Raw genomic sequence first — 57,671 nt, 5'->3', positions numbered from 1 at the left:
TCCTGAGCGCGTTCGACGCCGGCCCCTTTCCAGCGGTGGACGCCCTTTACATCGGGGGCGGGTTCCCCGAGACCCATGCGGAGCGCCTGGAGGGAAACGCCGCGTTCAGGGCCGGATTGAAAGCCCGCGCGGAAGCCGGAATGCCCATCTATGCCGAATGCGGCGGCCTCATGTATCTGGGCGAGGCCTTGGTCGTGGGCGGCCGGAGATACGCCATGGCCGGGGTGCTGCCCGTTGTTTTCGGCCTTTCGGAGCGTCCCCAGGGGCTGGGGTATACCCTGGTCAGGGTCGAGTCGGAGAATCCGTATTACGATGTCGGCACGGAGATCAGAGGCCACGAATTCCGCTATTCCCGGGTCCTGGAGTGGCGCGGAGACGACCGAAGCCTGATCTTCGGCATGGAGCGGGGCACCGGCTTCATCCATGGGCGGGACGGCATCAGTTATAAAAATGTCCTCGCCACCTATACCCATATCCACGCGCTGGGGCTGCCCAACTGGGCGAAATCCATGGTGGCCGCGGCCGCGGCTGCAAAACGGGCTCGTTTTTCGCGATAATTCCACCGAAATTTTCTTCCCGCTGAAGGGACAGGGCGTAGGCCCCAGGGAGCCCCATTCGGCTGGCGCAGGAATACCCCCGTGCATTTCAGCGGGTTTTCCCGGGGGACTCCTCCGCGATGGCGCACCGCGCCTTCAGGGCCGGCGGCGGTTCAAGGGCGGGAGAGGGATACGGGCGCCCCGAGAGGCGCCCGTTGGATGAGGGAGGAGGAAAGATGAAACGACTTGAGGTGGGCGTCGTTTTGATTCAATATAGGCAAGACAAATGACGCCAACATGACGCCGTCATGACGAAACGGTCATGTAGCGCCGAATGGCCAGGCGTCACTGGTTTCCGTCAGTTCTCTCCGGATTTTTCTCAGCCGTGAAGATAGGAGAGGACGGTCGTTTAAAACAGGCAGGGCACACCAGTTTTTCAAAGGGAAATTCAATGGACTATTTTTTTAAGCCAAAAGGAGTCGCGGTCATCGGCGCCACGGCGAATCCGAAAAAAGGCGGCAATATCATCGTTGCGAATCTGACCAAGGGCTACACCGGGAGGATCTACCCCGTGAACCCGAGGTATGGCGAGATTGAAGGCCTGAAATGCTACCCCTCGGTGATGGATGTCCCGGATCCCGTGGATCTGGCTGTTGTCTTCGTCGGCGCGGGGATGGTACCCGGCGTGATCCGGGACTGTGCGGCTAGGGGTATTCCCGGCGCCATGCTGGAGTCGGCGGGGTTTTCCGAAACCGGCCCCGATGGGGCGGCCCTGCAGCAGGAAACCGCACGGATTGCAAGGGATGGGGGCATCCGTCTCTGGGGTCCCAACTGCATGGGGCTGGTGGACGTGAAAAACCGGAGCGTCTTTTCGACGGTGACGCCTTCCCTCTGGGAAACCATGATTCCCGGAAGCGTATCCCTCATCGTCCAGAGCGGCATGCTTGCCGGGGCGTTTCTCATCGATCTGATGTCCCACGGCGTGATGGGCATCGGCAAGGTCTGCTCCATCGGAAACAAGATGGACGTGGCAGAGTGCGACCTTCTCGAATATCTCCTGGCGGATGACGAGACAGCGGTCATCGGCCTTTACCTGGAGTCGATCCTTGACGGGGCCGGGTTTATTTCCCTTTGCCGGAAATGTCCCAAGCCGATCGTCGTGTTGAAGGGCGGAAAGTCCCGGGAGGGTGCTGCCGCAGCAATGAGCCATACCGCCAGCATGGCCGGCGACGGAGCGGTGGTCAGCGGCGCGCTCCGCCAGGCCGGGGTGATCGAGGCCGATGACTTTTACCAGATGCTGGATTACTGCCGGGTCCTGGAGAGCTTCCAGGATCTTCCGCCCGGGCGGAAGAACCGGGTGGCCGTCATGACCTACAGCGGCGGCGCGGGCATCGTATCGTCCGATTTTCTGCAACACAACGGGTTGGCCCTGGCGTGCCTGTCGCCCGGGTCCATCACGCGCCTGAAAGCGGTTTTCCCCCCCTGGATGGCGCCGGCCAACCCCGTGGACCTCTGGCCCGGTATTCTTGTCAACGGCACCCACCGGGTATATAACGAGACGGTGAAGGTGCTCCTGGCCGACCCGGGGGTGGATGCCGTCTTTGCCCATTGCTTTGCCGGCGGGTTTGATCTGGATCCCGACCTTGCGGCCATGGCGCGTCTGGCGAGGAGCGCTCAAAAACCGCTCATCTGCTGGATATCCGGCGAACGGGAGGCGGTCTTCCGATTTCAGCAGGAGGCCCTGGCGTTGAATCTACCGGCATTTCGGGAGGTCTGCCGGGCGGTCGAGTGCCTGGGGGTGCTGCTCGGGTACCATCAACGGAAGCATGAGCCGGCCGGCGACGCATCCGCTCCCGTACCGCCGCCCATCCACGGCCGGGATATTCCGGCCGACCTGATCGACGGGTGCTGCGGCGTTCTCGATGAACGCAGGTCCAAGGCGATCCTGAAACAGGCGGGGATCCCCGTTGTGAACGAGGCTCGGGTGGGGTCTCCGGAGGAGGCCCGCGCGGCCGCCCTGCGGTTCGGGTGGCCCGTGGTTCTCAAGGGGATTGCGCCGGGGGCCGTCCACAAGACCGAGGCCGGCCTGGTGGCGCTCCATATCGACACGCCGGAGGCCCTGTTTCGGGCGTACGACCTCATGGTCGCCCGGGTGGGGGCGGGCGGCGAGGTGCTTCTCCAGCCCCAGCTTCCCTCGGGGCTGGAGCTGATCGCGGGGCTGGTCCGCGACCCCCAGTTCGGGCCCTGCGTCATGTGCGGCCTGGGAGGGGTCATGACCGAGGTGCTGAACGACCGGGCCTTTGCCTTGGCCCCCTTGAGCCATGAAGAGGCGCTGGGGCTCATCGGCCGGCTAAAATCCCAGCGGCTCCTCGACGGGTTCCGGGGGGCGCCCGCCCTGGACCGGAACGCCCTGGCCGATGCCCTTGTCCGCCTGGGGGCGTTGGGCGCGGGGTTCCCCCAAATCCGGGAGATCGACGTGAACCCCATGATCGTCGTGGACGGCCGACCGACGGCCGTGGATGCCTCGGTGATCCTCTGATCTTTTTTCCGGACCGTCTCGGACGCCTTGGAAAGGAATCAACCCATGAAGGAAACATCCCCCGTTTTTGAAGAGAATTACCAGTATTATCTGGACCGGCTCGGTGCGGTCCATCTCCCTTCTCTGGCGGAGGTGCTGGGCGCCGGGGTTGAGGACGACGGTCTCGCCATCTCTTTTTTCGGCCGGCCGCACCGGATCTCGGCCGGCGGGGTGATCGGGCCGGACGGAGGCCGCCCATCCTACAGCACCTGCATCATCCTGTTCAAATACGTGCTGCTGTGTCCCGAGAACGCCCCGCCCGGGGGGCCGTGGACCTCTTTCAAAGATTTCAGGGACGCGGGGCCTCTGGTCGTTTTTTTCACAAACGAGGTTGAGGCCCTGCTCGCGCATCGGTTTCAGGGGGAGCGGAGCCGTCTCGCATCCGTGGCGAAACAACTGGGCGGCAGGACGCCGGAGGAAGCCTACTCCCATGACCTGGCCGTGCAGTTCGATCCCCTTCCCCGGGTGTCGATGCTCATGCTCTTCAATGATCGCGACGAGGAATTTCCCGCCGGCTGCTCGGTTCTTTTCGAGAAAAGGACGGAGAACTATCTGGATATGGAGTCGGTCGCCGTCCTGGGACACGTCCTCTCGGGGACTCTTGTTCAGCTCAAGAACGCCGGAATTCCATGACGCTGTCCATTCATGAACGATAACCCCGGCCGCATCGCGGATGGGATATCCCCGGTACGGCCCTTCAGGGAGGAAAAGATGGCAGAGGACCTGTTGTTTTCACCGTTTCAGATAGGGCGTTTCACTGTCAAAAACCGCCTGGGCGTGGCCCCCATGACCCGGATGTCGTCGATCTTGGACAGTATCCCCCGGCGGGATGTCCTCGATTTCCTGGTCACGCGGGCGGAAAAGGGCGCCGGAATCGTCTATACCGAGGCCATCGTCACCGATTACGAGAGTGCCCAGGGCTATCCGGGCCAGGCCCGGCTGACGACCCAGCGCCAGATCAACGTCTGGTCCCGGGTCGTTGAAAATATCCGCCGCCGGGGCGCTCTGTCGATCATGCAGATGTTCCACTGCGGCCGGATGGCCTGGCCCGAGGTCAATCCCGCCGGCCGGGTGATCGCCCCCACCGCCGCCGTCCCCCGGCAGAACAATCCCCTGACGGGCCGGCCGTATCCCCTGCCGGATGAGATGAGCCGCTTCGACATCGAACACGTCGTCAACGGGTTCGTAGAGACCACCAGAGGCGCTGTGGCCGCGGGGTTTGACGGTATCGAAATCCACGGTGCCCATGGATACCTCATCAGCCAGTTTCTTTCGGGATATTCGAACCGCCGAACCGATGCCTACGGCGGTTCGGCGGAAAAGCGCTACCGCTTCGCCCACGAGGTGATCCACGCCGTCCGCGAGGCGGTTCCCCGGGACCGGCTCCTCCTTTTCAGAATCTCAAACTGGGGCGTGGCCGACAGCCAGGTTTCGCTGTTTGCGGATCAAGCCGAGTATCAGGGCATCGTCCGCAGGCTTTCCGAAGCGCCCATCGACGCCATTTCGGTGTCGACCTACGGATACGGCGACGCGGCCTTCGGGTCGGGAAAGACCATGGCCCGCCTGACCCGGGAGGCCACGGGGCTGCCCATCCTGATCTGCGGCAAGGTCCATGACCGGCGGAGTGCGGAAGAGGCGCTCCAGGACGCCGATATCGCCCTCTCCGGAAAGACGGCCCTGCTCAACCCGGACTGGGTGGAAGACCTTCGGGAGGGGAAGGCGCTTCCCCTTTACAAGGCCGAGGATGCCAACATCGCCTATACCGCCGAACCTCTTCCGTGATCGTCCGCCCTTCCCCCTTTGCCCGGCCGGGCCCCCCCCTCGCGCTCCCGCCGGGGGGGCGCTCAGTGCCGGCTCTCCTCCGGTCCGGTCCGGGCAATCGAACGGGCCAGGAGGTCCGTGATATAGGCGGCGCCCAGATCAAAGGCCGCGTCATCCATGTGCATGAACGAAATCCGGAAAAAATTCCTGAATGCGGGTGAAAACGAAAACTCCTCCCCCGGGGTCCACGGGACGCGGGGGAGGGCCACGGCCTGCTGGGATTTGACCCAGAGGTTGTATCCCGACTGGTCGTGGGGAATGGACAGGAAGGGATGGGCCGCGATCACGTCCGTCAGCCTGCGCCTCCGGTCGCGCACCCGCCGCCGCGTCTCGGCGATATACGCCGCATAGCCTCCCTCCCGGATGAAACGGGTGGCGAATTTCTGCAGCAGCCCCGTGGATGCGATATCCGACATGAATTTCGTGTAGATGAACTTGTCAAATAGGGATTCGGGGACGATCATGGCCCCGAGCCGGACACCCGAAACGGTGGTTTGGGACAGGGACTTGATATAGATGGTCTTCTCGGGAAGGATATCCACAAACCGCGGAAGGGTCTGCCCGGTGAACTCCGACAGGTAATCGTCCTCGATCAGATAAAAGGGAGACCGTTCGGCCCGCCGGGCCAGGGCCTCCTTTTTCTCCAGGCTGTAGGAGATGCCGGTGGGGTTGTGTACCGCCGGCATGGTGTAGAACAGCTTGATGGCGGGGGAGAGCTTGTGGTCCAGCGCCGCCAGATCGGGGCCGTCGGCGTCCAGGGGGACGAAATGGCGGGCCTTGAAGAGGGAGACGGCCCCGGGATAGGTGGGGTCCTCGAACAGGATCGCGTCGGAGATGTTGGTTGAAAACACCTTGGCGGTGAGATCAAGCCCCTGCTGGGCGCCCGATACGATGAACATCCGCTTTGTGGGCAGGCGGTAAAATTCCCCCAGGGTCTCGATCAGCTCCCGGTCGCCCTCCACCGGCGGGGGGGAGAAGGCCCGGCTCCGCTCCTGGTCGAACAGATCCGAGAAAATGCGTTTGGCCGTCTCGAAAGGGAAAAAGGATTCGGAGATGTAGGCGGTCCGGAAGTCGAAGACCTCCCCGCCGCTCGCGATTTTTTCAGGAAACCGGACAAATGAGCCGCTGCCCACGACGTTTTCAATCATTCCGCCGCGCCTGAGTTCGTCGAAGGCTTTTTGGACCGTCAGCTTGTTGCATTCAAATTCGAAGGCCACCTGCCGGATGGACGGGATTTTCTCCCCGGGCTTGTAACACCCTTCCCGGATGCGCCGGGCCAGTTCTTCCGCAATATCCTTGTACAGCGCCATGGCTTCCTTGTTTTGTACTTGACAAAAATAGTACAATATAGAGAATGTACTAATTGCAGTGAATAAATGTACGATGACAAGATCGGGCTTTTTTGAGGGGCTGCCGTCCGTGCGAACGACAGCCCGACGACCGGATCGGGCAGGCGACATGAACGGCTTGCGCCGCGATACCCGACGGTCGGTTCCCGGTCAATGATCCCAAAACATAGAAAGGAATAAAGGTGAGTCGAGAGAAAGTCAACAAAGGCTTTGCCGAGATGTTCAAGAACGGCGTGATCATGGATGTCACGACACCCGAACAGGCCCGGATCGCCGAGGACGCCGGGGCGTCCGCGGTCATGGCGCTGGAGCGCGTGCCCGCGGACATCCGGACCCAGGGGCAAGTGGCGCGCATGAGCGATCCGGCCATGATCGAGGCCATCATGGCGGCGGTGTCCATACCGGTCATGGCCAAGGTGCGGATCGGCCATTTCATGGAATCCCGAATTCTTGAGGCCCTGGGGGTGGATTTTATTGACGAGAGCGAGGTCCTGACCCCGGCCGATGAGAGCCGCCATGTGGAGAAGCGGACCTTTGCCGTCCCCTTTGTCTGCGGTGCCCGAAATATGGGGGAGGGGCTTCGCCGCATCTATGAAGGGGCTGCGATGCTGCGAACCAAGGGGGAGGCCGGAACCGGGAATGTTGTGGAGGCCGTGCGTCATATCCGCACCATCGCGTCTGAAATCGAAGCCCTGAAAGGCATGGACGACAGGGCCCTCGAAGAGACGGCAGCCCATTGCCGGGTGCCGCTTGAACTGATTCGGATGACGCGGGACCAGGGCCGTTTCCCGGTGGTCAATTTTGCAGCCGGCGGCATCGCCACCCCGGCGGATGCCGCCCTGATGATGGCTCTGGGCGTGGACGGCATCTTTGTCGGATCGGGGATCTTCAAATCCGAAAATCCCTCCAAGACGGCATCGGCCATCGTCCGGGCGGTAATTCACTGGGAGGATCCCGTCAAGCTCGCCGACATCTCGAAGAATTTAGGGGCGGCCATGGTGGGCCTGGAGATGGACCGCCTCGAGACCCGGATGGCCGAGCGGGGGCGGTGACCCGTGACGGTGGTGGGGCTGTTGGGGCTGCAGGGGGCGTTTCTCGACCACATCCGCCATCTGACGTCCCTGGGGGCCGGATACCGGATCATCCGTGACGCCGCGGGGCTGATGGCGGTCGATCGGCTCATCATTCCCGGCGGGGAGAGCACGGTCATGGGAAAATTTCTTCAGGAATTCAGGATGATCGATCCCCTCAGGGCGCGCATCGCCCAGGGGATGCCCGTCTGGGGCATCTGCGCCGGGGCCGTGCTCCTGGCCGGGACGGTGGACGGCGGGCCCGGGCGGCTCCAGGTCCTTCCGGTGTCGGTGGCGCGGAATGCCTACGGCCGACAGCTGGCCTCCAGGGAGCACGACATTGACATTCCGATTCTGGCGGCCGCGGGCGGAGCAAGCCCTTTCCCGGCGGTCTTCATCCGGTCGCCGCGGATCCTCGCGGTGGGGCCGGAGGTGGCGGTCCACGCACGGGCGTTCAAGGACCCGGTCTTTGTTCAGAAAGGCCGGGTCATGGCGACGACCTTCCATCCCGAACTGACGATGGATCCTGTGTTTCACCACTATTTCATGGGGTTGTAGCCGGCTTTCCGGTGATGCCCGGGGGAGCTGAAAAAAAAGAGCATCCCCCGGGCAGGGATGCTCTTCTGGAACGATCATGTTGTTCCGCCGCAGCCGGACGTCAGGGTTTGTATTTCCCCACGATGATGGTCGCGTTGGTGCCGCCGAATCCAAAGGAGTTGCTCATGGCGATGTCTACCTTGGTGTTTCGGGCGACATTGGGCACGTAATCGAGGTCGCACTCCTCGTCTCCGCTTTCGAAATTGATGGTGGGCGGAATGATGTCGTGGTAGGCGGCCAGGGTTGTGAACACGGTCTCGACGCCGCCTGCAGCCCCCAGGAGATGCCCGGTCATGGATTTGGTCGAGCTGATGGGAACCGAATTGGCGTATTCTTTGAACACCGTCTTGATGGCCCGGGTTTCGTAAAGGTCGTTCAGGGGCGTCGAGGTGCCGTGGGCGTTGATGTAGTCGATCCGGTCGCAGGAGATGCCCGCATCGGAGATGGCGGCTTCCATGCAGCGGACCGCGCCCTCCGCGTCGGGCGGAGGAGAGGTCATGTGGTAGCCGTCCCCGCTCATCCCGTAGCCCAGGATTTCGCCGTAGATTCTGGCCCCGCGTTCCAGAGCGTACTCGAGCGCCTCGATGATGAGGATGCCGGAGCCTTCCCCCACCACAAAGCCGTCCCGGTCCTTGTCAAACGGACGGGATGCCTTCAGGGGATCGTCATTCCGCGTGGACAGGGCCTTCATGGCGCCGAACCCGGCCACGCAGGTCGGCGTGATCACGGACTCCATGCCGCCGGTGATCACCGCGTCGGAAAATCCCCGTTGAATGTTCTTGTAGGCTTCGCCCACCGCATGGGTCCCGGCGGCGCAGGCCGTGGCGATGGAGAGGTTCGGACCCCTGGCCCCGAACTGGATGGAGATCATTCCGGCGGCCATGTTTCCGATCATCATGGGGATGAAGAAGGGGCTCACCCGTTTCGGGCCGCGGGTGTTGATGATCATCGTATGCTCTTCCAGGGTCGCAAGACCCCCCAGCCCGCAGCCGGTGATGACCCCCACCCGGGCGCCGTTTTTTTCGTCGATGGTCAGCCCGGCGTCTTCCACGGCCATGCGGGATGCGGCAAGGGCGTAAGAGATGAAGAGCTGATTCCGTTTGGCGTCCTTCTTGGGAACGAAGTCCTCGGGGTTGAAGCCTTTCACTTCAGCGGCGATTTTTGTGGTGTAGTCGGATGCATCGAACCGCGTGATTTCGCCGACACCCGATTTCCCGGCGCACAGTGCAGCCCATGATGCGTCCACACCGATCCCCACCGGTGTTACCAGTCCCAATCCTGTGATAACGACCCGCCTGTTCAAGAGGTCCTCCCTTTCCGAAAACAATAAGCATCGTTCAGGCTCCAGACATCGAAAACCCATGCCGCCTGAAACCCGAACGGGTCAATTCTGGAATGCCGATACGGATACGGTATCAGGAATTCTTTGCGATGTAGTCGAAGGCGTCCTGAACCTTCACCATCTTTTCGGAGTCATCGTCCGAGATTTCAATATCGAACTCTTCCTCCATGGACATGATCAGCTCCACCAGATCCAGGGAGTCGGCGCCCAGATCGTCCACAAAGGAGGCTTCGGGCACAATCTCCGCAACATCCACGCTCAGTTTTTCTGCAATGATCTTTCTGACTTTTTCTTGAATCTTATCGATATCGGCCATAATTTCTCTCCTGTTTTCGTTTGCTTACATATACATTCCGCCGTTCACGTGGAGCACATGCCCCGTGATGTAGGCTGCTTCCTCGGATGCCAGGAAACGGACGGCCGCCGCGATTTCCCGGGAGGTCCCGGGGCGTCCCAGGGGAATCTGGGCGATCATGGCCTCCCGCTGGGCGTCCGTCATGGCGGCGGTCATATCGGTTTCGATGTAGCCGGGCGCCACCGCGTTCACGGTGATGCCCCGCGACGCCAGTTCCTTGGCAAGGGCCTTGGTCAGGCCGATCAGGCCCGCCTTGGCGGCGACGTAATTGGCCTGCCCGGGATTTCCCGAAGCCCCGACCACGGAAGAGATGTTGATGATCCTCCCGCTCCGCTGCTTGAGCATGGCCTTGGCCGCGATTTTGGACGCCTGGAACGCCCCCTTCAGGTTGACGTCCATGACGGCATCCCAGTCGGATGTTTTCATGCGGACGATCAGGCCGTCGCGGGTGATGCCCGCGTTGTTCACCAGAACATCCAGGCCCCCGGTTTCTTTGATCACGCCGTCCAGAAATGCCTTGACCTCGTCTTCGGACGAGACGTCCACCTGGACGCCTTTGCCGGTCCCGCCGGCCGCCGTAATGCGCCGCTCCGTTTCCGCCGCTCCGGCCGCATCCGTTGCATAGTTGAAGAATATCCTTGCGCCGGGCGCGGAGAATGCCTCGCAGACGGCCCGGCCGATGCCTTTGGACCCGCCGGTGACGACGATGGTTTTATGGGAATGCTCCGACATGGTTACCTCCCGAACAGATTGTCCGCAACCCGGTCCATATCCCCGATGGTGTTGCGGCAGCTCTGGGCCAGGTCATCCAGGCCCGTGGACGCGGCAAAGGCGCCGACCGCCTCCGGCGCAAGCACTCCCGTTCCGGTCAGGATCCGGAGGGAGTTCCGGGTGATCAATTCCGAAACCTCGGCCGCGAAAACTCGGGACATCGCCTTGGAGTCGTCGGCCCCGGGGTCGCCCGCCTCGGCGAGTCGGACCGTTTTTCGCCCCATGGCGGCGCCGACCTCCACATAGGTCATCATGTCCGCCAGCAAAAACATGATCATCTGCTGCTTGGTCAGGCGGTTGTCGTGCACGCAGTCGATCAGCGCGTTGAGGACTCGGGCGGAACTGCCGTAGAAGCGGCACCCTGCATCCCCGACCCGCTCATGGAGCGCGTCCATGTCCGACGCGATGTCCTGGTAGAAGGCCCCCTTGGTTTTCCGGCTCGTTTTCCACCGGAAGGTGCTGATGATGCTCTGCTGGATCTCGCTGGTGCCTTCGTAGATGGTGGTGATCCTTACGTCCCGCTTGATCTTTTCAACTTCATACTCGGCGATGTAACCGTATCCGCCCAGGGCCTGCATGCAGCTGTCGGCCGCCAGGTTTGCCGCCTCGGTGGTGAACAGCTTCCCGATGGAGCCCTCCACCTGAAGATCGCTCTCGCCGGCGTCCAGGCGGATCGCCGTCTCTTCGATGTAGGCCTCTGCCGCCGCAAGGCGCACGGCATGGGGGACGATCAGCTTGTGGGTGTACCCCTGTTTCTCCGAGAGGGGGGAGCCGAACTGGATCCGCTCCTTAGCGTAGGGGATGGCGATATCCATGGCCGCTCGGGCCGCGCCGATCGCCATGGAGGCCACCATCAGGCGCGTGTAGCCGAACACCATGTTGGCCTGCTTCAAACCCTGGCCGGTGACGCCGCCGATCAGGTTTTCTACGGGCACGAAAACGTCCGTGAACGATAGCGGAGAGGTGTTGGAGGCCCGTATGCCGTGCTTTTCCTCCCCCTTGCCCTGAACATAGCCCTTTGTCCCCTTTTCGACGACGAAAAAGCTGGGGCCTTCCGGCGTGTCGGCCAACACGGTGATGAAATCCGCGTAGCCCCCGGTGGAGATAAACTGCTTGCTGCCGTTGATGATGTAGCCGGTGATCTTCCCGTCTTCCCCCATCACCGGATCCGCCTTGGTCTTGAGGGCGGCGAGATTGCTGCCGGCGTTGGGTTCGGTCACGGCGTAGGCCACCAGGGTGTTGCCCGCGGCGATGGCCCCCAGCCATTTTTCCTTCTGCTCATGGGTGGCGCCGACCAGGATCGGGTCGGCCCCCAGTTGGACGGCGAAGAATCCTGTGCCGACGCCCAGGCATATCTTGCACATTTCGCTGATGACGGCGTGGCAGTCCCGGGCGCCGCCGCCCATGCCGCCATATTCCTCGGGGATAAAAAGGAGCTGGAGGCCGATATCGGGGCCCAGCATTTCCCGGATCACCTCATCCGGAAAAATCTCCTTTTTGTCGAACTCAAGCACTCTTTCTTTGGTCAGGAGCCGCTTTCTGAGCTGCTGAACGGTCTCCACGACCATCTGTCGGGATTCCTCGTCCAGACCGACAAGGTCGGCGGCTTCCGGGGTCTTCTTAAAAGACATGGGTCAACTACCCTCTTATTTAATCCTCTTTTTTATCCAGGACGCTCCGTCCTTTATAATCGCCGCATTCGAGGCAGGCATGATGGGGCAGTTTTGCTTCGCCGCATTGGGGGCATTTCATCACCTCGGGGCCGCTGATGCTGTCGTGTGTCCGTCGTTTATCCCGTTTTGATTTGGATGTTTTTCGCTTGGGTACAGCCATTAGTAATCTCCTAACATGCTTTTATTATTTTGTTATTCTGAAATCTTGACGCTAATCAGAATCCTGCCTCTAGTAATTGAAATAGCGATGAATGTCAAGAATTTTCATGATATTTTTTGGGCGCGCTCTTGTGCTATGGTTTTTGATATGCTATGGAGTCGATCCGGGAATAATCCCTGCCGGAATTTTACGGCAGGGCTCCGGCAATTCCCCGTAAATCCGTTGCTCAAAACCACTGAATGACGCGCGGGGTTCACCATGGCCCCGTTCGGGGCCGTTTGGATGGAACACGGCGGCCTGCAGGGGGCCGGCAGTGGAAACCCATGGGGAAAGCCCGTGGGAACGGTTCGATGACTAATTACTAATGCTACATCCCATATCTTAAGTCAATACAGCCCCCAAAGCGGCGGGCGGACATCAGGAGAATTATGAAGAAAGAAATCGTCACGCGGTTTCCGCCGAGCCCGACGGGATATCTCCACGTGGGCGGCGCCCGGACCGCGCTTTTCAATTGGCTCTATGCGCGGCGCAGCGGGGGCAGATTCGTCCTCAGGATCGAGGATACCGACCTGAAGCGGTCGACCCGGGAATCGGTGGACGCCATCTTCGAGGCCATGGCATGGCTCGGGATAGACTGGGACGAAGGGCCGTATTTCCAGTCGGAGCGGTTTGACATATATAAGGAATACGTCGCGACCCTCGTCGCCTCGGGCCATGCCTACCACTGTGACTGCCCTCCGGAGAAGGTCGAGGAGATGCGTCAGAAGGGGCTCGCGGCCGGCGGAAAGGCCAAGTATGACGGCACCTGCAGGGAGAAGGGTCTGCCCGGTGGAGAGGGAACTGCGATCCGATTCAAGGCGCCCTTGACCGGAACGACCGTCATCGAAGACAGGGTCAAGGGCAACATCGTTTTCCAGAATGCCGACCTGGACGACTTTGTCATCGCCCGGAGCGACGGCACCCCCACCTATAATTTTGTCGTGGTGGTCGACGACATCACCATGGGGATCAACACCATCATCCGCGGGGATGACCATGTCAGCAACACCCCCAAGCAGATTCTCCTGTACAAGGCGCTGGGGGCCGAACTGCCGGTGTTCGCCCATGTGCCCATGGTGCTGGGAAAGGATAAAACCCGGCTGAGCAAACGCCATGGCGCCATGTCGGTGACGGAATACAAGCGAATGGGGTTTTTGCCCGATGCGTTCATCAACTACCTTGTGCGGCTGGGCTGGTCTTACGGAGATCAGGAGTTTTTTACGCGGAACGAGCTGGTTGAAAAATTCAACCTGGAGAACATCGGCAAGTCGGCCGGCGTGTTCGACCCGGAAAAACTGACGGCCCTCAACGCCGATCACATCAAGGCCGCGCCGCCGGAAAGGCTGATCCCTCACCTGATGCCTTTTCTGCAGGAGAAGGGGGTTCAGGCGGATGACGCCGCCTACCTTGTCAAGGTCATCCAAACCCTGAACGCCCGGAGCAAAACCCTCGTGGAGATGGCGGAATCCGCCCTTTTTTATTACCAGGACGCCATTGCTTACGACGAAGCCGCGCTGAAGAAGACCTTCACCCCGGATGCCGCGGCGCCCATGCGGCAATTGATTCACGAACTGGAGGCCCTGGAGGATTTTTCCGAAAAGGCCCTGGAGGGGGCGTTCCTGAAGGTCATGGAACTCACGGGGCTCAAGCTGGGGAAGATTGCCCAGCCCGTCCGCGTAGCGCTGACGGGAAGAACCGCGAGCCCGGGCATCTTCGAGATCATCGAGATCCTGGGCAAGGAAGCCGTGCTCAAACGGCTTGATGCGGCCGTCAGGATCATCGAGGGGAAAAAGTAATTTTTTTCTTGACACAATTCAGGCTTTTGGATAAAAGAGCCTGATCTTTGATGAGGGATCGTCTAGTGGTAGGACGACGGGTTCTGGCCCCGTTAACCAAGGTTCGAATCCTTGTCCCTCAGCCAAACAAATTCAAAGGGTTGCGGAGACTGCTCCGTGGCCCTTTTTTGTTGGAAAAATCTTCTCCCAGTTTTTTTACCTATTCGTGCTCTGGTGCCGCCATAATTGTGTTGTTTTCCCGGAAATAAAAACAACTCTGTGGAGGGCAGGGGGGTAAGAAGTGTTGACGCTTTTCTGTCTACGCTATCCCCTGTTTTGAAGAATCGGAATTGGAAAGGTATCACCTCATGCGGGAAACGTCCAATCTGCCGGCGACTCTTGGGTGGTCATCCCTGGGAAGGCTCCGCACTGCGGCATTCGGGGATATGAATGGTGTCGATGATTAACGTGCCGGCAGTTCCGGGAAACCAAGCATTGCATCCGCACCGTTCAAGCCGAATGAAATCTGCTTGTTGCTTTTCAGCCGATAGCGCCGCCTTTTTTCCCGCGCTGGCGGCTCAGCAATAATTCGCTTGCGGCATTGAACTATTTTTTTGTAAAAAAAGACCGTTTGCTGTAATGACGATAAGAAGAGGAAAAAGCGGAAGGCGTCTATAATTGCGATATGAGTGGGCCTTAGGTGGACTTATGGAGAACAGGGCATTCCTGGAAGATGATCGGACCGCGGTATTCAAATGCCCCCAGTGTAATTTGGTCAAATCGATGGATGTCGGCCAATATTCAAAATTGGATCGTTTCATTCGATTTACGGCGCGATGCGTCTGCGGACACAGCTTCAAGGTCGTTCTTGAGAGAAGAAAATTTTACCGGAAGAAGGTGAAATTGGCGGGGAAATGCTCCCTGAAAAGCGGGTCGCGCGATTTTTCCATCGTGGTGAAAGACCTCTCCCGGCAAGGGCTTGGGTTTGAAGTTTTCGGCCGCACGCCGTTCAAGGTGGGAGATCTGCTGATGGTTGAATTCAAACTGGATAACGACAGCCAGACGGTGATCCGAAAGGAGGTCAAGGTTCAGTTGATTACCGGAGAAACCGTCGGCGCGGCGTTTTATTCAATGGATCCCCAAAACGTCTATGACAAGGAATTGGGATTTTACCTGCTGTAAGGTGCGCGAGGCGTGTTCTTTTTTGAGTTCTGAATGTGATCCCCAAACCTATGTGTCTGATCTAAATGACCCTGATCCGACTACCGCATCAGGAGGCCTGGCCAGATGAAAAATGTACTGATAGTGGACAGCGATCCGTTCATGCTCGATACCCTTGTGGGGCTATTGAAAAGTCAGAGCGGGTTCTTGAATGTGCTTTCGGCGGAAAACGGCAGGGCGGCCCTGGATATTCTCGCCAGTCGACCCGTTCATGTGGTGATCACCGGGCTTCGCCTCCCCAAAATTGACGGTTTTGAACTGGTTGTTATTTTGGCGAAGCAGCATCCGGACGTCCGTGTGATCGTCATGACGAGCAATGCCTCGCCCATGCTTCGCGCCAAGATCAAGCAGATTCCGACGGCGGTGCATTTTGATCGTGCACTCGACATCAGCCTCCTGACCCAGAGGATTTTTACCGAACTGGGCATCTCCTATGGCGGGCAGGTCCGGGGCGTGAATCTCTCCTCGTTTCTCCAGATGATCGAACTCGAGGGCCGCACATGCATGCTGCAGGTCCGCGGCAAGGGCCGGATCGCGTTTTTATGGATCCACAAAGGCGAACTCATCGCAGCCGAGGTCGAGGATCTGCGCGGCGAGCCGGCGGCCCTCACGATCTTGAGCTGGGAACACGTCGTCATCGACATCGATTATGCCCAGGATGAAAAGGAGGTCGAGATCACGACGCCCCTTATGGGGCTGATGATGGAAAGCAGCCGGCTGATTGACGAACAAAAGTGCCTCCAGTCCAACCTCCGCAAGCATGACCGCTATAATCTCCTTGTGGCGGTTGATTATGACATCAGCGATTTGACCTACCAGTGCTTTTTGCGCGATATCAGTCTGGGGGGCGCCTACATCGAGACCGATCAAACAATTCAACTGGGCGACAGAATCAGCCTCTCGTTGTCGACGCCTGAAATCGACCGCCCCGCGGTCATCGATTGCCAGGTGGTACGGCGCGATGAGAGAGGGATCGGCGTCTGCTTTGAGAGCCTGACCCTTCAGCAGAAAAAGGTGATCGAGACCCTGGAGAGGAGATGTCATAAGGCCGCAGATGATTCGGAGCTTTCGATTCTAGAACCGCTTTGACGGTATCGGGCAATCGTCCCGGCATGTTGAGCGGTCCAGCCGCAGACATGCCTTCGATGCTGCGCACCCTGCCCTGAGGCGGGTACGCGGAGCAGCTTCTCCAGAAGGGGGCGAGCGGATTCATTCAGAAGCCATTCACCATCGGTGAGCTTTCCTATGCGGTGCGCAAGGTGTTGAGGCATCGCCAGCCCAGCCGACCGCCGCACCCGTCTGCAGTGGAAAAAAGGTGCAAATCCCTCCCGCTCAACAAAGCAAAACGCCCGACCCCGATGGGTTCCCCTCCTATCCCGGGGTCGAATTTCTTTGAAGCCGGCGGCATCTACCGGTCATGCCGGCACGCCAGAATTGAATGCGATGCGAAGGATGATTTTTGAGAATTCATGGGTATTGCTGCGTCCCATCGATCGAAAAAATTCGTGAGGCCCTCGAAAAACCCCGCAAAACAAGATTTTTACATTGACAAGAAAAAGACAATTCTGCATTGATCGTCCTGAGTGTCACTCGCCTGCCGCGAAAATCAGGTCCGATCGAATGGCGTTGCCATGGAATCGTTCGAACGAGAAGGATGCGAAATGCTGCAATGAGGAGGTGCGGTCTTTCGCTCCGGCGGACAGGGGATGACCATTTTCATTCAATTTTCGCGCAAAAGGAGAAACAGATGACAAGAACAGACCTGATCAACAAGATTGCAGAGGATGCGGGGATTACGAAAACAGCGGCCGCCAAGGCGATCAGCGCCCTGACAGACGGCATCACCGATGCCCTCAAGGAAAAGGACGGAAAGGTCGTGCTGATTGGCTTCGGGACCTTTTCCAAGGTTCATCGAGAAGCCCGCACCGGACGAAACCCCCAGACAGGAAAGGCGATCAAGATCGCCGCCCGGAATGTCGTTAAATTTTCCCCCGGAAAAAAACTGAAGGAATCCATCTAAGCTGAGCGGAACAGGCCAGGCAGCCATAACGGCCGAACGCCATCCGCCCTCAAGGCCGTTATGGCGAGCCTTCAAGAACACCGCCGGAATCGCTTCGACCGGGCGGCCCCGACCCGCCCCGACCCGCCCCGACCCGATGGATGGACGGATGGGCTTTTTCACCACGAGGAGGAACAGATGAAAGACTGCATCTTCTGCAAGATCATCAGAGGAGAGATTCCCAGCACGAGAATCTACGAGGATGAGCGCGTTTTCGCATTCATGGACATCCATCCGATCTCGAAAGGTCATGCGCTCGTCATCCCCAAGGTCCACGCGGAAAACATCTGGGAAATGGCATCGGAGGATCTTGCTGCGGTTCACGCCGCCTCCAAAGCCATTGCCCATGCCCTCAGGAGCGCCCTGGACACGGAGGGGATCGCAGTCCTGCAGCTCAACGGCGCCGCCGTCGGCCAGGTGGTGATGCACTATCACCTTCACCTGGTGCCTCGCGTGAAGGGGGCGCCGGCGCTTCCCATGAGCCATTGGGAGTTAACGCCTGGAAATATGGATGAAATCAAAACCATCGCCCGGAAGATCTCCGCAGAGATCAAATAGAACGGGGCGGTGAGCGGATAACAGCCATATAATCCTTTGTTTTTCCTTGACACTTATTCAAAAATGAATGTAATTTCCCCCATCAGGTGTCGTGCGGGCGAATATGTGAAGCCCCGTGCTTCCGGCAGGAGGGTGACCCATGTGGCCGGCCGGCGGGCCTGCGGCATGAGGCGGCGAAAAGGAAACGGGTATTCTTACATCTGATATCTCTCTGAAATACAGGCATGTATCGGTCATGCCCGAGGAGGTTCTTCATTATCTGGATTGCCGGCCCGGAAAGACGATCGTCGACGCCACGGTCGGGGGCGCCGGGCATTCTCGTGCGATCCTGGAGCGCATCCTGCCGGACGGCATGCTGATCGGCATCGACCAGGACCGGGATGCACTCCGGCATGCAGAAAGGGTCCTGGCGCCGTGGCCTGCGAATGTCCGCCTTCTCCACGGCAACTTTTCCCGGATTTCCGAGTTGATCGAGAGCATCGGAATCCGGTCCGTCGACGGCATTTTGGCGGATTTGGGCATTTCCCTCTACCACATCGAGGCCAGCGGCAGGGGGTTCAGCTTTTCAAGGGATGAACCGCTGGACATGCGCATGAATACCGATACGGAGATGACCGCGGAGTTGATGGTCAACACGCTGGCCGAGGGGGAGCTCAAGCGGATTTTCCGGGAGTACGGGGAAGAGAGATGGGCGGGGCGCATCGCCAGGGCCATCGTGGCGGAGAGGAAGGGCTGCCCCGTTCGATCCAGCCTGTCCCTGGCAGAGATCGTCCGCAGGGCGGTCCCGGCGCCGAAAAAAAAGCCGGGGGCGAAATCCGGGGAGGGGCGCCGCATTCATCCGGCGACGCGGGTCTTCATGGCGCTCAGGATTGCCGTCAACCGCGAACTCGACAGTATCGAGGCATTCATGGATCAGGCCCCCGGATTGCTTGCCCCCGGGGGACGGCTGTGTGTCCTCTCCTTTCATTCCCTGGAAGACCGGATCGTCAAGCACCGGATGAGGCGCCTTGAAACTGCATGCGGCTGCCCCCCGGGAATTCCCGTCTGCTGCTGCGGGGGAAGAAAGACCATGAAGGTCCTGACGCGAAAAGCATGCCGGCCGACTGCCGGAGAGGTCGATCGGAATCCCATGTCGCGAAGCACCACCCTCCGAGCGGCGGAAAAATTATAGCATGGCGCTTTCCGAAAGCCGATTGGGGACGATGGGGTCATGATAGAAAATGGCGCGCTCGGTGGAACAGCCAAAGGGCATACCTTCAGGAATGTAATATTCTGGGTGTTGATTCTGACTGTTTTTATCTGCCAGATGCTGGTCCACACGTGGAGTCGCATGCAATGTGTCCGCATCGGATATGAAATTTCCAGGGAGATGGAAAACCACCAGAAACTCTTAGAGATTCAGAACAGGTTGAAGATCGAGATCGCGCGGCTTCGATCGCCTGGACGAATTTCAAAAATTGCCAGGAGCAAACTTGAGTTGGTCACACCCTCACCGGATCAGAAAAAGACATACCCCATATATGAAGCCAACTGAAAAAAACTATGTGAAGCTTCGCATCACCATTGTCGGAAGCCTTTTTATCGTGCTTTTCCTGGCCATTATCGCCAAGGCGTTTTATATACAGGTCTATCAGGGGCCCGAGCTTTCTGAAAAGGCGGAGAGGGAGATCCGAAAAACCATGACCGTCCGCGAAAAGCGGGGGGGCATCTACGACACGAACCATCATGAACTGGCGGTGAGTATCGATGCGGTTTCCATTGGTGCCTACCCCAAACAGATGAAAGACAGGAATGAGGCGGCGTCGAAGCTCTCAAAAACCCTGGGCCTCAACCCGAAAGCCTTCAAGGCCAAGCTGGCCGCCGGAAACGGCTTCAAATGGGTTAAGCGGAAGGTCACGCCCCGGGAGGTCAAGGCCGTCAGGGAGCATTCGATTGCGGGGATCGATTTCATTCCGGAGCACAGCAGGTATTACCCTCAGAGCACACTTGCCGCCCAGATCACCGGTTTTACGGGTCTTGATGGTCGCGGGCTGGAGGGTGTCGAGTTTTACTATGATGCTCAGCTTGAGGGCGAAGACAAGAAAATTGTGGTGATGAAAGACGCCCTGGGCAAAAAATTTGACGGCGCGCACGGAGAATCCCTTGATTCCAGCGCCAGAAACCTCATCCTGACCGTGGATAAAACCATCCAGTACATCACCGAAAAAGCTTTGGAAGAGGCCGTCAAGGAGCACGAGGCGAAACTGGGAATGGCGGTGGTGATGAACCCATCGACCGGAGCGGTCTACGCCATCGCGAACTACCCGTTTTTCAACCCGAATGCCTATGGTCGGTTTGACCGGTCCGCCTATCGAAACCGGGCGATAACAGACACCTTCGAACCGGGGTCGACCATGAAGATCTTCAGCGTGGCGGCCGCTATCGAGCATGGCGGCTGTACACCCTCCACCATATTCTATTGTGAAAATGGAAAGTACAGGGTCGGAAAATTCACCATTCACGATACCCATGAATACGGATGGCTTTCTGTTCAAAAGATACTTAAATTCTCCAGCAATATCGGCGCCATGAAAATTAGCGAAATGATCGGCGCCGAACCCCTTCACCAGACCTTCAAGGGGTTCGGCTTCGGCGAACCCACCGGCATCGATTGTCCGGGCGAGGCCCCGGGCGCTTTGACGCCCTATCAGAAATGGTCGCAGGTGCACACCGGCGTCGTCGCATTCGGCCATGGGATGTCCGCCACTGCCATACAACTGGCCGCTGCGGTGTCCGCCATCGCCAACAAGGGCGTCTTGATGAAGCCCTACGTCGTAAAGGCCATCACCGACCAGAAGGGGAACATCGTTGAGGAAGTCAAACCCAAGGTCGTGAGGCGCGCCGTCTCTGAAAAAACATCTGAAATCATGAAGGAGATGATGCGCTCCGTGGTCGAAACCGGCGGCACCGGAACCGCGGCCCACATTGAAGGGTATGCGGTCTGCGGAAAAACCGGAACGGCCCGGAAGGTCAACAAGGAGGGCCGCTATGAAAGAGGCTCCTACATTTCGTCCTTTGTGGGGTTCGCGCCGGCGGAATCCCCGATCATGACCGTTCTCGTCGTACTCGACGACCCCAAGAACCAATATTACGGTGGAACGGTCGCTGCGCCGGCATTCAAGAAGATTGTTCGGGAGAGCCTCGATTACATGAACATCCCGCCCCGAAACGATGTGGAGCGACTTACGGCCGCCTTGGGGGAAGTGCACCCATAGATGAAACTCACCCATTTGATCGAAGCCGTCTCGATCCTGAATTACCGCCGCCCCCTGGATGCCTTCGGCGGCCCCATGGCGGACCCGGAGATCGAATCCATCCATTACCGGTCACAGGATGTCCGTCCGGGAGGGCTGTTCATCGCCGTTCCCGGTTTCAAGGCGGACGGCCACGACTTCATCGATGACGCCCTGGCCCGGGGCGCTTCGGCCGTCATGGTCCAGAAGCCCGTAAACCGGAATGCCGCCGTTGTGGAGGTGGCGGATACGCGTGCGGCCATGGGGCTTGTCGCCGGCCGATTTTTTGGCGACCCGTCACGTCGGATGACGGTGATCGGCATTACCGGAACCAACGGCAAGACCACCACCAGCCTGATCATCGAGAATATTCTGAAACACGCCGGTTTTTCGACCGGCGTCATCGGAACCATCGACTATCATTACGGCGGGAAGCACTTCCGCAATCCCGTCACCACGCCCGAATCCCTGGATCTTCAGCAGATTCTTGGGGGGATGCGCGATGCCGGCGTTACCCATGTGGTGATGGAGGCGTCCTCCCATGCCATCGACCTGGGCCGCATCGACGGATGCTGGATGGATGTGGCTGTGTTTACGAATTTGAGCCAGGACCACCTGGACTACCACGGAGATATGGCCCGCTATTGGGAGTGCAAAAAGCGCCTCTTCACCCGCCATCTCGCCGCAGGACCCAAGGGCGGCCGCGCGGTCGCCGTGATCAACCGGAACAATTCCCAGGGACGGGAACTGGCCGATATCATGGGTGTCCGCGCGGTCACGGCCGGGTTTTCCGCCGACAACGCCGTATGGGCAAGCGGGATTGAATGCCGCCTCGACGGGATATCCGGAGAAATGTCAACACCCGACGGCAGGTTCTCCTTTCAGTCCCCGCTGGTCGGCAGACACAACGCCGAAAACATCCTCTGCGCCGCCGCAGCCGCCATGGCCGTGGGCGTTTCCCCTGCCGCGATCCAGTCCGGGATTGCCGGGCTCCGCACCGTTCCGGGCCGGCTGGAATCGATCCCCAATGATCGGGGCCGCTTTGTCTTCGTCGATTACGCCCATACCCCCGACGCACTCGAGAATGTTCTCGCGGCCGTCAAGGCCCTGACGAAACAAAAGATTATCTGCGTGTTCGGGTGCGGCGGAGACCGGGATCGAAAGAAGCGGCCGATCATGGGCGAGATCGCCGGCCGCCTGGCCGATCTGGCCGTGGTGACGTCGGACAACCCCAGAACCGAAGACCCCATGGAGATCATCCGGGAGATGCTTCCGGGGGTGAAGCAGGTCGCCACGCGGGAATATGACCCCGAAGCGATCTCCATGGGGCTGAACGGCAGGGGGTTCCTGGTGGAGCCCGACCGCCGGCGGGCCATTCGGCTGGCCGTGAAGGCATCCCAACCGGGTGATGTGATCCTGGTTGCCGGCAAGGGGCATGAAACCTACCAGATTATCGGGAGGGAAACCCTGAAATTCGACGACCGGATTGAGGTGAGGGAGGCTCTGAAACGCCTATGAGCCCGATCGGCTGGACGGAATCTCAACTATTGGCGGCGACAGGAGCAAGGCGCATCTGTGGAACAGGCGCCTGTTCTTTTTCCGGGATATCCATCGATTCCAGGACCGTCGCTCCTGGCGACCTGTTCGTGGCCATCCGGGGGGAGCGGCACGACGGCCATCAGTTTGTCGCGGAGGTCCGGCAGAAAGGGGTCTCGGGCTTTGTCATCGCTGAGAAAATGATCCCCCGGACGCCGGTTCGACAATGGGCCGAGACCGGTGTTTTCTGCGCGGCCGTTCCGGACACCACGGCGGCCCTCGCCGCCCTCGCGTCCTTCAACCGGGCCAGGGCCGGCATCCGGGTCATCGCCGTCACCGGGTCCAACGGAAAGACCACCACGCGGGCCATGACGGCTGCCGTCATGGCAAGATGCCGCCGGGTGCTGGCGACCATGGGAAACCTCAACAATGAGATCGGACTGCCGCTGACCCTTTTCCGCCTGGAACCCTCCCACGAATGGGCGGTGCTGGAGATGGGGATGAATCATGCCGGAGAGATCCGCAGGCTCGCCCGGATCTGCCGGCCGGATGTCGGCATCATCACCAATATCGGGCCCGCCCACCTGAAAGACTTAGGCTCCATGGAAGGGGTCGCCGCGGCCAAGGGGGAACTGCTGGACGAGATGGGTACCGGCGCCACGGCCATCCTGAACGCCGACGACCCCCGCTGCCTTCGCCTGGCTGAAAACCGGCCGTTTCGCGTGGTCCGGTTCGGCCTGGACCAGCCGGCAGATATCAGCGCCCATTCCCTTGAAACGACGGCCGCAGGCGTCTCGTTTGTCCTCCGGCTTCCGGGGGCCGAGGCCCCGGTCCGCCTCAGGGTCCCCGGCCGGTTCATGGTCATGAATGCCCTGGCCGCGGCCGCCGCCGGGTGGGTCGGCGGCATTCCGCCGGAAGAGATCGCCCGGGGTATCGAGGGGTTTCAGCCCGTCGCCGGGAGGATGGGCGTGATCGAAACCCGGAAGAGGATCACCTTCGTCAACGATACCTACAATGCCAATCCCCATTCCATGAGGGCGGCCTTCGACGCCTTCGCGGCGATGAGGGGAGGGCGACGCGGCATTCTTGTCCTGGGGGATATGTTCGAATTGGGAGAATCAGCGGAATCGCTGCATCGATCCGTCGGTGAGTGGGCCGCCGAATCCGGTGTCAGCCGATTGTGTGCGACCGGAGAATTTGCCTCGGCCTATCTGGATGGGGCCTTGAAAAAGGGCATACGGACCTCGGATATGGTTTCGGGAGCGAAAGCCCTGCTGGTGGAAGACCTGAAACGGTTTCTCGCGGAGGGCGATTGGGTGCTCGTGAAAGGCTCCCGGGGAATGGCCATGGAAACGGTTTTGAACGACCTCAGAAACTGGGCGGACGCTTGAACATGAATAGGCTGAATCGATAATGCTCTACCATTTACTCTACCCCCTGCACACAACCCTGGCGGCCTTCAACGTCTTCCGATACATCACCTTTCGCACCATCTATGCGAGTCTGACGGCCTTTCTCATCTGCTTTTTCCTGGGGCCGTGGATGATCCGAAAACTGAGGGAGATGCAGGTCGGGCAATACATCCGGGACGACGGGCCCCAGACCCACCTGAAAAAGGCGGGAACCCCGACCATGGGCGGAACCCTGATCCTTGTGGCGGTGGTCTCCTCCATCCTGCTCTGGATGGATCTGCTCAACTTTTATGTCTGGGTCATTCTGCTGGCCGTCGTCGGAAACGGCGGCATCGGCTTCATGGACGACTATCTGATGCAGGTGAAAAAACGAAGCAAGGGCCTGAGTGCCCGCCAGAAATTGGCGCTCCAGTTCGCCGTGGCGCTTCTGGTGGGCTTCATGCTGTACCTGCATCCCGCTTTCGACACCCGCCTGACCCTGCCTTTTTTCAAGAAGGTCTCCCCGGATCTCGGGTGGGGCTATATTTTGTTTGCCGCCCTGGTCATCACCGGGACCGCCAACGCCGTCAACCTGACCGACGGCCTTGACGGGCTGGCCATCGGCCCGGTCATCGTCGCTTCGGTGACCTATATGATCTTCGCCTACGTGACCGGCCATGTCCGGATTGCCGAATACCTCCAGATCAACTATGTGCCGGGCAGCGGTGAAATCTCCATTTTCTGCGGCATCCTCGCCGGGGCCGGGCTGGGATTTTTGTGGTTCAACGCCTATCCCGCCCAGGTCTTCATGGGGGATGTCGGGTCCCTGTCCCTGGGCGCGGCGATCGGCACCGTGGCAGTCATCACCAAGCAGGAGATCATGCTGGTTCTGGTGGGGGGGCTCTTTGTCATCGAGGCCCTCTCGGTCATCTTTCAGGTGGGATTCTTCAAGATCACCAAAGGGCGCAGGATCTTCCGGATGGCCCCGCTTCACCATCATTTCGAGTTGAAGGGGTGGCCCGAGCCCAAGGTCATCGTTCGCTTCTGGATCATATCGGTCGCACTGGCGCTGGTTTCGCTGAGCACGTTGAAATTGAGGTAGGCGGGCATGATGAGATTCAACGACAAACGCGTCATCGTAATGGGCATGGGACGGTCCGGCGTCGCGTGCGCCCGGTTTTTGAACGACCGGGGGGGGCGGGTCACCGTCACGGACAGCGGCGACGAATCGACCCTGGCATCGGCGGCGGCGGATCTGCGAGGCCGGGGGATCGCGGTGGAGTTCGGGCGGCATTCCGCCGGGCTGTTTGCGGACGCCGATTTGATTGTCCTCAGCCCGGGCGTTCCCCACACCCTGGAGCCCATTGTCGAGGCCCGGAAAAGGGGGATCCCGGTCATGGGCGAGATCGAGCTGGCCTCCCGGTTCATCGAAGACCCCATCGTGGCGGTGACCGGCACCAACGGAAAAACCACGACGACCACCCTTCTCGGGCGGATGCTTGAAGCCTCGGGCCTCAGCGCCTTCGTGGGCGGCAATATCGGGACGCCCTTGATCGAATACGCGGCCATGGGCCTCCGACGGGACCGGGTGGTGGTGGAGGTGAGCAGCTTTCAACTGGATACCATCGCCACCTTCCGGCCGAATGTGGGCGTGCTCCTCAATATCACGCCCGATCACATGGACCGGTACGACGATTTCGCGGCCTACGCCGGGAGCAAGGGAAGGCTCTTCGAGAACCAGTCGACAGAGGATGTCGCGGTCCTCAACGGCGGCGATCCCGCAATTGTGCAAATGGCCCCCCGGATCACCGCAAAAAAATGGTTTTTCAACCCCCGCTCGGAAGGAGACGACGGCATCTTCATCGCGGGGAGCGAGATGGCGGCGCGGATCGGCGGGAGAGAATCCATGGTCATGGACCTGTCGTCGTCCCGACTGACCGGACGGCACAATATGGAGAATATCGCCGCCGCGGCGCTTGCGGCGCTTGCCGCCGGCGGAAACGCACAAGGCATCGAGGCCGCCCTGAAAGACTTCCGAGGGCTGCCCCATCGCCTGGAGTATGTGGCGACGGTTGCAGGCGTCCGGTATTTCGACGACTCCAAGGGCACGAACACGGATGCCGTGGTGCGGGCCCTGGACGCCTTTGACGGCCCGGTGGTGCTCATCATGGGCGGCCGCGACAAAGGCGGGGGGTATGGGGATCTCCGGGCCGCGGTGAAGAAGCGCGTCAAGCGCCTCGTTTTGATCGGCGAGGCAAAGGAGGTCATCGCCCGGGAGCTTGGAGACTGCAGCGGGGGCCGCGTGTCGAAGGCCCCGTCCATGGAGGCGGCGGTCCGGACCGCCCATGAATCGGCCGGGCCCGGCGACGTGGTGCTCCTCTCCCCGGCCTGCGCGAGTTTTGACATGTTCAGGAGCTACGCCCACCGGGGCGAGGTGTTTTGCCGGGCTGTGGCGAAGCTCTCGGAGGAAGGATGATGCGGTCGTACTTGCCGGTATATAAAGCCCAGCCCGAACGGGAATGGAAGGATGGCCGCTTTTACGACATCTGGCTGGCACTTCCGGTATTCTTTCTGGTGGGCATCGGTATCGTGATGGTCTACAGCGCCAGCTCCGCCCTTGCCCTCAAGAAGTTCGGCAACGAATATTATTTCCTGAAGCGCCAGTTGGTGTATTCCATGGGGGGATGCCTGCTGCTCATTTTCTTCCGCAATCTGCCGCAGAAGCTGCTCAGGGCAGGGGTCTACCCCCTGCTGTTCGCCACGCTCCTTCTGCTTGCGGCGGTTCAGATCCCCGGGCTGGGGATCACCGCCGGCGGGGCCACCCGCTGGCTCTACCTGGGGGCTTTTTCCTTTCAGCCGTCGGAGCTGGCCCGTTTGGCGCTGGTGGCCTACCTTGCCTATTCCATCGAAAAAAAAGGGGATCTGGTGAAAACCTTCACCATCGGGTTTATGCCCCACATCATGATTCTGGGCATCTTCGTCGGATTCATCCTGCTGCAGCCCGATTTCGGTTCGGCGGCCATTCTCTGCGTCATCGCATGGGCGGTGATGTTCATGGGGGGCGTGCGGTTGAGGTACCTCACCCTGTCCGTTCTGGCCGTTGCACCCGGGGCCTATTTTTTTCTGATCAACTCCGCCTACCGGTTGAAGCGGATCATGAGTTTCGCGGACCCTTGGCAGTATGCGTCCGACGAGGGGTATCAAGCCATCCATTCCCTCATGGCATTCGGCACCGGCGGCATCTGGGGCACCGGCGTCGGCGGCGGCTATCAGAAGCTGTTCTATCTTCCGGAGCCCCATACCGACTTTATCTTTTCCGTGATCGGGGAAGAGCTGGGATTGATCGGGGTTCTCGGGGTGATCGTCTGCTACGGCGTCATCCTCTGGCGGGGCATCGGGATCGCCCGCAGCGCCGGGGGTGTCTTCCCGTCGCTTGTGGCCGCGGGGCTGACCTTCTCGCTGGGCCTGCAGGTCTGTATCAACATGGGGGTGGCCCTGGCGCTGCTGCCGACCAAGGGGCTCACACTCCCATTGCTCAGCTACGGCGGATCGTCCCTCATGGTGAACATGGCGTGCATCGGGCTGCTGATGAATATCGGCGCGGCGGAGAGACATGGATAGGCCCCTCAGCATCATCATCGCCGGGGGCGGCACCGGCGGCCACCTGTTCCCCGGGATTGCCGTGGCCCGGGAGTTCATGGCCCGGAACCCCGAAAGCCGCGTCCTGTTTGTCAGCACCGGAAGGCCCCTGGAGCTGGATATCCTGGCCCGGGCCGGCTTTCCCCATCGGCGGATCCGCGCAGAGGGGATCAAGGGCAGGGGGATTTTCTCGAAGCTGCGGGCCGTGTTCAAAATCCCCGGAAGCATCCGGGGCGCCCTGGGGGTGATCCGCGGGTTTTCTCCAGACCTGGTGGTCGGCGTCGGCGGCTATTCCTCCGGGCCGGTGGTGGCGGCGGCGCGCCTGTGCGGAATCAAATGCGTCCTCCAGGAGCAGAACATCCTTCCGGGCATCACCAATCGCATTCTGGCGCGCTGGGTGGATCGGATTTACGTGTCGTTTGAAGACACCCGCTTCCCGGGGACGCGCGCAGCGGTCATCCTGACGGGAAATCCCGTCCGAAAAGAGATCCTGGAAGCCGCCGCCGACACCGGCGGATCCCGGGACGGCGAAAAGAAGCGTTCTTTCAGCCTCCTGGTTCTGGGCGGCAGTCAGGGGGCTCACGGCATCAACCAGGCCATGGCGGATGCCGCGGAGCATCTGGGGGGCATCGGTCCGTTTCATGTCGTTCACCAGACGGGCCCCCAGGACGAGGAGTGGGTCCGGGCCGCATATGCGGAACGGGGCATTTCCGCAGAGGTCAGCGATTTCTATGACGATATGCCCGGGCAATATCGAAATGCAGACCTCATCGTCTGCCGGGCGGGGGCTACCACCGTCGCGGAGATCAGCGCGGTGGGAAAGCCCGCGATCTTCATTCCGTTTCCCCACGCCGCCGATAATCATCAGGAGTTGAACGCTCGAACCCTCGTTGCCGCAGGTGCGGCTGAAATCATACTGGAAAAAGACCTTGACGGCGCCCTCCTCGCGGACCGGATCCGATGGCTGGCAGGGCACCCTGAGGCGTTGAAGGAGATGGAAGACCGGGCCGGACGGATGGGACGGCCGAATGCGGCGGCGGACATCGTCGACGACTGCTATGAACTGCTAACCCGATCGGGTAAAAGAGGTCCCTCGGGACGATAACCAGGCGAAAAAAGATATGTATCGAAAAAAATACCATATTCATTTTGTGGGCATCGGCGGCATCGGCATGAGCGGCATTGCCGAACTTCTGCTGAACCTTGGATACAAGGTATCGGGATCCGATACGCGGATGTCCGACATTACCGACCGCCTCAAGACCCTCGGCGGCACCATCCATGAGGGCCATGCCGAGGACCAGATCCAGGGGGCCGACGTGGTGGTCATCTCCTCGGCGGTCAACGAGCAGAACCCGGAGGTCCGGGCTGCCGTTCAGGCCGCCATTCCCGTGATTCCCCGCGCCGAGATGCTTGCGGAGCTGATGCGCCTTAAATACAGCGTCGCCGTTGCCGGCGCCCACGGAAAGACCACGACGACATCGATCATCTCCTCCGTTCTGGCGGGGGGCGGACTCGACCCGACCGTGGTCATCGGGGGGAAATTGAAGAGCATCGGCACCAATGCCCGAATGGGGCGGGGAGATTTCATCGTCGCCGAGGCCGACGAGAGCGACGGCTCTTTTCTCAAGATGACCCCGACCATCGCCGTGGTGACCAATATCGACCGCGAGCATCTTGATTTCTATGACAGTATCGACGACATCAAGAGCAGCTTCGTGAATTTCATCGATCGCATCCCGTTTTACGGACTTGCGGTATTGTGTCTGGATAACGAGTCGGTCCAGGACATCATCCCGAGGATCAAGAAGCGATACACCACCTACGGCATGAGCAGCCAGGCGGATTTTCATGCCCGGAATGTCGTCTGCGCGGGGATGAAAAGCCGGTTTTCCGTCTATCATGCAGGCCGTCCGCTGGGGGAGATCGTCCTCAACCTCCCCGGACGCCACAACGTGCTCAACGCCACGGCCAGCATCGCCGTGGGAATCGAGCTCAACATCCCCTTCGATGTCATCAAGGCGGCCCTGGAAAGCATCGAGGGGGTCCAGCGCCGTATGGAAATCAAGGGCGACGCCCGCGGCATCACCGTGGTGGACGATTACGGTCACCACCCCACGGAGATCCGGGCAACCCTCCAGGCGGCACGGGACGCATGGCCCGAACGGCGTCTGGTCGTGGTGTTTCAGCCCCACCGGTATACCCGCACCCAGGCGCTCTTCAGTGATTTTACCCGGGCATTCTACCAGTCCGACCTCCTGATGGTCCTTCCGATTTACAGCGCGGGGGAATCGCCGATTGAGGGCATCGACGCAAAGGCGCTCTATGAGGGGATCCGGATGCACGGTCACAAGGATGTTTTTTGGGGCGATGAGCCTGGCCGGGCCGTCTCGAAACTTGAGGAAATACTTGCACCCGGAGACGTGCTGCTGACCTTGGGGGCGGGAGATGTCTGGCGGATCGGCGAAACGGTCCTGAAAAATATGCGGAAGGCCTCGGCGGGCTGAAACCGCATCGCGCACCCCGGGCCGGTTTCAGCCGCCCGGACGCCCAAGATCCCTTCTCGAACGGCCCATGGCACCGCCATGTCGACCCGGACCGGCGGGAAGCCACCCCGATGACGGTGAACGAAAGGTGACAGCAAGAATTCATGAACAGCACGAGAGAAAGCCGGTGGACCCTGACGCGTCTGTTCATCACCCTCTTGTTGAGTGTTTTTTTTCTGATACTCTACAGGGAACTGACCGAGTGGCGGTACTTCGAGACAAAACAGATCCTGGTCACCGGCAACAGCCGGATCTCCGAGAAAGAGATCATCCTGCAGGCCGGCGTTGAACCGGGCACCAACCTGGTCCAGCTCAACCTGTCCGCGGTGCGGAAGCAGCTGCTGGCCCATCCCTGGATAGAAGATGCCCAGGTCGAATGGCGGGTCCCCTCGGCTGTCGGCATCACTGTGAGGGAGCATCAGCCCCTGGCGGTTTTCGACATCGACCGGAGATATACCGTGAATGTTCAAGGAAAAATATTCAAGATATGGGACGGGACGGAACCGGATCATCTTCCCGTCGTTGAAGGGCTCAAATTTTCAGATCTTGGAATTTCCGGTATTTCGCACAGTATTCCTTTCAATACGGTGATGGATGTGTTAACGTCCGGAAAATCAAGCGATTGCGTCATTCCGAACGAGATGATCCAGCGGGTTCTCCTGGACAGGGAACTGGGGGTCACCCTTTTGATCGTTCCGAATGAGAAAACATATAATATCAATGAGATAAAATTAGGGTACGAAGGCTATCCCGTCAAGTATGAACGCCTTCAGGACCTGTTGAATTACCTGAAACACCGGCAAAATGGAATAATGATCGATTCCGTGAATCTGACGAATCCGGACCGTATTGTCATCGCCCCTATACATACTGAATCCTTGGACGAAGATGATTTGAACGAGGATGATAAAGAGGAGGTTTGAGGTGCAGACCCAGGAAGATATTGTCGTCGGGTTGGACATCGGGACAACGAAAATTTGCGCAGTGGTGGGCGAGGTTTCTGGAAACGATATCAATATCATCGGCATCGGCAACCATCCCTCGATCGGTCTGAGGAAGGGGGTCGTCGTCAATATCGAATCCACCGTGGAATCCATCAAGAAAGCGGTCGAGGATGCCGAGCTGATGGCGGGCTGCGAAATATCTTCGGTGTATGCAGGGATCGCAGGCGGGCATATCAACGGGTTCAACAGTCGCGGAATCATCGCCATCAAGGGATCTGCGGAGATATCCCAGCAGGACGTGGACCGGGTGATCGATGCGGCGCGGGCGGTGGCGATTCCCATGGATCGGGAGGTCATCCACGTCCTTCCCCAGGAATTTATCGTCGATGACCAGGTGGGCATCATGAACCCGGTGGGCATGTCGGCGGCGCGCCTCGAGGCGAAAATCCACATCGTCACGGGCGCCGTCACCTCCGCGCACAATATCGTCAAGTGTGCCAACCGGGCGGGGCTCGATGTCAGCGATATCGTCCTGGAATCCCTCGCCTCCAGCGAGGCGGTGCTTTCGGAGGACGAAAAAGAGCTGGGAAGCGCCATTCTGGATATGGGGGGAGGAACGACGGATCTCGCCATCTTTTCAGGCAAGAACATCAAGCACACCTTTGTACTCTCCCTGGGCGGAAACAATCTGACCAACGATATCGCGATCGGACTGAGGGCGCCCTTGGCCGAGGCCGAAAAGATCAAGAAGAAGTACGGGACCTGTTCCACCCGCGGCATCCGGCGGGAGGATGTCATCGAAGTGGCGGGCATGGGGGGGCGAAGGCCGCGAAAATTATCCAAGCAGATCCTGGCCGAGATCCTGGAGCCCCGTGCCGAAGAAATTTTTTCTCTTATTCTTCAGGAGATCTACCGCGCCCGCGTGGAGCATTACATCAATTCCGGCATCGTGCTGACGGGCGGATCATCGATGCTGGAAGGTATGGCGGAGATCGCGGAGAGCGTCTTCGACCTGCCGGTCCGCCTTGGAAAACCCAAGAATATCGGTGGCCTGGTCGATGTCGTCAACAACCCAATGTATGCAACGGGGGTCGGGCTGGTGCTTTTCGGGGCAAAAAACCGGGGGGCCAATAAATTCAGGATCCGGGATGCCAATATCTTCAACCGGGTCATGCAGCGCATGAAGAAATGGTTTAAAGAAATCATTTGATCCAAACACCGTAAGGTTTCAGTTCATCAACAGGAGTCAATACTCAAGAGGGGGGAGTCGATGTTCAAATATGCCGAAAACGATGAGAAGTCTGCAAGAATAAAGGTGATTGGCGTTGGGGGAGCGGGAGGCAACGCGATCAACAACATGATCGATTCCGACCTTCGCGGCGTCAATTTCATCGTGGCCAATACCGATCTTCAGGCCCTGGATCTCTCCAAGGCGACGATGAGGATTCAGATCGGCGATAAACTCACGGAAGGGCTGGGCGCCGGCGCCAACCCGCAGATCGGCCGGGATGCCGCCCTGGAAAACGCCGAAGCCATCCGGAATGCGCTCAAGGACAGCCACATGGTCTTCATCACCGCAGGCTTCGGCGGCGGCACGGGAACGGGCGCGGCGCCCGTGATCGCTGAGATTTGCAAAGAGCTCGGCGCCCTGACGGTCGCGGTGGTGTCCAAGCCCTTTTCATTTGAAGGCCGGAAGAGGATGCATCAGGCGGAGGAAGGGCTCGATATCATCCGGGACGTCGCGGATACGGTGATCACCATCCCCAATGACAGACTGCGGGGGCTGGCCTCCAAAAACGCCACCATGATCGAAATGTTCCGGAGAGCCGATGAGGTCCTGCTGCACTCCGTCAAGGGCATCACGGATCTGATCCTGATGCCGGGCCTGATCAACCTCGATTTCGCAGATGTCAAGACGACCATGGAAAAGGCGGGGCTCGCGATCATGGGGATCGGCATCGCCTCCGGCGAAAACCGTGCGGTGGAAGCCGCCGAAAGGGCGATCTCCCACCCCCTCCTGGAAGATCTCTCCATCGCAGGCGCCAAGGGCGTCCTCATGAACATCACCGGTACCAGCAGCCTGACCATGGAGGAGATGACGGAAGCCTCCGAGCGTATCTACAGCGAAGTCGGCGAAGACGCCGAAATCATTTGGGGGACGGTCATCGATGAGAGCCTCGGCGACGAGATGCGCGTGACCGTGATCGCCACGGGCATCGGCGGGGACCACTCGGGCGCCATGAGCAGAGGGCGGCGAAGCCCGAAAGCGGTGCAGGGCGCCCGAAGCATTGCGCGGCCCGTCAAAAAGGAGGAGTTCAGGCGTCAACCCTATCGCCCCGCCGCGAAGGAGCGCGGTCATATGGACTATCCCCATGCCGTCGATTACGAAGAGCCTGCTTTCATGCGAAAAAAGAAGGCCGACGACGACGGGTACCGGGACACGTCGTACTCCGACTTCGAAGACAAGCACATGGATATTGAAGATCTCGATATTCCCACCTTCCTGAGACGAAAAGCTGACTGACGCGAGACAGCCGGCAGGATTTGGAAAACCAGGTTTTCAGGCCAAACCTGGTTTTCATTTTTTACGGGATCCCGATACTGTGACGATGACCGGCCTGGACCCGGCAAGCGGCATTTCCGGGACGGCGGTCCGGGCCCCATCACCATCCCCCGATGGCCGGACCATGGCGAGTTAAATCCGCACCCTCATGGCAAGAAAATCGAAAAATACGGCCATGGCCTCCGAAACCGGCGCCATCCTTAAAAGCTGGCGCGGCCGGTTGCGCGTAGGCCTGGTCTATCCCAACACCTATCATGTCGGGATGTCCAATCTGGGGTTTCAGACGGTCTACCGGCGCCTCAACCTTATGCCGCAGGTGGTCTGCGAGCGGGTTTTTCTGCCGGACCCCGCGGATGGACCGCCGCCCCCCGTATCCATCGAATCTCGCCGCCCCCTCGCGGATTTCGACGTGGTCGCCTTTTCCATCTCCTTTGAGAGCGATTATCCCCACGTGCTGGAGATCATAGGTGGGGCCGGCTTTCCCCTCATGACCCGCGAGAGATCCGCCGATCACCCCCTTGTGGCGGCCGGCGGGGTTGCGTGCATGTTGAATCCCGAGCCGCTTTCGGCATTTATCGATTGTTTTCTCATCGGTGAGGCGGAGGCGCTGCTTGATCCGTTTTTTTCCCGGTTCGACCCGGAGGCCGACCGGCGGGAGATGCTGAAAACCCTGGCCAGGGACGTCAAAGGGGTCTATGTCCCCATCTTTTATGATGTTCAGTATCGGGAGGACGGCACCCTGAGATCCTTTTCGCCGGCGGCGGCGGTGCCGCGGATCATCGAGCGGGCGGTTGCGGAGAATCTCCCGGATCCCCCCGCCGCGAGCGCCGTCCTCACCCCCCATACGACCTTTGACCGGACCTATCTGATCGAGGTGGGGCGGGGCTGCCCCCATGGGTGCCGCTTCTGCGCCGCCGGGTATATCTACCGGCCGCCGCGATTCCATTCCGTGGAAAACCTGAGGCGATCCATGGCGGACGGCGCGGCCCTTTCGGACAAGATCGGCCTGGTGGGGGCGGCGGTTTCGGACCTTCCGGGCATCACATCGCTGTGCGCAGACTACCATGGCGGAAAAACCCGCATCTCCTTCAGTTCGCTGCGGGCGGACGCCCTTGCCCCGGAGCTCATGGAAACCCTTCGCCAGAGCGGCGTCAAGACGGCCACCATCGCCCCCGATGCCGGATCCGAGCGGATGAGAAAGGTCATCAACAAGGGCATCGACGAGGCGGCGGTGCTCAATGCGGCGGAGACCCTGGTCGCGGAAGGCATTCCCAACCTCAAACTCTATTTCATGGTCGGGCTGCCCTCCGAGGATATGGCGGATGTGGAGGCCATCGTGACGCTGTGCAAACGGATCAAACACCGATTTCTGGAATCGAGCCGCACCCGGGGCCGGATCGGCGATATCACGGTCAGCCTCAACTCTTTTGTGCCCAAGCCCATGACGCCGTTTCAATGGGCGGCCATGGACGAGATCGCCCTGTTGAAGGAGAAGATCGGGCGGGTGAAGGATGGCCTGAAGCGCCTGCCCAACGTCCGGTTTCACCATGATGTTCCGCGGCATGCGTATTTCCAGGCGCTGATGTCGCGGGGCGACCGCCGTGTGTCGGTAATCCTGGCGGCGCTTCATCAAAACGGCGGAAACTGGGCCAAGACCCTGAAATCATCTCCCGTCAACGCTGATTTTTTCGTGGTGAGGGCCCGGGAGACGGACGAGATGCTGCCGTGGGATTTTATCGACCACGGGATATCCAAGTCCTTCCTGGCGGACGAGTACCGCCGCGCCCTTGCCGGAAAGGCCTCTCCGCCGTGTCCGATGGCGGACGGCTGCGCCATGTGCGGGGTCTGCGGCTGAAGGTCTTCCTTATTAAAGAGAGGACGGAGGAAGAATGGCGGCATGGCGTGCCGCGGTGCCTGGGAAGCGCTGGAAATCCGGATGCGCGTCTTCAGAGAATCAGGAGCAGCAGCAACAGAAAAAGCAGTGTCACGGAGACGGGCAGCAGGATGAGAAATCCCTTTTTATAATCGAAGGTATCTTCTCCCGCCCCTGCCGGCCGAGGGGGCGCCGCGGTCCCGGGGGGTTTTCCGATTCCCGTGGCGTTGAGGAAGCGGTCGATGTCTCTGGCCATGACGCGCTGGCCATTGGCGATGAGGGTGTCGCGGCATTGCTTCAGCTTCTCGGCGGCGTTCTTCCGCTGGCTCTCCGCCGCGAGAAGACCGCCGGCGAACTGGTCTTTTATTTCCAGAAAACGCGCGTAGGCCTCGCCGATCTCCTGCTGATGCTTTTCAGCCAGACGGGCTTCGTTCTCCTTTTGCCGCTCGATCTCCTGGCGCAGTTTCTCAAGGGCGCCGTCGATGGTTGCGATATATCTGTCGATCTGCTCCTTGCGATCCCCTAGGCCGATGCTCTCGAATATCTTGGCGTATCGGGCCAGCTCCTCTTTTTGCGCCATGAACTGCTCTGTGTTGGAAAGGCTGACGGGCGTCGACCGATAGGCGTGGAAAACGGCGCCGGCGTTGTCGAAGAGGCATTTGGACGCCTCTCGTCCCGTTTCGGCGATCACCCTGTCGGCTGCCTGCAGTTCAGTTTCAAGATGCTGTGCGGCCGCCTTGAGGTAGATGTTCTCCCGAAATGCAACGCAATGGGATTCAATGGCGCGGAGGTCCGCTTTCAGGGGTGCCTGCGCCGTCAGGAGGCCGACGGCATGATTTTCACGGCCCGATGCCGCCTCCGCCGTGTTCGCCGCCTTCTTGCGAATGTGCCGGACGGTTTCGGCCAGCCGGTTGATCTCCTTCAGTATGCGGTGGTGCTCGTCAAAAATCGCCCGCATCCGGGTGACGATATCCGCCAGGTCCCTGTCCTGCAGGGCCATGATCGCCGCCGAGAAGAGGGTCTCAAACCGTTCCTTTTTTGGGGTGTAGGCTGAAAAGGCTTCCGGCTTCACGCTTTCGGGGGAAAGATGGAGTCTCCCCCCATCCCTGGACTGAAGATAGCTGATGAATATCGGATACAGGATGTCGCTGATGGTGCCCTGCTGATGGGCGGTGACGATCTGCCGATTCCGGTGTTCAAAGATTTCGCCGATGTCGGAAGGATTCTTCGGGTGGAGCCTGCTGCCGATTCTGTCGTGCAGTTCCGCCTGGACGATGCGGTCGAGTTCGCCTTCGATTTTTTGATATTGCTTGTCTGATTTCATGATCTCCGGAGGATTTTTCGAAAAAATAAAACAGCCCCGAAACGTGTCAGGGCTGCGTGGGCATCGGGATTCAACATACAACCGTCTTCAGATCGGTTCTTCGATATAATAGCTTTTCCGCCACTCCCGGACGGCCGCCGCAAATCCGCGGGACCGCTCCAGGTGACTTGCAACCAGGCGGTCGAGGTGTTTTTTCATGAACGGTGAATAGCCGTCTGTCGCCAGCCGGATCATGAGCTTTCGGCCCTTTTCGAGTTCCTTGATATCAACTTTCAGGCGGTTTCTCCGATCTTCCATATCGCGCAGTGCGCCTGAGGTCAGATCGGCGAATATCTCCATTGCGATGCTCATGGGATTGGCTTCGGCCTCCTGCCGGATTTTCCGGTGATAGGAATCCTCGTAGGATTGGATATCCGAGAAGGTATGGTTGAGCTGTTCGATCTTCCGGCCGGAGCCGTTTACCCTGAGAAGGGTCGTGGGCCGGGCCTCGATCCGCTCTCGGACGACGGTCATGAACAGCGCGGCCTGGGCCACGGGGGGCGCATTCTGTTGAAAGACCTCCTGCATCCTCCGGGAATGCTTGAGGGTATCCCGAATCATCGATATCTCGTTTCCGATACCGAGCAGAAGTTCGATCTGATGCTTTCTCATCTTTCTGAAGTAATACAGGGTGCTGTCATCCAGGGAAGCCGCCCTTCCGGCACGGCCGTTCAACTGGAACCGGAAGTTGATGATGCAACTGACGGAGAGGGTTGACCGGGTCAGGATCTTTCCGGCTTCTTCAAGAATGGTATCGTAGAATTCCTCCTGCCGCCTGCGGACGGCCTCCCGGCGCTCATCCGACATGCCGCCGGCAGCCGCATCCAATCGGGCCGCCGCCTTGATGAAGTCATCCACCCCGGCGACAAACCGTTTCGTGTCGATGCCCTGGGACGCATCGACGATATCCTGAAGGGTTACCTCTTCCATATTATTCCCGACGCAGCAGTATTTCCGGCGCAGCAGGATGGAAACAAATGCGCACGTCGCTGTGCTAGCTGCTTTTATGGATCAATTTTTCGATTTCTTCCCGGTTGTCCTTGATCTGTTCGAGTCGGAGCTGGTCGTTCCGGCGGTAGACCGTTTCCGCGTCTTTCAGCGCGTTGTACTCCATTTCCCACTGGGGGCTTGCGGTCATCTGATCTCCAACGAGGGATGCGTAGCGGCCCAGGACCTTGTTGCCGTCCTCGATGCTTTCAACGATCATCACCATCGACTGCGTCACCCGGGCCACGCCGGAACAGATCTGGGAGACATTTTCAACCGCGACCTTCATGTGTTCGGCGCCGGCGGCGAACTTGTCGACCATGTTGACATGGAGATCGCCTCTCTCCTTGAAGTCGTTGATGAGCTTCCGGTAGCTTTTCAATGCATTCTGATACTTGACGCCCATATCGATGTTGGTCTTGTATTTGAGCTCCATCCCCTGGCTTTCCCGCAGGGCCATCTCGATATGGTCTCTCACCTTCTCGACCTCGGCGTACCGATCGTCGATCAGAGACATGGCGTCGTGGATGGGAACCAACTCCTTGAGCTGACTCTCGAGCTCCCGGCTGTGTTTGACCTGTTCGTTGTAGGCCCGGCGGTCCGTGTGGATCTGATCCGTGAATGCATCGTTGACCTGGGTCAGGTTGCGCACGATGCCGTCCACCTCGACGACGGTCGAGCGAAGCCCTTCGTTCAGGCCTTTGAGGCTGTTGATATATTTTTCGATCATTCCCCTGAATTCGGTGATCATGACCTCGTCCGCCGTGCGGGGGATCTCTTTCCTGACAATCTCATAGTCGGTGTAGGTCTCCATCTCCTGGCCCTTGAGACCCAGGGCGACCAGACTCTTGTCGATGAGATTGTATTTCACGGGGCGTTCCCGCTCCACCGGGATCTTCTCTTCGATGATCTTGTTGGTTTTCGAAGCGATGATCTGCTTGATGCCGTCTTCGATGACCTTGATCTCGTCAACGACATGCTGCAGGTTCTGCGCCTTGAAGGATGAGGACCTCACCTCGGTGTCCTGATGATAAGGTGCGGGCGGGGGCCGGTAGCTCTCGGGTGCAGCTGCGGTCGCTTCAGTCTCGGAAATCTCCGTATATTTCCGGATGATCGTATCGAGCTTCCGGTCGACGCTGGCGGGTCCGTCGATGTCAGCCGAATTTACATTTTCTTGGGCGATATTCATGAAGTGCTGTACCTCCTCGATTTTGGTATTGGGTATACACGAGACATCCGCCTGCGTCAACAGGAATGCGGCCAATGATCCTCCTTATTTTACAAGCTATTACAGCTATTTCATAATTCAAGAAGCGAAAAAATATCTTGAAACTTTTATCCTGCTGTGTTAGGCGATATCCGGTTTAATACGACGCCCACACCAAATAAACCATGGATTTGAAACGATTTGAAAGGAAGTGACAAAGATGACTTCAAATGCAAGCAAAGAATTGAAGCTGGCTTACGGCATCGCGATTGTTTTGCTGATCGTGGGTGTTTTAAGCTATACGGCGTTTTCGGCAAAAGCGCCGGACGAACCGCTCCGGATCGTGTATACGGGAGTGGGGGGGAGCGTGATTTTCGATCATGCCACGCATGCTACAGGCTATGATCTTGCCTGTACCGCCTGCCACCATCATCCCCCGGAGCCCGAAGAAGGTGCAGCCATGGCTTCATGCACGTCCTGCCACGCTATCCCGAAGGATGGGTCGCTTCCAAAAGCTTGCCTGGACTGTCACGCGGAGGACGAGGTTGGGCTCGAATCGATGCCTAAGAAAACAGATGCTTTTCATTCCCAATGTATCGGCTGTCATAAAGAGATGGGTGCGGGTCCCGTAGAATGTGCCGCCTGCCATGGCTTATAGGCCGGTGATATTCCCATTATCGGATTCAGTGTCCTTTCACCTCAAAAAAGCATAAAAAAGGGCTGGAGCATGCTAAAAAGATCATTTTTTGCGAAGAAGCCTCGGTTTGAATACGAGACGGCCGGTAATGTGCCGGTGGAAGCCGAGAGCATCCCGGTGCCGGATAAGGCTACGTTCTTTATCAACAGGCCTCTGGACGGAAAAACAGCGCTCTCATTGAAGATCGGAGACCGGGTCAAGACCGGTCAGAAAATTTCACCCTTTCCGGATGGCGGTGCCTACGCCATCTGCTCCGTAACCGGAAGCGTCACTTCCATCGCACCCTATGCGGGCGACTATGGCCAATCCTACACCGCCGTCTCCGTTGTGACGGAAGGCAAGGATGATTTCGATGAAACCTTCGGGGACATTCTCAACAACGAGGGGGTCGAGGCGGCAAAGGACTATCTGGCCGGCGTTCCCGGCGCGCCCGCGATGGATCTGTTTTCCAGCCCCGACCACGGCATCGATACCATCGTTATCTGCGGGGTAGAAAAAGATCTCCTGGTGGCCACCAACCAGCATGCGCTCAAGGAGAATGTCGCTTTCATGAACGCGGGCATCAGCGGGCTGAAAAAAATGACGGGCGTCCACAAGATCGTCATCGCGCTTCCTCAGAGCCTCATGGCCGATGCCGGCGGCATCGGCGGCGCATCCGGAGTCGAGCTTCGGGTGATCGACACCCAATACCCCTCCTCGCTTCCCCGGATGATCATGAAGGATATCATCGGCAAACCCGTGCCGGCCGACAAGACCTGCGACGACCTGGGCGTATGCTTCGTCACCGCCGAGGCGGTGGCCTCCATCGGCAAGGCGATTCAGGAAAGAAAGCTTCCCGTCACCAAGACCCTCACCTTCATCAACAAAGACCTGAGCAAGTGTATGGTCAGCGCCCGGATCGGGACGCCGGTGGGCAGCATCTTCAAGGCATTTGACGTCACTCTTCTGGAAAAGGATCGCCTCATCGTGGGCGGGCCCATGACCGGCGCCGCCATCTACTCCGAGGAGCATCCCATCTGCCCCGACACCGACGCCCTGATGGTTCAGGACGGCGCCGATGTCCCCATGGTGGCGGACACCCCCTGCATCAACTGCGGCGAATGCATCCGAGTCTGTCCGGCCGACATCCCCGTGGACATGTTGATCCGGTTCCTGGAAGCCAGGCAGTACGAAGACGCCGCCGATATGTATGATCTCTACTCCTGCGTCGAGTGCGGACTGTGCAGCTTTGTTTGTGTATCGAAGATACCCATTTTCCAATATATCAGGCTCGCGAAATATGAACTCGGCAGAATTCGCAATGCAGAGGAGGCCGCGGATGTTTAACCAGAAAAAATTCATCGTATCCCATGCGCCGTTCTGGCACAACGGCAGTTCGATCTCCGAGCGAAGCTGCAACATTCTGCTCGCCGCCCTGCCCGCGGTGCTCATGAGCATCTATTTTTACGGCATGCCGGTCGTGGGCATCATCGCCCTTTCCATCTCCTCCGCCATGCTGTGGGAGCTGGCCTACACCCGAATCACCAAGCAGGCGGACACCATCGCCGACGGCAACGCCGCCTTAACCGGATTGGTATTCGCTATGATGCTCCCCCCGACCATGCCTTGGTGGGTCGTGATCACCGGGACCTTCCTCGCGATCATCATCGGGAAGCAGATCTTCGGCGGCATCGGCAGCAACCCCTTCAATCCGGCGGTGCTCGCTTTTGCCATAGTCAGTCTTTCCTGGGTGTCTTATTTCGATTACAACGCCGCTGTCGCCAGTTATAGTCTCGGCTTCAATTCGGTCTATCCCCTGGCGGCCATCAAACATGCGGGGATGCATACGGACCTGTTCAATCTGAAAGACATCGCAGGCGGCTACAATCCCGTGGATCTGCTGTTGGGCAAGCAGGTCGGCGGCATCGGCGCCACTTTCGGCCTGGCCATCATCCTGGGCGGGGTCTACCTCATCCTCCGCGGGTTCATTCGATGGGAGGTTCCGGTTTCTTTTATTGCCGGCGTGGTATTTACCGCCGCCATGTTCAATGCGGCAGATCCCACCCGATATGCCTCTCCGGTTATCCACCTCCTCACGGGGTACACGCTTCTGGGCGCATTTTTCCTGGCCACCGAGGATTCCTCGTCGCCGGTCAACTTCATCCCGATGCTGATATACGGGGCTCTCGGGGGCGCCATGACCATCCTGATCCGGAATATCGGCGCCTATGCCGACGGCGTCATCTACGCGATTCTGGTGATCAACCTCGTCAACCCGCTTTTGGATAAAATCAGGCCGAAGGCATTAGGAAAGGTGGCGTAACCATGCGAGATATGATTAAAATGGTTGTCGTCCTCACGGTTCTCGCGGCTTTTTCCGGCGGACTGCTGGCCGCCCTGAGGGACACGACAAAGGATAAGATCGAACTTCAGCAGTTGACGTTTGTCAAAGGGCCGGCCATCAAGAGCATCTTCAAGGATGTCTCGAACGATCCCATTGTCGACCGCTTCAAGATCCAGGACGGCGAAGTGGAGCGGAGCTTCTTCGTCGGGGTCATCGACGGCAAGGCGAAGGCCGTTGCGTTGGAAAGTTTCGGCAAGGGGTACGGCGGCGATGTCGGCCTCATGGTGGGCATTGACCTGGAAACCGAGACCATCCTGGGCGCCGGCGTGACGACCCATTCGGAAACTCCCGGCATGGGCGCGAAGGCGAAGGAAGACCCGGCCTTTACCGACCAGTTCAAAGGGGCGTCGGTCAAGGAGGCGATCAAGGTAACCGGTGACGGCGGCGGTATCAACGCCATCAGCGGCTCGACCATCACATCGCGTGCAGTGTGCGCGGCGGCTACGGACGTGGGCGCCGTTTACGGGCGCCTGAAACCGCAAATCGACGAAAACATGAAAGCCTTCAACAAATAAAGGGAGAGAATACCGATGGCTAAGTCTATCGCTCAAGAGTTTTTCAAGGGGTTGTGGGCCGAGATACCGCCGTTCCGCCTGGTGCTGGGCCTCTGTCCGACACTGGCCGTTACCAAGTCGGTTGAAAACGGCATCGGCATGGGGCTTGCTACCACCTTTGTCCTCGTCGGCTCCAACGTGCTGGTCTCCATGCTGCGGAAGGTCATCCCTTCCAAGGTGCGCATCGCCTGTTTCATCATCGTGATCGCGACCTTCGTGACCGTCGTCGAGCTGCTCATGCAGGCCTATACCTATCCGCTGTTCCTGAAGCTGGGCATCTTCATTCCCCTCATCGTCGTGAACTGCATCGTCCTCGGGCGCGCCGAGGCATTCGCGGCCAAGAACCCGGTGATGCCGTCCATGGCGGACGGCCTTGGGATGGGCATCGGGTTTACCCTGGCCTTGGGCGCCCTGGGTGCGGTTCGAGAGCTGCTGGGGCACGGGACGGTGCTGGGCATCAATGTCTTCGGCCCGTCATACGAGCCGTTTTCCTTCATGGTAGAGGCCCCCGGGGCGTTTATCGGCCTTGGACTGATGCTGTGTATCATGAACCTTGTCGGGAAAAAATAGGAGAAGATAGATGGGTGACTATATCGTCCTGATCATCAGCTGCATCCTTGTCAACAACATCCTGTTGGCCCAGTATCTCGGGAACTGTCCGTTTCTCGGGACCTCCAAGAAGATGGAGACGGCGGTGGGCATGGCCATGGCCGTCGTGTTCGTTCTCGTGATGGCCGGAGTCCTCACGTGGATGGTCGATGCCTATATCCTCAAGAAATTCGGTCTGGAATATCTCCGGACCATCTCCTTCATCCTCGTGATCGCATCCCTGGTCCAGTTCGTCGAGATGTTCCTGAAAAAGAGCATTCCCGCCCTCTATGCGGGCCTTGGGATCTTCCTCCCGCTGATCACCACCAACTGCGCGGTCATGGGCGTGTGCCTCATCAACATCAACGAGGAGTATACCTTCATGCAGGCCCTGGTGGCCTCCTTCGCCTACGCCGCAGGCTTCGGACTGGCCCTGGTCCTTTTTGCCGGCGTGCGCGAACGGATTCTGCTGGCAAGGGTTCCGAAACCTCTCCAGGATACCTCCATCGCTCTGGTGACGGCGGGGATTCTTTCCCTGACGTTCTATGCCTTCAAGGGGATGGTCTGACAGCCGATTTCCGTCGAGGAATGAGCCATAACGGCATGCGCTGAAACTTGCAAGTGAGAGGGAGGTTATCGTGACGGAAGCCATTTTGATGATGCTGGCTGTCGGCGGAATATGCGGAACGGTGCTGAGCCTTGCGTCAAAAATATTCTATGTCTATGAAGATCCGCGGATCGGAGAGGTCGAAGCCAACCTGGCCGGAGCCAACTGCGGCGGCTGCGGCTTCGCGGGCTGCTCTGCTGCGGCCGTTGCCGTTGTTACCGGGAAGGCGCCGCCCAATGTCTGTATCGTCTCCAGCTCCGATCTGGTGACGAAGGTCGCCGCCGTGATGGGGCTGGATGCCGGTACGGCCGAGCCCCTGAAATCCCTCAATACCTGTGACGGGGGATTCCGGGCGGATGATAAGTTCCACTATATGGGCGTCCAGACATGCGCCGCTATCTCGGCCATGTACGGCGGAAAACGGGAGTGCCGGGTAGGGTGTCTCGGGTACGGCGACTGCGTCCGCTCCTGCAAATTCGACGCGATCCATATGGGCCCCGACGGCTACCCGGTCGTGGACGAGGTCAAATGTGTAGGGTGCGGCGCCTGCGAGAAGGCCTGCCCCAAGAGCATTCTCACCGTCCGCACCCTGACCCAGCGCCTTCTCGATATCAACAAAACCGAGGATGCCCTGGCTCCCTGCCAGCAGACGTGCCCGGCGGAGATCGACATCCCCGCCTATATCGAATGCATCACCAAAGGGGATTACGAGGGCGCCGTGAAAACCCTGAGGGAGAGAAACCCTCTGATTTTGGCCTGCGGGCGGGTCTGCCCCCATCCCTGCGAGAATTACTGCCGCCGTGGCATCGAGGACGAGCCCGTCTCGATCAATCAGCTCAAGCGGTTCGTGGCGGACTTTGAAATGAATTCCGGGACGCGCTTTCCCATCAGTGCTATGCCCTCCACCGGCAAAAAGGTCGCCGTGATCGGCGGCGGGCCGGCCGGGCTGAGCTGCGCCTTCTTCCTGAAACGGGTCGGCCATGATGTCACCATTTTCGAGGCCATGCCCCATCTCGGCGGCATGATCCGCTACGGCATCCCCGAGTACCGGCTGCCGAAAAAGACGCTGGACTGGGAAATCCAGGGCATCCTGGATCTCGGCATCGAAGCCCGGACGGACGTCCGGTTCGGCCGGGACTTCAACATGGGAACTTTGAGCTACGAAAACTTCGACGCGGTATTCTTCGGGATCGGCGCCTGGAGCGACTACACGTTGGGCATCAAAGGCGAGGATGCCGAGGGCGTATTTACGGGAATCAACTTTCTCTCGCGCTTTGCCGGCGGAGAAAAGATTGCCATCGGAAAAAAATGCGTAGTTGTCGGCGGCGGCAACACCGCCATCGACTGTGTTCGCACGCTGGTCCGCCTCGGCGCGGATGAGGTCACTCTTCTCTACAGGCGGACCCGGAAGGAGATGCCCGCCAACATCGTGGAAATCGAAGCCGCCGAACACGAAGGGGTCAATTTCCACTTCCTGGCGGCCCCCACCCGCGTGGTGAGCGATGAAGACGGGCGCGCCACCCACCTGGAGTACCTCAAGATGGAACTGGGCGCCCCGGATGCCAGCGGAAGGCGACGGCCGGTGCCTGTCGCGGATTCAGAGACCCTGATCGAGGCGGATATGATCATCAGCGCCATCGGCCAGCGTCCGGACGTGTCGTTCCGGGACGGGGCCAGGTCCCTCGAAGACCTGATCATCACCCGGTGGAACACCCTCGACAACGACCCCATCACCCTCCAGTGCAGCATCCCCAAAATCTTTACGGGCGGGGATTCTGCAACGGGGGCATCCCTTGTCGTAGAGGCCATCGGCGGCGGCAGGCGGGCGGCAAGATCCATTCATCAGTATCTGATGGGCGAACCCGTCCAGGCACCTGAAAACGTTCTCTTCAAGAAGCACATCCCAGAATCGCTTTTCGAGCATGTGGATGGCATTGTTCCCAGCCCAAGGGCCAAGATGCCGGAATTGCCGGTGGCATCGAGAATCAAGACCTTTGAGGAGGTCGATCTGGTGCTGCCCGAGGAAAGCGCTCTGAAGGAGGCATCCCGCTGCCTGAACTGCTGCCGGCTCTGCTACAACAAAGACACGCAAAAGAAGGCCGCATAAGTTCGGAGCCTGTCGTATTCCTTGACGCCGATGAGGCCGCAGTCCGATGAAGGGGCTGCGGCCTCTTTCCTTTGGATGATTATGCGCCGGGATTTACCGTTCTGAGGGCGATGATGAACTGATCCATGTCACAGGGCACGGGTGCCGTAAAGCACATCTCTGCGCCGCTTGTGGGATGCATGAACCGAATCTGCCAGGCGTGGAGCATCTGCCTGGTGATGCTCCGGAGGAGGGTCCTGAAAACCTCGGAAGACCCGAAAGCGCCATGCCTCGGGCCGTAAAGCGGATCCCCGACGACGGCGTGACGAATGGCGGCAAAATGAACGCGGATCTGATGGGTTCGTCCGGTCAGGAGGTCAACCTCCACAAGGGATGCCTGAGGGAGGGGCTCCAGGAGAACCCAGCGGGTTTCGGCGTTTCTTCCGGATTTCGCGATGGTGGACATTTTTATCCGATCCACGGGATGCCTGCCGATGGGCATCACGATGCTCCCGCGGGAAGTTTCCATATGTCCATGGACAACGGCAAGATACTTCTTCTGGATGCGGCGCAATTTGAACTGCTCGGCCAGGCCCGCCTGGGCTTCGGCGTTTTTTGCGGCAACCAGGATGCCGGTGGTGTCCTTGTCCAGGCGATGCACGATGCCGGGGCGGATCTCTCCGGAAATGCCGACCAGGTCGGGGCAATGGTGGAGCAGGGCATTGACGAGTGTTCCGGACGGATGGCCCGGGGCCGGGTGAACCACCATGCCGGCCGGCTTGTTCAAAACGAGGAGATCCTTGTCCTGAAAGATAATATCGAGAGGAATCTGCTCGGGAAGGCAATCCCCAGGCCGGGGAGCGGGTATCTGTCCGGAAATCTCATCGCCCGGCCGGATGCGATATCCCGGCTTGATTTTTTTTTGGCATACGCTGACCTGGCCCGCATGGATGAGTGATGCAATATAGGCGCGTGAAATCCCCGGCATCACCTTGGCCAGAAATGCGTCAATCCTCTGGCCCCCGGCCGCCTCGTCAGCGATGAAGGTGAACGCATCGGCTATTTCAGTCATCAAGGGGAAAAATTGGTTCAGCAAGCAAACAGGGATTCGATTTCAGTGAGGATTGTCTGTTCGTCGGTTTCTTTGGCTGTGGAGAGTTCCTTGACCAGGAGAACCTGGGCGGTGTCGTAAAGCTTGCGTTCACCAAAGGAGAGATCCTTAGACATTTTCAGGATGAAGAGGTCGCGGTACACCTCGGCGACCTCGTACAAGGACCCCGTCTTGATTTTTTCCATGTACTCCCGGTAGCGCCGATTCCAGGTCTGATTGTCCAGCGGATTTTCCTGCCTGTCCGCCATCACACTGTAGATTTTAGGGATTTCGCTTTTGCTGATGACATCACGCAGTCCCACCGATTCGACGTTCCAGGTCGGGATCATGATCACCATCGCATTTTCGAGCACCTTCATGATGTAAAAGTCGTGCGTTTCTCCCCCCACGACCTTGCTTTCAATGGATTCGATGCGGCCCACCCCGTGAGCCGGATAAACCGCAAGATCACCGACATGAAAACGCCGAATCTTCTTGATTACTGCCGGATTGCATTCGGCTAATGCTTTAGCCTTTTTATCGTTCATTCCACCACCATTGTATTGTTTAAAAAAAATACACCTCGTGAACCGGCAGGAAGGATGGATGTGCGGAGGGTTGCCGAGACGGAGGGTATTATGACATCAAACAACGATTGTGTTTTTTATCATACATGTATCAAACAAGCAAATAAAAAAGGATTGGCGCGCAATCTCCGCGCCAATCCTCTTTCATGAAACGCCTGAAACGGACCTGAAACGTCCTTCGTATCGAACTTACATCAGGAACGGAACCATCAGCAGCGCGACAACGTTCAGGATCTTGATCATCGGGTTGACGGCCGGTCCGGCGGTATCCTTATATGGATCGCCGACGGTGTCGCCGGTGACGGCAGCCTTGTGGGCGTCGGAGCCCTTGCCGCCCAGGTGGCCTTCTTCAATGTATTTCTTGGCATTGTCCCATGCGGCACCGCCGGTGGTCATGGACAGGGCCACGAACACGCCGGTAACGATGGAGCCGATCAGGAGACCGCCCAGGGCGACCTTGCCAAGGATGAAGCCGACCAGAAGAGGAGCGACAACCGGCAGAAGCGCGGGAACCACCATCTCTTTCAGGGCGAACTTGGTGACGATGTCGACGCAAGCGCCGTAATCGGGTTTCGCGGTGCCTTCCATGATGCCCGGAATTTCCCTGAACTGACGGCGGACTTCATCCACAACCGCGCCGCCGGCGTTGCCGACCGCCTTCATAGCGATGGATGCGAACAGGTAGGGCAGGAGGCCGCCGATGAACAGGCCGATGATGACGTTGACGTCGGACAGGTCGAACTTGATGGCGCTTTCTTCGCCACCCTTCATCTGGAATTCCATGACGTAGGCGGCGAACAGAACCAGGGCGGCCAGACCGGCGGAGCCGATGGCGTAGCCTTTGGTGACGGCCTTGGTGGTATTTCCGACGGCATCCAGCGGGTCGGTGACGGCACGGACGCTGTCATCCATACCGGCCATTTCGGCAATGCCGCCGGCGTTGTCGGTGATGGGGCCGTAAGCATCAATGGCGATGACCATACCCGTCATGGAGAGCATGGACATGGCGGCCATGGCGATGCCGTACAGTCCGCCGAACTGATGGGCCAGGTAGATGGCCAGGCAGATGGTCAGAACCGGGGCTGCCGTGGCCTGCATGGAGACGGCGAGACCGGAGATGATGTTGGTGCCGTGACCCGTGGTGGAGGCCTCGGCAATGCCTTTCACCGGACCGTAGATGCCGGTGTAATACTCGGTGATGATGACGATGACAACCGTCAGAGCCAGACCGATAAGCGTGCAGTAGTAAATGTTCATGGCACTGATTTCGGGAATGTTAGCCATGAATTTCATGCATACGAAGTAGAATGCGACGGCTGCGATAATGGCGGACCCGAACATCCCTTTGTACAGCGCGCCCATGATGTATTGGCTGCTTCCCAGGCGGACGAAGAAGATTGCGATCATGGAGGCGATGATGGAGATGGCGCCCAGGACCAGCGGAAATTCAGTAGCCATGGGGATTTTCGGGTACAGCAGGTGGCCGATGAGCATCGCGGCAACCGCGGTTACAGCGTAGGTCTCGAAAAGGTCGGCCGCCATGCCGGCACAGTCGCCGACGTTGTCACCGACGTTGTCGGCGATGGTGGCGGGGTTTCTCGGGTCGTCCTCGGGGATCCCGGCTTCAACCTTGCCCACCAGATCAGCGCCGACGTCGGCGCCTTTGGTGAAGATACCGCCGCCGAGACGGGCGAAGATGGAGATGAGGCTGCCGCCGAAGCCCAGGGCGACCAGGGCGATGACGTCATGGGTGAAGTAATAGTAACCGGAGACGGATGTCAGCGCGAGACCGGCAACGATCATACCGGTAACGGAGCCGCCCCTGAAGGCCATGGACAGACCGGCGGAGAGCCCTTTCTTGGCTGCTTCGGCGGTTCTGACGTTGGCCAGAACGGATACCCTCATTCCGATGTAGCCGGCGCAGAAGGAGGCAAGCGCACCGACGAGAAAACCGATGGCGGTTTTGGCGCCCATGGTGGCGAAGATAACGCCGAAAATAATGATACCGGCGATGCCCATGCTTTTCATCTGGCGGTTGAGGTACGCAATCGCGCCTTCCTGAATGGCGCTGGCGATCTCCTGCATCTTTTCGTTTCCAGCGGGTGCGCTTTTGACGATTCCGGCCAAGATAATGGCGAAAAGGATTCCGACGGCTCCGACGAGCGTGCCTGTCAACGCCACATTATTCAATACAAATTCCATTTTACCTCCATCCAAACTTAAGTTAGGTTTTGAGTTTTGCGGTTGAACCTGTTCATACCTTCCTTCGTGCCCTTGCAAAGGACCGTAACGGCGGCCTCCCGACCCATTTGGATGATCCGGCCCAATTGTGCCGTTTCCTCCGATGTGAATCTTCCCAAAACATGATCGGAAACATCCATGTCGGGATCAGGACGCCCGATGCCCATGCGAAGCCGCGGGAAATCACCGCTTCCAAGGGCATCCATCAGAGATGTGATACCTCGATGTCCCCCATGACCTCCTTTCTCTTTGATTTTAATCCTGCCGAACGCAAGGTCGATGTCGTCGTGGACGACCAGCATCTCCTCGAGTTTCAGCCCTAATTTATCCAAAAGCAAAAGAACCGGAGGTCCGCTCCGGTTCATAAAAGCCATCGGTTTTGCCAGAACGGTCTTGCAATGCTGGATGCGTCCGCAACCCACCCATAGATCGCGCTGCTTTTCTGTGACGGAGACGGAATAAACATCCGCGATGTCATCTATCACCATAAATCCGAGGTTATGCCGGGTGGTTTCATACGCCGCTCCCGGATTTCCGAGTCCAACGATCAGATGTTTCGGCGGTTCCAATGACCTTATTCACCGGCTTCGGATCCGCCGGCCGCCTCTTCGGCCCCGGCGCCTTCTCCTGCCTCTTCGGGTCGGCCGCTCAGAATGGTGAGGACCGTAAAGTTCGCGTCATGGGGAAATTCGATGCCTTCCTCCGTGACGATGTCCTGGATGTGGACCGAGTCTCCCATGTCGAGTTCGGTGATGTCGATCTCGATTTCCTCGGGCATCTGGTTGGGGAAGCAGAGGACTTCAAGCTCCCGGCGGATGATCTGAAGCATGCCGCCGTTTTCTACACCGATGCATTTTCCCGTAACCGTAACAGGCGCCATGGCTCGGATCTTCCGATCCATGGCAATTTCATAAAAATCGGCATGGATCATGTGACGCGTCACCGGATGAATCTGGAGGTGTTTGATCATGGCGGTTTTGGTGCTGATATCGCCGCCTTCGATCGTCATGTTGAAGAAGGCCTGGCTGCCGGTTCTGCTTTTGATTGCCTTATCCAGCTCTGTGGTATCGATGGAGAGCGCAATGGTTTCGGCGCCGGGACCGTAGAGTACGGCCGGTATCCTGCCGTCAGCACGAAGGCGGCGGGACGGCCCCTTCTTTCTTTCTGTTCTAACGTTCGCTTTCAGTTCAATGAGTTCCAAAAAAAAGCCTCCTTATGAATGATGAACCGGTATCTTTGACCGGTTGTGATCTGGATAAAAGAATTTTCTACACAAACAGTGATGTCACGGAATCACCTTGATGGCTTCGAATAATTGCCTCCCCGAACAGCGCCGCGATGGTGAGCGCGGTGATCTTGTCACACGCCTTTGCCTCCTCCCGGAGCGGAATGGTGTCGGTTACGACAAACTTTTTGATAGCTGAATTCCGAATCCGTTCGATTGCAGGCCCCGACAATACCGGATGCGTACAGCAGGCGTAGACCTCTTCGGCGCCGCTTTTCATCAACGCCCCGGCTGCTTCGGTCAGTGTTCCGGCCGTGTCCGCCATGTCGTCGAGGACGATGGCGATCTTGTCCTTGACGTTGCCGATGACCGCCATGGCCCTGGCTTCATTGGGCGCTTCACGCCGCTTGTCGATGATGGCCAGGCCCGCGTCCAGGCGCTTGGCAAACGCCCTTGCCCTCTCGACGCCGCCGGCGTCCGGCGACACGATGATGACCTTCTCAAGGTCGAAGTTGGCCCGCATGTGGTCTATCAGGACCGGGGTGGCAAACAGGTTGTCGACAGGAATGTTGAAGAACCCTTGAATCTGCCCTGCGTGAAGGTCCATGGTGATGACCCTGTCGGCGCCCGCCAGCGTGATCATATCGGCGACCAGCCTTGCGCTGATGGGCACCCGGGGAGCGACCTTTTTATCCTGCCGGCCATAGCCGTAGTAGGGAATGACCGCTGTGATCCGCTTGGTCGATGATCGTTTGCAGGCATCGATCATCAGGAGAAGCTCCACCAGGTTGTCGTTGACCGGGGAGCAGGTCGATTGGATGACAAAAACATCCCTTGCGCGAATATTCTCATTGATTTCGATCTGGATCTCGCCGTCACTGAAGGTTTTGACCTTGGCGCCGCCCAGGGGCAGATGGAGGTAATCGCATATCCGCGTGGCGAGTTCAGGGTTCGAGTTTCCTGAGAATATTGTAATCTCGTTCATATCAGGTCAGTTCCGTATCCCTCTGTCTAATGTGCCTGTTTTCGGCGCTGCGATGAAGATTGGCTGGGGCGGGAGGATTCGAACCTCCGAATGCAGGAACCAAAATCCTGTGTCTTACCGCTTGACGACGCCCCAAGATTACCACGCCGGGCTATTCGATGGGCCGAACCATCAACTCTGCGGAATAGGCCCGCCAGTTCCCCATGGCTGAAAGCGATGCCAGCGCATGGTCTCTCTTTTCGGCCGTGTGGAAAAGCCCGAAAACCGTCGGTCCGCTGCCAGACATCAATGCCCCGGCCGATCCATGCTTCATGAGGGCGGCCTTTGCCGCATCAATTTCCGGGAATTCATGGATCGTTACCGTTTCGAGATCGTTGCACAGATATTGCAAAATGTCAAAATCTTGCCCTTTCTCAAGGGGAAAACTTGTATTGGCTTTTTTACATTTTGTCAATCCCAAATTGAGGTTTTTGTAGACATTCGCAGTCGACACGCCGAAGGAAAACCCCAACAATACAAGAAAAAACCGATCGAGTCGGTCATAAGCCGTCAGTCGGTCTCCGATGCCCTCCGCGATGGCCGGCCGATTGAGGAGAAAAAAGGGTACATCGGCGCCCAGAGACCGCCCCATCTCCATCAGTATTTTCAAAGAAAACGGGCATCCGGACCTTCGGTTCAGCGCGGTCAGCACGGCTGCGGCATTGCTGCTGCCGCCGCCAAGACCGGCCGACACCGGGATCCGTTTTTCGAGCAGGATGTGGACGCCCTCTCCGGAGGGCATCCGGTCGAGGAAAAGGGCCGCCGCCCGCCATGCCAGGTTGCGCTCATCCGACGGAACCCCGGGGTGGTCGCACGTCAGCCCGACGCCCTGATGTCCAAAGGTCAGTGTCAAGGTGTCGGAAAGCGTTATTGGGCACATCAGGCTGTAAAGATCGTGATACCCGTCTGGACGCTTTGCCGTGACGTGAAGAAACAGGTTGATCTTGGCAGGCGACTGCACCCGGAGCATTGCGGCATCATGTTGCAGGCGGTTTTTCATGGCATCGGCCTGTCGGCCACCTATTTGGTTATTTTGATGACGATGAAGCCCTGACCGGACCTGCGGATGAAGAACTGAAGCGTTTCGCCGGCGGCAGCCCCGGCAACCCGATCGTGATAGTCCCTGACCGTTGCGACGGCATCATGATTGATCTCTTTGACCACATCCCCGGCCTGGAAACCGGCATCCTCGGCCTTGCTCTCCGCGGCGATATCCGTGATGATGACGCCGCCCTCGGCGGCCATGTTGAGCCGAAGGGCGATTTCGGGGGTCAGAGCGGTCACCTGAATGCCAAGACCATCTTCCGTTCGACCCTCTCCGCCGGATCTCGCGGCTATGGCCGTCTCGTCTCGTTTGGCGATGGTCACCTCGAAGGCCCGGGTTTCGCGGTCTCTCACCGCCTCGATGCGTGCGGTGTTTCCCACCTGGATGCCTGCGATGGTGCGGGTCAGGTCACGGGTGGTCGCCACGGGGATGCCGTTGACGGAGAGGATCACATCCCTGGCGCGGATGCCGCTCAGCGCGGCGGGGTCCCCTTCGAAGACTTCCGTCACGAGGACGCCGGTCTTGCCCTGGATGCCTTGATAATCCGCCATTTCCGGGGTGATGTCCTGGATGGCCACGCCCAGCCAGCCCCGGGTGACTTCCCCGCTCTGTTTGAGCTGATCGATAATCCCCTTGGCCAGATTGATGGGAACGGCAAAGCCGATGCCCTGGGCATTGGAGATGATGGCGGTGTTGATGCCGACGACCTTGCCGTCCAGGTTGATCAGGGGCCCGCCGCTGTTTCCCGGATTGATGGAGGCATCCGTCTGGATGAAATCGTCGTAGGGACCCGATCCGATGACGCGGCCTTTGGCGCTGACGATGCCCGCGGTCACCGTATGCTCCAGACCGAAGGGGTTTCCGATGGCCACGACCCACTGTCCGACCTCAAGAAGGTCGGAGTCGCCGAACTCCACTGCGGGAAGCCCTGTGGGGGAGGATACCCGGATCAGGGCCAGGTCCGTGTTGGGATCCCGCCCGACGATCTCGGCGCCGTATTCCTTGCCGTCGCTCAGGCGGACCTGGATTTCAGCGGCCGTTTCGATGACGTGATTGTTGGTCACGATATAGCCTTTTTCATCAATGACGAAACCAGACCCAAGGCTTTGCTGCTTGAAGGCTTTACGGGGATCTTCTCCGAAATATTTTTCGAAGGTATCCAGCGGGTCTTCTTCCTCGAAATGCTGCGGGCCCGTGCTGGGCTGAGTCCCGCCGTCGCTTCCGGTGATGTTTTCCGCCCGGATATTGACAATCGAAGGCCCGATGGATCTGGCAATGTCGCTGAAGCTTTCAAGCGGGTTCCGAACCCTGGCGGGCGGGGCCTCATCCCCTGCGCCCCGGGCCGGCAGGACCGCCGTCCATGCGATGAGCAGCAGAAGCCATGGGAGGGATTTGATCTTCATGTCGAGCGATCCTGTCGTAATGATGATGACGGGCAGGTGGGCCGATTCATCCCGCTTCCCGGACGTAGATCATCCGCAAGTCGTAGAGGATGTGCCTCAGCATATCCCGTTCCTGGTCGGTCAGGTTTCCGCGGGTTTTCTCTTCGAGCATCCCCAGGATGTCGATGGTCTGCTTCGCCGCCGTCAGGTTTTTGCTTTTCTTGCCGGCCGCCGGATCATCCAGCACCCCCATGTGGACAAGAACCGAGGAATTGAGAGAGAAGAGGAACATGGAGAAATCAATCTTCGGAAAAGGAATCGTTCCCTGTTCCAGTCTGGCGGCTTCGTATTCCCTGGCCATCTGGGCATCGGATTTCCGTTCGGAAGACGGTGCTTCAGCCGTCTTGTCTTTTTCCTCAGCCATTTCGACCTCCTTCATGGTTGACATGCGGTTGGGATCGCGGTCCGGGCGGCGCGCCATCTCTGGAATACCGCCCGGAGCAGGATCATCGGGTTACAGTTCCAGGGGGATGACGATTTTCACCAGGGCCAGGCTTCGAAGCTCCTCAACCACTGCGGGGGGAATCGGCGTGTCGGTTTCGAGGAAGATGATGTTTCGGTCGCCGTCCTCGCCTTCGCCGACCTGCTCCTGTCCGACCTGCATGCGCCCGATGTTAATGTTGTTCTTGCCGAGGGTCATCCCGATGCTGCCGATGGCGCCCGGCTTGTCGAGATTGTGAATGATGGCGGAATGACCGTGAGGCGTCATTTCCAGGCGGAAATTGTTGATCCTGACAATGCGCGGATCGTTTTTGCCGAAGACGGTCCCGGCGAGGGACATGCTCATCTCCGTCGTCTCCGTCGTGAGCCGGATCAGATTGATGTAATCCTCGGCGTCGGCGCTGTTGGTTTCAGAGACCTTGATGCCGCGGTCCTTGGCGATGATGGGCGCGTTGACCGAATTGACCATATCTTTGATCATCGGCGCGAGGAGCCCTTTGATGATGGCGGTGGAGACCGGCGACAGGTCGAGCCCCTGGAAGTCTCCCATGTACTCGATGGTGACGGACTTGACGGGGCCGCAGATGAGCTGGGACATGAGGCACCCCATGCGGTCTCCCAGCGCCAGAAGGGGGCGCAGCTTTGCAAGCAGTTCGCCGGTGACCGAGGGGACGTTGACAGCGTTCACGATGGTGCCGGTGCTGAGGTAATCGATGATCTGCTGCGCCACAGCGACGGCGACATTGGTCTGGGCCTCCTTGGTCGACGCCCCCAGGTGCGGGGTGCAGATGAAGTTGTCCAATTCGAAGAGGGGCGAGTTTTCAGGGGGTTCCGTTTCAAAAACGTCCAGGGCGGCGCCTGAAACCTTCCCGCACTTCATGGCGTCGTGAAGATCGGCCTCGTTGACGATGCCGCCGCGGGCGCAGTTGACGATCATCACGCCGTCTTTCATTTTATCGAAGGCGCCTTTGTTGATGAACCCGACGGTGTCCTTGAGCTTCGGCACATGAATGGTGATGTAATCGGACCTCCGGTAGAGTTCATCCATGGAAACCGGCTCGAAGCCGTCTTTTTTGATCCGTTCGGGCGTGACGAAGGGGTCGTGGACGATGACCTGCATCTTGAGGCCCCTGGCCCGGTCGGCAACGATGGAGCCGATTTTCCCGAAACCGACGACGCCCAGGACCTTGTTGAAGATCTCCCGGCCCTGGAGCTTCTTTTTGTCCCAGATGCCCGCTTTAAGGGTGGCGGTGCCGCGGGGAATGTTTCGCGAGAGGGCAAGCATCATGGCGATGGCATGCTCCGCGGTGGTCACGACGTTGCCGGTCGGGGTATTCATCACCACGATGCCCCGTTTGGTCGCCGCCGGGATATCGACGTTGTCCAGACCGATCCCGGCCCTTCCGACAACCTTCAGCCGACGGCCCGCTTCCAGCAGTTCTTCGGTTACTTTCGTCGCGCTGCGGATGACCAGGGCTTCATAGTCTCCGATGACGGCCTTGAGCGCTTCCGGCGAAAGGCCTGTTTTGACGTCGACATCAATGCCGTCCGCCTCCCGAAACATCTGAACCCCAACCTCACCCAGGTTGTCGCTTACCAGTACTTTCATTCCTTTTTCCCCTTCGCTCCAAATATGACCAGAATATCAACCATTGACGGTTTCGCAAAAAGGCCGATATCTGCGTTACGCTTCCTCCCTCGTCACTGCGGCGTACCCTGCGTACGCCTCATTCCTCGGGATTCGCAAGCCGTATCTCGGCCTTTTTAAAAAACCGTCTGAAAATCGACTTTTTGCAAATCCATCAACCATTCCATGTGAACAGAACGGCACTGCCCGATAACCTCCGAATATGGATTTCTTGTCCGATTTTACGGGACCGTCAGAAGACAGGAGAATATAAATCCCGGGCGTTTTGTCAAGCACAAAGATGGAATCCTTCAAAACCGGCGGATTCGGGCGGTTCAGGAAAATAACAATTTAAATATCAAAACGTTTCAGGTATATGGGAGAGAAACAACATCGGATGCCATTTCTTTGGAACCCACGAGAGAAAAACGGAGGCGTCATGAACCCTATGGAAGCAGGGAAGACCCGGATCGGATGGATCGGAACCGGCGTGATGGGCGGCTGGATGTGTAAACACTTGATGGACAGGGGATTTGAGGCCGTGGTCCACAGCCGCACCCGTGAAAAGGCGGCGCCCATGATCGCCCGGGGGGCGTCGTGGGCCGATTCCCCGGCGGCGGTTGCCAGGGCCGCAGATGTGATATTCACCATGGTCGGCACCCCCGAGGATGTCCGGTCGGTCTATTTCGGGGATGCGGGCGTTCTCGCGGGGGCCTCGGCCGGCAAGGTCCTGGTGGATATGACCACGACCCGGCCCCGCCTGGCCGCGGAGATCTTCCGGGCGGCCGGGGCCAGGGGCGCCGGCGCCC

The 57,671-nt window shown here is 59.1% G+C and carries 51 protein-coding genes and 2 tRNA genes (1 of these 53 running past the window's edge); 33 read left to right on the top strand and 20 right to left on the bottom strand.

Features of this window, described 5'->3' with window-relative positions; translation table 11 throughout:
• The 4 genes from ACEW8N_RS20185 to ACEW8N_RS20170 form a co-directional block, all read left to right on the top strand.
• Positions 1-557, top strand: partial view of a cobyrinate a,c-diamide synthase gene (locus ACEW8N_RS20185; RefSeq protein WP_373501667.1) — the 3' portion only. It extends 865 nt beyond the left edge of the window; the window shows 557 of its 1,422 coding nt (coding positions 866-1,422); its start codon lies beyond the left edge, outside the window; the stop codon is at positions 555-557.
• 430 nt (positions 558-987) lie between these two features.
• The gene (locus tag ACEW8N_RS20180; RefSeq protein WP_373501666.1) at positions 988-3,075 is read left to right on the top strand and encodes an acetate--CoA ligase family protein; all 2,088 of its coding nucleotides are present in this window, start codon (positions 988-990) and stop codon (positions 3,073-3,075) included.
• Positions 3,076-3,120: 45 nt separating this feature from the next.
• On the top strand, positions 3,121-3,747 hold the full coding sequence (locus ACEW8N_RS20175) for a DUF3786 domain-containing protein (RefSeq protein ID WP_373501665.1): 627 nt from the start codon (positions 3,121-3,123) through the stop codon (positions 3,745-3,747).
• A gap of 78 nt (positions 3,748-3,825) precedes the next feature.
• Entirely contained in the window at positions 3,826-4,896 is a 1,071-nt protein-coding gene (locus tag ACEW8N_RS20170) for an NADH-dependent flavin oxidoreductase (RefSeq protein WP_373501664.1), read from the top strand.
• 62 nt (positions 4,897-4,958) lie between these two features.
• Here the strand turns inward: ACEW8N_RS20170 and ACEW8N_RS20165 are convergent, their stop codons facing one another.
• Complete coding sequence (locus ACEW8N_RS20165; protein ID WP_373501663.1) at positions 4,959-6,245, bottom strand: PLP-dependent aminotransferase family protein; 1,287 nt, start codon at positions 6,243-6,245, stop codon at positions 4,959-4,961.
• A gap of 215 nt (positions 6,246-6,460) precedes the next feature.
• Here ACEW8N_RS20165 and pdxS point away from each other — a divergent pair, with 215 nt between their 5' ends.
• Together pdxS and pdxT are read left to right on the top strand one after the other, a co-directional pair.
• On the top strand, positions 6,461-7,336 hold the full coding sequence (pdxS, locus tag ACEW8N_RS20160) for a pyridoxal 5'-phosphate synthase lyase subunit PdxS (protein WP_373501714.1): 876 nt from the start codon (positions 6,461-6,463) through the stop codon (positions 7,334-7,336).
• A 3-nt stretch (positions 7,337-7,339) separates the two neighbouring features.
• Positions 7,340-7,912 (top strand): pyridoxal 5'-phosphate synthase glutaminase subunit PdxT, encoded by a 573-nt coding sequence (pdxT, locus tag ACEW8N_RS20155; RefSeq protein ID WP_373501662.1) that lies wholly within the window; start codon positions 7,340-7,342, stop codon positions 7,910-7,912.
• Positions 7,913-8,012: 100 nt separating this feature from the next.
• Here pdxT and fabF read toward each other — a convergent pair whose 3' ends face one another.
• The 5 genes from fabF to rpmF all read right to left on the bottom strand — a co-directional run bounded on the left by fabF (position 8,013) and on the right by rpmF (position 12,252).
• Positions 8,013-9,254, bottom strand: coding sequence for a beta-ketoacyl-ACP synthase II (fabF, locus tag ACEW8N_RS20150; RefSeq protein WP_373501661.1), 1,242 nt, complete (start codon positions 9,252-9,254; stop codon positions 8,013-8,015).
• 112 nt (positions 9,255-9,366) lie between these two features.
• Positions 9,367-9,609 carry an acyl carrier protein gene (gene acpP, locus ACEW8N_RS20145; RefSeq protein ID WP_373501660.1) on the bottom strand — a complete coding sequence of 81 codons (243 nt, stop codon included), beginning with the start codon at positions 9,607-9,609 and terminating at the stop codon, positions 9,367-9,369.
• Between the two features lie 24 nt (positions 9,610-9,633).
• Positions 9,634-10,380 carry a 3-oxoacyl-[acyl-carrier-protein] reductase gene (fabG, locus tag ACEW8N_RS20140; protein ID WP_373501659.1) on the bottom strand — a complete coding sequence of 249 codons (747 nt, stop codon included), beginning with the start codon at positions 10,378-10,380 and terminating at the stop codon, positions 9,634-9,636.
• Between the two features lie 2 nt (positions 10,381-10,382).
• Complete coding sequence (locus tag ACEW8N_RS20135) at positions 10,383-12,050, bottom strand: acyl-CoA dehydrogenase (protein WP_373501658.1); 1,668 nt, start codon at positions 12,048-12,050, stop codon at positions 10,383-10,385.
• 19 nt (positions 12,051-12,069) lie between these two features.
• Positions 12,070-12,252: a 50S ribosomal protein L32 gene (rpmF, locus tag ACEW8N_RS20130; protein ID WP_373501657.1), complete on the bottom strand. Its 183-nt coding sequence runs from the start codon at positions 12,250-12,252 to the stop codon at positions 12,070-12,072.
• Between the two features lie 428 nt (positions 12,253-12,680).
• Between rpmF and gltX the strand changes: the two genes are divergently transcribed.
• From gltX to ACEW8N_RS20035, 19 genes are all read left to right on the top strand, one after another.
• Positions 12,681-14,087, top strand: a complete 1,407-nt coding sequence (gene gltX, locus ACEW8N_RS20125) for a glutamate--tRNA ligase (RefSeq protein ID WP_373501656.1) — start codon at positions 12,681-12,683, stop codon at positions 14,085-14,087.
• Between the two features lie 51 nt (positions 14,088-14,138).
• Positions 14,139-14,212, top strand: a tRNA-Gln gene (locus ACEW8N_RS20120).
• A gap of 562 nt (positions 14,213-14,774) precedes the next feature.
• Positions 14,775-15,248 carry a PilZ domain-containing protein gene (locus ACEW8N_RS20115; RefSeq protein ID WP_373501655.1) on the top strand — a complete coding sequence of 158 codons (474 nt, stop codon included), beginning with the start codon at positions 14,775-14,777 and terminating at the stop codon, positions 15,246-15,248.
• 105 nt (positions 15,249-15,353) lie between these two features.
• Positions 15,354-16,376, top strand: a complete 1,023-nt coding sequence (locus ACEW8N_RS20110; protein ID WP_373501654.1) for a PilZ domain-containing protein — start codon at positions 15,354-15,356, stop codon at positions 16,374-16,376.
• Positions 16,377-17,034: 658 nt separating this feature from the next.
• Entirely contained in the window at positions 17,035-17,307 is a 273-nt protein-coding gene (locus ACEW8N_RS20105) for an HU family DNA-binding protein (RefSeq protein ID WP_373501653.1), read from the top strand.
• 177 nt (positions 17,308-17,484) lie between these two features.
• Entirely contained in the window at positions 17,485-17,904 is a 420-nt protein-coding gene (locus tag ACEW8N_RS20100; RefSeq protein WP_373501652.1) for an HIT family protein, read from the top strand.
• 190 nt (positions 17,905-18,094) lie between these two features.
• Positions 18,095-19,075, top strand: a complete 981-nt coding sequence (rsmH, locus tag ACEW8N_RS20095) for a 16S rRNA (cytosine(1402)-N(4))-methyltransferase RsmH (RefSeq protein WP_373501713.1) — start codon at positions 18,095-18,097, stop codon at positions 19,073-19,075.
• Between the two features lie 349 nt (positions 19,076-19,424).
• On the top strand, positions 19,425-21,158 hold the full coding sequence (locus tag ACEW8N_RS20090) for a peptidoglycan D,D-transpeptidase FtsI family protein (protein WP_373501651.1): 1,734 nt from the start codon (positions 19,425-19,427) through the stop codon (positions 21,156-21,158).
• Positions 21,159-22,694, top strand: a complete 1,536-nt coding sequence (locus tag ACEW8N_RS20085; protein WP_373501650.1) for a UDP-N-acetylmuramoyl-L-alanyl-D-glutamate--2,6-diaminopimelate ligase — start codon at positions 21,159-21,161, stop codon at positions 22,692-22,694.
• Positions 22,691-24,103 (top strand): UDP-N-acetylmuramoyl-tripeptide--D-alanyl-D-alanine ligase, encoded by a 1,413-nt coding sequence (murF, locus tag ACEW8N_RS20080; RefSeq protein ID WP_373501649.1) that lies wholly within the window; start codon positions 22,691-22,693, stop codon positions 24,101-24,103. Before ACEW8N_RS20085 ends, murF begins: the two co-directional genes overlap by 4 nt.
• 22 nt (positions 24,104-24,125) lie before the next feature.
• Positions 24,126-25,205, top strand: a complete 1,080-nt coding sequence (gene mraY, locus ACEW8N_RS20075; protein WP_373501648.1) for a phospho-N-acetylmuramoyl-pentapeptide-transferase — start codon at positions 24,126-24,128, stop codon at positions 25,203-25,205.
• A gap of 6 nt (positions 25,206-25,211) precedes the next feature.
• Positions 25,212-26,579: a UDP-N-acetylmuramoyl-L-alanine--D-glutamate ligase gene (gene murD, locus ACEW8N_RS20070; RefSeq protein ID WP_373501647.1), complete on the top strand. Its 1,368-nt coding sequence runs from the start codon at positions 25,212-25,214 to the stop codon at positions 26,577-26,579.
• An 11-nt stretch (positions 26,580-26,590) separates the two neighbouring features.
• Positions 26,591-27,724, top strand: a complete 1,134-nt coding sequence (ftsW, locus tag ACEW8N_RS20065) for a putative lipid II flippase FtsW (RefSeq protein WP_373501646.1) — start codon at positions 26,591-26,593, stop codon at positions 27,722-27,724.
• Positions 27,717-28,847 carry an undecaprenyldiphospho-muramoylpentapeptide beta-N-acetylglucosaminyltransferase gene (murG, locus tag ACEW8N_RS20060; protein ID WP_373501645.1) on the top strand — a complete coding sequence of 377 codons (1,131 nt, stop codon included), beginning with the start codon at positions 27,717-27,719 and terminating at the stop codon, positions 28,845-28,847. Before ftsW ends, murG begins: the two co-directional genes overlap by 8 nt.
• 16 nt (positions 28,848-28,863) lie before the next feature.
• Positions 28,864-30,249: a UDP-N-acetylmuramate--L-alanine ligase gene (murC, locus tag ACEW8N_RS20055; protein ID WP_373501644.1), complete on the top strand. Its 1,386-nt coding sequence runs from the start codon at positions 28,864-28,866 to the stop codon at positions 30,247-30,249.
• A gap of 143 nt (positions 30,250-30,392) precedes the next feature.
• On the top strand, positions 30,393-31,211 hold the full coding sequence (locus ACEW8N_RS20050; protein WP_373501643.1) for a cell division protein FtsQ/DivIB: 819 nt from the start codon (positions 30,393-30,395) through the stop codon (positions 31,209-31,211).
• 1 nt (position 31,212) lies between these two features.
• Positions 31,213-32,442 carry a cell division protein FtsA gene (gene ftsA / locus ACEW8N_RS20045; RefSeq protein WP_373501642.1) on the top strand — a complete coding sequence of 410 codons (1,230 nt, stop codon included), beginning with the start codon at positions 31,213-31,215 and terminating at the stop codon, positions 32,440-32,442.
• A gap of 60 nt (positions 32,443-32,502) precedes the next feature.
• The gene (gene ftsZ / locus ACEW8N_RS20040; protein WP_373501641.1) at positions 32,503-33,756 is read left to right on the top strand and encodes a cell division protein FtsZ; all 1,254 of its coding nucleotides are present in this window, start codon (positions 32,503-32,505) and stop codon (positions 33,754-33,756) included.
• Between the two features lie 214 nt (positions 33,757-33,970).
• Positions 33,971-35,650, top strand: a complete 1,680-nt coding sequence (locus ACEW8N_RS20035; RefSeq protein ID WP_373501640.1) for a radical SAM protein — start codon at positions 33,971-33,973, stop codon at positions 35,648-35,650.
• A gap of 91 nt (positions 35,651-35,741) precedes the next feature.
• Here the strand turns inward: ACEW8N_RS20035 and ACEW8N_RS20030 are convergent, their stop codons facing one another.
• The 3 genes from ACEW8N_RS20030 to ACEW8N_RS20020 form a co-directional block, all read right to left on the bottom strand.
• Positions 35,742-36,992, bottom strand: a complete 1,251-nt coding sequence (locus ACEW8N_RS20030) for a hypothetical protein (RefSeq protein ID WP_373501639.1) — start codon at positions 36,990-36,992, stop codon at positions 35,742-35,744.
• A gap of 87 nt (positions 36,993-37,079) precedes the next feature.
• The gene (locus ACEW8N_RS20025) at positions 37,080-37,961 is read right to left on the bottom strand and encodes a hypothetical protein (protein WP_373501638.1); all 882 of its coding nucleotides are present in this window, start codon (positions 37,959-37,961) and stop codon (positions 37,080-37,082) included.
• 64 nt (positions 37,962-38,025) lie between these two features.
• On the bottom strand, positions 38,026-39,207 hold the full coding sequence (locus ACEW8N_RS20020; RefSeq protein ID WP_373501637.1) for a hypothetical protein: 1,182 nt from the start codon (positions 39,205-39,207) through the stop codon (positions 38,026-38,028).
• Between the two features lie 238 nt (positions 39,208-39,445).
• Between ACEW8N_RS20020 and ACEW8N_RS20015 the strand changes: the two genes are divergently transcribed.
• The 7 genes from ACEW8N_RS20015 (at position 39,446) to ACEW8N_RS19985 (ending at position 46,161) form a co-directional block, all read left to right on the top strand.
• A complete protein-coding gene (locus ACEW8N_RS20015; RefSeq protein WP_373501636.1) occupies positions 39,446-39,883 on the top strand; it encodes a cytochrome c3 family protein in 438 nt (145 codons plus the stop codon).
• Positions 39,884-39,952: 69 nt separating this feature from the next.
• Positions 39,953-41,248 carry a 4Fe-4S dicluster domain-containing protein gene (locus ACEW8N_RS20010; RefSeq protein ID WP_373501635.1) on the top strand — a complete coding sequence of 432 codons (1,296 nt, stop codon included), beginning with the start codon at positions 39,953-39,955 and terminating at the stop codon, positions 41,246-41,248.
• Positions 41,241-42,224: an RnfABCDGE type electron transport complex subunit D gene (locus ACEW8N_RS20005; RefSeq protein WP_373501634.1), complete on the top strand. Its 984-nt coding sequence runs from the start codon at positions 41,241-41,243 to the stop codon at positions 42,222-42,224. The genes ACEW8N_RS20010 and ACEW8N_RS20005 overlap by 8 nt, the downstream gene beginning before the upstream one ends.
• A 2-nt stretch (positions 42,225-42,226) precedes the next feature.
• Positions 42,227-42,820, top strand: coding sequence for an RnfABCDGE type electron transport complex subunit G (gene rnfG / locus ACEW8N_RS20000; protein WP_373501633.1), 594 nt, complete (start codon positions 42,227-42,229; stop codon positions 42,818-42,820).
• Between the two features lie 15 nt (positions 42,821-42,835).
• Positions 42,836-43,429 carry an electron transport complex subunit RsxE gene (gene rsxE / locus ACEW8N_RS19995; protein ID WP_373501632.1) on the top strand — a complete coding sequence of 198 codons (594 nt, stop codon included), beginning with the start codon at positions 42,836-42,838 and terminating at the stop codon, positions 43,427-43,429.
• 10 nt (positions 43,430-43,439) lie between these two features.
• Positions 43,440-44,015 (top strand): electron transport complex subunit RsxA, encoded by a 576-nt coding sequence (gene rsxA, locus ACEW8N_RS19990; RefSeq protein ID WP_373501631.1) that lies wholly within the window; start codon positions 43,440-43,442, stop codon positions 44,013-44,015.
• Between the two features lie 70 nt (positions 44,016-44,085).
• Complete coding sequence (locus ACEW8N_RS19985; protein ID WP_373501630.1) at positions 44,086-46,161, top strand: FAD-dependent oxidoreductase; 2,076 nt, start codon at positions 44,086-44,088, stop codon at positions 46,159-46,161.
• A 79-nt stretch (positions 46,162-46,240) separates the two neighbouring features.
• On the opposite strand, the gene ACEW8N_RS19980 is transcribed toward ACEW8N_RS19985, so the two are convergent.
• The 11 genes from ACEW8N_RS19980 to serA all read right to left on the bottom strand — a co-directional run bounded on the left by ACEW8N_RS19980 (position 46,241) and on the right by serA (position 56,844).
• Positions 46,241-47,212, bottom strand: a complete 972-nt coding sequence (locus tag ACEW8N_RS19980) for an RluA family pseudouridine synthase (RefSeq protein ID WP_373501712.1) — start codon at positions 47,210-47,212, stop codon at positions 46,241-46,243.
• A gap of 17 nt (positions 47,213-47,229) precedes the next feature.
• Positions 47,230-47,778 carry a CarD family transcriptional regulator gene (locus ACEW8N_RS19975; protein WP_373501629.1) on the bottom strand — a complete coding sequence of 183 codons (549 nt, stop codon included), beginning with the start codon at positions 47,776-47,778 and terminating at the stop codon, positions 47,230-47,232.
• 228 nt (positions 47,779-48,006) lie between these two features.
• The gene (locus ACEW8N_RS19970) at positions 48,007-50,019 is read right to left on the bottom strand and encodes a sodium-translocating pyrophosphatase (RefSeq protein ID WP_373501628.1); all 2,013 of its coding nucleotides are present in this window, start codon (positions 50,017-50,019) and stop codon (positions 48,007-48,009) included.
• Between the two features lie 17 nt (positions 50,020-50,036).
• Positions 50,037-50,627, bottom strand: coding sequence for an aminoacyl-tRNA hydrolase (gene pth, locus ACEW8N_RS19965; protein WP_373501627.1), 591 nt, complete (start codon positions 50,625-50,627; stop codon positions 50,037-50,039).
• Positions 50,628-50,632: 5 nt separating this feature from the next.
• The gene (locus ACEW8N_RS19960) at positions 50,633-51,259 is read right to left on the bottom strand and encodes a 50S ribosomal protein L25 (protein WP_373501626.1); all 627 of its coding nucleotides are present in this window, start codon (positions 51,257-51,259) and stop codon (positions 50,633-50,635) included.
• 67 nt (positions 51,260-51,326) lie between these two features.
• Positions 51,327-52,268, bottom strand: a complete 942-nt coding sequence (locus ACEW8N_RS19955) for a ribose-phosphate diphosphokinase (RefSeq protein WP_373501625.1) — start codon at positions 52,266-52,268, stop codon at positions 51,327-51,329.
• A 60-nt stretch (positions 52,269-52,328) separates the two neighbouring features.
• Positions 52,329-52,403 (bottom strand) — tRNA-Gln (locus ACEW8N_RS19950).
• 16 nt (positions 52,404-52,419) lie between these two features.
• Entirely contained in the window at positions 52,420-53,307 is an 888-nt protein-coding gene (ispE, locus tag ACEW8N_RS19945; RefSeq protein ID WP_373501624.1) for a 4-(cytidine 5'-diphospho)-2-C-methyl-D-erythritol kinase, read from the bottom strand.
• Positions 53,308-53,327: 20 nt separating this feature from the next.
• Entirely contained in the window at positions 53,328-54,755 is a 1,428-nt protein-coding gene (locus ACEW8N_RS19940; protein ID WP_373501623.1) for a Do family serine endopeptidase, read from the bottom strand.
• A 46-nt stretch (positions 54,756-54,801) separates the two neighbouring features.
• Entirely contained in the window at positions 54,802-55,158 is a 357-nt protein-coding gene (locus tag ACEW8N_RS19935; RefSeq protein ID WP_373501622.1) for a DUF1844 domain-containing protein, read from the bottom strand.
• Positions 55,159-55,248: 90 nt separating this feature from the next.
• The gene (gene serA, locus ACEW8N_RS19930) at positions 55,249-56,844 is read right to left on the bottom strand and encodes a phosphoglycerate dehydrogenase (protein ID WP_373501621.1); all 1,596 of its coding nucleotides are present in this window, start codon (positions 56,842-56,844) and stop codon (positions 55,249-55,251) included.
• 457 nt (positions 56,845-57,301) lie between these two features.
• On the opposite strand from serA, the gene ACEW8N_RS19925 reads away from it, so the two are divergent.
• Positions 57,302-57,671: NAD(P)-dependent oxidoreductase (locus ACEW8N_RS19925; RefSeq protein ID WP_373501620.1), on the top strand; the 370-nt coding region annotated here is incomplete at its 3' end.

Origin of the sequence: Desulfococcus sp., from assembly GCF_041737845.1 — a bacterium.
GTDB lineage: Bacteria > Desulfobacterota > Desulfobacteria > Desulfobacterales > Desulfococcaceae > Desulfococcus.
The sequence above is the reverse complement of the archived record's forward strand: the minus strand, read 5'-3'. Positions and strand labels throughout refer to the sequence as shown.

Bases quoted from the DNA above. Each gene is read 5' to 3' on its own strand.
- ACEW8N_RS20030 (WP_373501639.1), bottom strand. From the start codon at position 36,992: ATGAAATCAGACAAGCAATATCAAAAAATCGAAGGCGAACTCGACCGC.
- ACEW8N_RS20110 (WP_373501654.1), top strand. From the start codon at position 15,354: ATGAAAAATGTACTGATAGTGGACAGCGATCCGTTCATGCTCGATACC.
- ACEW8N_RS20015 (WP_373501636.1), top strand. From the start codon at position 39,446: ATGACTTCAAATGCAAGCAAAGAATTGAAGCTGGCTTACGGCATCGCG.
- ACEW8N_RS20085 (WP_373501650.1), top strand. From the start codon at position 21,159: ATGAAACTCACCCATTTGATCGAAGCCGTCTCGATCCTGAATTACCGC.
- mraY (WP_373501648.1), top strand. From the start codon at position 24,126: ATGCTCTACCATTTACTCTACCCCCTGCACACAACCCTGGCGGCCTTC.
- ACEW8N_RS19955 (WP_373501625.1), bottom strand. From the start codon at position 52,268: ATGAACGAGATTACAATATTCTCAGGAAACTCGAACCCTGAACTCGCC.
- ACEW8N_RS20170 (WP_373501664.1), top strand. From the start codon at position 3,826: ATGGCAGAGGACCTGTTGTTTTCACCGTTTCAGATAGGGCGTTTCACT.
- ACEW8N_RS20050 (WP_373501643.1), top strand. From the start codon at position 30,393: ATGAACAGCACGAGAGAAAGCCGGTGGACCCTGACGCGTCTGTTCATC.
- murC (WP_373501644.1), top strand. From the start codon at position 28,864: ATGTATCGAAAAAAATACCATATTCATTTTGTGGGCATCGGCGGCATC.
- ACEW8N_RS20025 (WP_373501638.1), bottom strand. From the start codon at position 37,961: ATGGAAGAGGTAACCCTTCAGGATATCGTCGATGCGTCCCAGGGCATC.
- ACEW8N_RS19980 (WP_373501712.1), bottom strand. From the start codon at position 47,212: ATGACTGAAATAGCCGATGCGTTCACCTTCATCGCTGACGAGGCGGCC.
- ACEW8N_RS19935 (WP_373501622.1), bottom strand. From the start codon at position 55,158: ATGGCTGAGGAAAAAGACAAGACGGCTGAAGCACCGTCTTCCGAACGG.
- murG (WP_373501645.1), top strand. From the start codon at position 27,717: ATGGATAGGCCCCTCAGCATCATCATCGCCGGGGGCGGCACCGGCGGC.
- ACEW8N_RS20100 (WP_373501652.1), top strand. From the start codon at position 17,485: ATGAAAGACTGCATCTTCTGCAAGATCATCAGAGGAGAGATTCCCAGC.
- ispE (WP_373501624.1), bottom strand. From the start codon at position 53,307: ATGAAAAACCGCCTGCAACATGATGCCGCAATGCTCCGGGTGCAGTCG.
- serA (WP_373501621.1), bottom strand. From the start codon at position 56,844: ATGAAAGTACTGGTAAGCGACAACCTGGGTGAGGTTGGGGTTCAGATG.
- ACEW8N_RS20115 (WP_373501655.1), top strand. From the start codon at position 14,775: ATGGAGAACAGGGCATTCCTGGAAGATGATCGGACCGCGGTATTCAAA.
- acpP (WP_373501660.1), bottom strand. From the start codon at position 9,609: ATGGCCGATATCGATAAGATTCAAGAAAAAGTCAGAAAGATCATTGCA.
- gltX (WP_373501656.1), top strand. From the start codon at position 12,681: ATGAAGAAAGAAATCGTCACGCGGTTTCCGCCGAGCCCGACGGGATAT.
- rnfG (WP_373501633.1), top strand. From the start codon at position 42,227: ATGCGAGATATGATTAAAATGGTTGTCGTCCTCACGGTTCTCGCGGCT.
- ACEW8N_RS20005 (WP_373501634.1), top strand. From the start codon at position 41,241: ATGTTTAACCAGAAAAAATTCATCGTATCCCATGCGCCGTTCTGGCAC.
- murD (WP_373501647.1), top strand. From the start codon at position 25,212: ATGATGAGATTCAACGACAAACGCGTCATCGTAATGGGCATGGGACGG.
- ACEW8N_RS20090 (WP_373501651.1), top strand. From the start codon at position 19,425: ATGAAGCCAACTGAAAAAAACTATGTGAAGCTTCGCATCACCATTGTC.
- ACEW8N_RS19970 (WP_373501628.1), bottom strand. From the start codon at position 50,019: ATGGAATTTGTATTGAATAATGTGGCGTTGACAGGCACGCTCGTCGGA.
- ACEW8N_RS20180 (WP_373501666.1), top strand. From the start codon at position 988: ATGGACTATTTTTTTAAGCCAAAAGGAGTCGCGGTCATCGGCGCCACG.
- ACEW8N_RS19975 (WP_373501629.1), bottom strand. From the start codon at position 47,778: ATGAACGATAAAAAGGCTAAAGCATTAGCCGAATGCAATCCGGCAGTA.
- ACEW8N_RS20135 (WP_373501658.1), bottom strand. From the start codon at position 12,050: ATGTCTTTTAAGAAGACCCCGGAAGCCGCCGACCTTGTCGGTCTGGAC.
- rsxA (WP_373501631.1), top strand. From the start codon at position 43,440: ATGGGTGACTATATCGTCCTGATCATCAGCTGCATCCTTGTCAACAAC.
- murF (WP_373501649.1), top strand. From the start codon at position 22,691: ATGAGCCCGATCGGCTGGACGGAATCTCAACTATTGGCGGCGACAGGA.
- fabG (WP_373501659.1), bottom strand. From the start codon at position 10,380: ATGTCGGAGCATTCCCATAAAACCATCGTCGTCACCGGCGGGTCCAAA.
- ACEW8N_RS20175 (WP_373501665.1), top strand. From the start codon at position 3,121: ATGAAGGAAACATCCCCCGTTTTTGAAGAGAATTACCAGTATTATCTG.
- ACEW8N_RS20165 (WP_373501663.1), bottom strand. From the start codon at position 6,245: ATGGCGCTGTACAAGGATATTGCGGAAGAACTGGCCCGGCGCATCCGG.
- rsxE (WP_373501632.1), top strand. From the start codon at position 42,836: ATGGCTAAGTCTATCGCTCAAGAGTTTTTCAAGGGGTTGTGGGCCGAG.
- ftsZ (WP_373501641.1), top strand. From the start codon at position 32,503: ATGTTCAAATATGCCGAAAACGATGAGAAGTCTGCAAGAATAAAGGTG.
- ACEW8N_RS20010 (WP_373501635.1), top strand. From the start codon at position 39,953: ATGCTAAAAAGATCATTTTTTGCGAAGAAGCCTCGGTTTGAATACGAG.
- ACEW8N_RS19940 (WP_373501623.1), bottom strand. From the start codon at position 54,755: ATGAAGATCAAATCCCTCCCATGGCTTCTGCTGCTCATCGCATGGACG.
- ACEW8N_RS20020 (WP_373501637.1), bottom strand. From the start codon at position 39,207: ATGAATATCGCCCAAGAAAATGTAAATTCGGCTGACATCGACGGACCC.
- ACEW8N_RS20105 (WP_373501653.1), top strand. From the start codon at position 17,035: ATGACAAGAACAGACCTGATCAACAAGATTGCAGAGGATGCGGGGATT.
- ACEW8N_RS20035 (WP_373501640.1), top strand. From the start codon at position 33,971: ATGGCCTCCGAAACCGGCGCCATCCTTAAAAGCTGGCGCGGCCGGTTG.
- rpmF (WP_373501657.1), bottom strand. From the start codon at position 12,252: ATGGCTGTACCCAAGCGAAAAACATCCAAATCAAAACGGGATAAACGA.